Source organism: Saccharibacter floricola DSM 15669 (genome assembly GCF_000378165.1).
GTDB classification, from domain to species: domain Bacteria; phylum Pseudomonadota; class Alphaproteobacteria; order Acetobacterales; family Acetobacteraceae; genus Saccharibacter; species Saccharibacter floricola.
Map to the genome: position 1 here is coordinate 51,047 of NZ_KB899338.1, position 54,304 is coordinate 105,350.

Annotated in this window: 59 protein-coding genes and 1 tRNA gene (1 of these 60 only partly in view); 23 read left to right on the forward strand and 37 right to left on the reverse strand. The window is 51.7% G+C overall.

Annotated elements, in window-relative coordinates:
- Window positions 1–211 carry the 3' portion of a DsrE/DsrF/DrsH-like family protein gene (locus F457_RS0106775; protein ID WP_018980383.1) on the forward strand. 176 nt of this gene lie to the left of the window's left edge, so 211 of the gene's 387 nt are visible here — the last part of the coding sequence; its start codon lies off the left edge, out of view; the stop codon is at window positions 209–211.
- A 2-nt stretch (window positions 212–213) separates the two neighbouring features.
- Here F457_RS0106775 and F457_RS0106780 read toward each other — a convergent pair whose 3' ends face one another.
- Genes F457_RS0106780 through F457_RS0106790 form a run of 3 tightly spaced genes read right to left on the reverse strand, consistent with a single transcriptional unit; the run spans window position 214 to window position 5,265 of the window.
- Window positions 214–1,980, reverse strand: a complete 1,767-nt coding sequence (locus F457_RS0106780; RefSeq protein ID WP_018980384.1) for an aminopeptidase P family protein — start codon at window positions 1,978–1,980, stop codon at window positions 214–216.
- Window positions 1,981–2,014: 34 nt separating this feature from the next.
- Window positions 2,015–2,920, reverse strand: a complete 906-nt coding sequence (locus tag F457_RS0106785) for a 50S ribosomal protein L11 methyltransferase (RefSeq protein WP_026294259.1) — start codon at window positions 2,918–2,920, stop codon at window positions 2,015–2,017.
- 17 nt (window positions 2,921–2,937) lie between these two features.
- Window positions 2,938–5,265 carry an ATP-dependent helicase gene (locus F457_RS0106790; RefSeq protein ID WP_018980386.1) on the reverse strand — a complete coding sequence of 776 codons (2,328 nt, stop codon included), beginning with the start codon at window positions 5,263–5,265 and terminating at the stop codon, window positions 2,938–2,940.
- Between F457_RS0106790 and F457_RS0106795 the strand changes: the two genes are divergently transcribed.
- Both F457_RS0106795 and F457_RS12440 read left to right on the forward strand, forming a co-directional pair.
- Window positions 5,264–5,890: a JAB domain-containing protein gene (locus tag F457_RS0106795; RefSeq protein ID WP_018980387.1), complete on the forward strand. Its 627-nt coding sequence runs from the start codon at window positions 5,264–5,266 to the stop codon at window positions 5,888–5,890. The genes F457_RS0106790 and F457_RS0106795 overlap by 2 nt on opposite strands.
- Window positions 5,890–6,558 (forward strand): JAB domain-containing protein, encoded by a 669-nt coding sequence (locus F457_RS12440; protein WP_018980388.1) that lies wholly within the window; start codon window positions 5,890–5,892, stop codon window positions 6,556–6,558. Before F457_RS0106795 ends, F457_RS12440 begins: the two co-directional genes overlap by 1 nt.
- An 8-nt stretch (window positions 6,559–6,566) precedes the next feature.
- Here the strand turns inward: F457_RS12440 and F457_RS0106805 are convergent, their stop codons facing one another.
- From F457_RS0106805 to rpmE, 5 genes are all read right to left on the reverse strand, one after another.
- Window positions 6,567–7,703: a 5-(carboxyamino)imidazole ribonucleotide synthase gene (locus tag F457_RS0106805; protein ID WP_018980389.1), complete on the reverse strand. Its 1,137-nt coding sequence runs from the start codon at window positions 7,701–7,703 to the stop codon at window positions 6,567–6,569.
- A complete protein-coding gene (gene purE, locus F457_RS0106810; protein ID WP_018980390.1) occupies window positions 7,700–8,194 on the reverse strand; it encodes a 5-(carboxyamino)imidazole ribonucleotide mutase in 495 nt (164 codons plus the stop codon). The genes F457_RS0106805 and purE overlap by 4 nt, the downstream gene beginning before the upstream one ends.
- 22 nt (window positions 8,195–8,216) lie before the next feature.
- Window positions 8,217–8,807 (reverse strand): DUF1013 domain-containing protein, encoded by a 591-nt coding sequence (locus F457_RS0106815; protein ID WP_018980391.1) that lies wholly within the window; start codon window positions 8,805–8,807, stop codon window positions 8,217–8,219.
- A 260-nt stretch (window positions 8,808–9,067) separates the two neighbouring features.
- Window positions 9,068–9,502, reverse strand: a complete 435-nt coding sequence (locus tag F457_RS0106820; protein WP_018980392.1) for an Hsp20 family protein — start codon at window positions 9,500–9,502, stop codon at window positions 9,068–9,070.
- Between the two features lie 193 nt (window positions 9,503–9,695).
- A complete protein-coding gene (rpmE, locus tag F457_RS0106825) occupies window positions 9,696–9,923 on the reverse strand; it encodes a 50S ribosomal protein L31 (protein WP_018980393.1) in 228 nt (75 codons plus the stop codon).
- A gap of 296 nt (window positions 9,924–10,219) precedes the next feature.
- Between rpmE and mscL the strand changes: the two genes are divergently transcribed.
- Both mscL and F457_RS0106835 read left to right on the forward strand, forming a co-directional pair.
- Entirely contained in the window at window positions 10,220–10,681 is a 462-nt protein-coding gene (mscL, locus tag F457_RS0106830) for a large conductance mechanosensitive channel protein MscL (protein WP_018980394.1), read from the forward strand.
- Window positions 10,682–10,763: 82 nt separating this feature from the next.
- Window positions 10,764–11,012, forward strand: a complete 249-nt coding sequence (locus tag F457_RS0106835) for a hypothetical protein (RefSeq protein WP_156809380.1) — start codon at window positions 10,764–10,766, stop codon at window positions 11,010–11,012.
- A gap of 54 nt (window positions 11,013–11,066) precedes the next feature.
- On the opposite strand, the gene secF is transcribed toward F457_RS0106835, so the two are convergent.
- Together secF and secD are read right to left on the reverse strand one after the other, a co-directional pair.
- Entirely contained in the window at window positions 11,067–11,996 is a 930-nt protein-coding gene (gene secF, locus F457_RS0106840) for a protein translocase subunit SecF (protein ID WP_018980396.1), read from the reverse strand.
- 5 nt (window positions 11,997–12,001) lie between these two features.
- Window positions 12,002–13,540, reverse strand: coding sequence for a protein translocase subunit SecD (gene secD, locus F457_RS0106845; RefSeq protein WP_456307574.1), 1,539 nt, complete (start codon window positions 13,538–13,540; stop codon window positions 12,002–12,004).
- A 174-nt stretch (window positions 13,541–13,714) separates the two neighbouring features.
- Between secD and F457_RS0106850 the strand changes: the two genes are divergently transcribed.
- Both F457_RS0106850 and F457_RS12445 read left to right on the forward strand, forming a co-directional pair.
- A complete protein-coding gene (locus tag F457_RS0106850; protein ID WP_018980398.1) occupies window positions 13,715–14,695 on the forward strand; it encodes a Gfo/Idh/MocA family protein in 981 nt (326 codons plus the stop codon).
- A gap of 70 nt (window positions 14,696–14,765) precedes the next feature.
- The gene (locus tag F457_RS12445; RefSeq protein ID WP_018980399.1) at window positions 14,766–15,455 is read left to right on the forward strand and encodes a superinfection immunity protein; all 690 of its coding nucleotides are present in this window, start codon (window positions 14,766–14,768) and stop codon (window positions 15,453–15,455) included.
- A gap of 46 nt (window positions 15,456–15,501) precedes the next feature.
- Here F457_RS12445 and F457_RS0106860 read toward each other — a convergent pair whose 3' ends face one another.
- A complete protein-coding gene (locus tag F457_RS0106860; protein WP_018980400.1) occupies window positions 15,502–17,313 on the reverse strand; it encodes an ABC-F family ATP-binding cassette domain-containing protein in 1,812 nt (603 codons plus the stop codon).
- Between the two features lie 156 nt (window positions 17,314–17,469).
- Between F457_RS0106860 and cydD the strand changes: the two genes are divergently transcribed.
- The 4 genes from cydD to recQ all read left to right on the forward strand — a co-directional run bounded on the left by cydD (window position 17,470) and on the right by recQ (window position 23,146).
- Window positions 17,470–19,164 (forward strand): thiol reductant ABC exporter subunit CydD, encoded by a 1,695-nt coding sequence (gene cydD / locus F457_RS0106865; RefSeq protein WP_018980401.1) that lies wholly within the window; start codon window positions 17,470–17,472, stop codon window positions 19,162–19,164.
- Window positions 19,161–20,795, forward strand: a complete 1,635-nt coding sequence (gene cydC, locus F457_RS0106870; protein WP_018980402.1) for a thiol reductant ABC exporter subunit CydC — start codon at window positions 19,161–19,163, stop codon at window positions 20,793–20,795. Before cydD ends, cydC begins: the two co-directional genes overlap by 4 nt.
- Before the next feature lie 90 nt (window positions 20,796–20,885).
- Window positions 20,886–21,302, forward strand: coding sequence for an OmpA family protein (locus tag F457_RS0106875; RefSeq protein ID WP_018980403.1), 417 nt, complete (start codon window positions 20,886–20,888; stop codon window positions 21,300–21,302).
- 20 nt (window positions 21,303–21,322) lie between these two features.
- Entirely contained in the window at window positions 21,323–23,146 is a 1,824-nt protein-coding gene (gene recQ / locus F457_RS0106880) for a DNA helicase RecQ (RefSeq protein WP_018980404.1), read from the forward strand.
- 25 nt (window positions 23,147–23,171) lie between these two features.
- Here recQ and F457_RS0106885 read toward each other — a convergent pair whose 3' ends face one another.
- Window positions 23,172–23,675, reverse strand: coding sequence for a copper chaperone PCu(A)C (locus tag F457_RS0106885; protein WP_018980405.1), 504 nt, complete (start codon window positions 23,673–23,675; stop codon window positions 23,172–23,174).
- 211 nt (window positions 23,676–23,886) lie between these two features.
- Between F457_RS0106885 and nrdR the strand changes: the two genes are divergently transcribed.
- The 3 genes from nrdR to thiL are packed head-to-tail and all read left to right on the forward strand — an operon-like array spanning window position 23,887 to window position 25,803.
- The gene (gene nrdR, locus F457_RS0106895; RefSeq protein WP_018980407.1) at window positions 23,887–24,375 is read left to right on the forward strand and encodes a transcriptional regulator NrdR; all 489 of its coding nucleotides are present in this window, start codon (window positions 23,887–23,889) and stop codon (window positions 24,373–24,375) included.
- The gene (gene nusB / locus F457_RS0106900; RefSeq protein ID WP_018980408.1) at window positions 24,372–24,854 is read left to right on the forward strand and encodes a transcription antitermination factor NusB; all 483 of its coding nucleotides are present in this window, start codon (window positions 24,372–24,374) and stop codon (window positions 24,852–24,854) included. Before nrdR ends, nusB begins: the two co-directional genes overlap by 4 nt.
- A gap of 4 nt (window positions 24,855–24,858) precedes the next feature.
- Window positions 24,859–25,803, forward strand: a complete 945-nt coding sequence (gene thiL, locus F457_RS0106905) for a thiamine-phosphate kinase (protein WP_018980409.1) — start codon at window positions 24,859–24,861, stop codon at window positions 25,801–25,803.
- 5 nt (window positions 25,804–25,808) lie between these two features.
- On the opposite strand, the gene F457_RS0106910 is transcribed toward thiL, so the two are convergent.
- Entirely contained in the window at window positions 25,809–26,996 is a 1,188-nt protein-coding gene (locus tag F457_RS0106910) for a hypothetical protein (protein WP_051081308.1), read from the reverse strand.
- 87 nt (window positions 26,997–27,083) lie between these two features.
- Between F457_RS0106910 and F457_RS0106915 the strand changes: the two genes are divergently transcribed.
- Together F457_RS0106915 and glk are read left to right on the forward strand one after the other, a co-directional pair.
- A complete protein-coding gene (locus F457_RS0106915) occupies window positions 27,084–27,890 on the forward strand; it encodes an SDR family NAD(P)-dependent oxidoreductase (RefSeq protein ID WP_018980411.1) in 807 nt (268 codons plus the stop codon).
- A gap of 82 nt (window positions 27,891–27,972) precedes the next feature.
- On the forward strand, window positions 27,973–28,941 hold the full coding sequence (gene glk / locus F457_RS0106920; RefSeq protein ID WP_018980412.1) for a glucokinase: 969 nt from the start codon (window positions 27,973–27,975) through the stop codon (window positions 28,939–28,941).
- Window positions 28,942–29,308: 367 nt separating this feature from the next.
- Here the strand turns inward: glk and F457_RS0106925 are convergent, their stop codons facing one another.
- Complete coding sequence (locus tag F457_RS0106925) at window positions 29,309–30,433, reverse strand: glycosyltransferase family 2 protein (protein WP_156809381.1); 1,125 nt, start codon at window positions 30,431–30,433, stop codon at window positions 29,309–29,311.
- Window positions 30,434–30,588: 155 nt separating this feature from the next.
- Here F457_RS0106925 and F457_RS0106930 point away from each other — a divergent pair, with 155 nt between their 5' ends.
- Both F457_RS0106930 and F457_RS0106935 read left to right on the forward strand, forming a co-directional pair.
- On the forward strand, window positions 30,589–30,972 hold the full coding sequence (locus F457_RS0106930) for a VOC family protein (RefSeq protein ID WP_018980414.1): 384 nt from the start codon (window positions 30,589–30,591) through the stop codon (window positions 30,970–30,972).
- Window positions 30,973–31,268: 296 nt separating this feature from the next.
- Window positions 31,269–32,519 (forward strand): Gfo/Idh/MocA family protein, encoded by a 1,251-nt coding sequence (locus F457_RS0106935; protein ID WP_018980415.1) that lies wholly within the window; start codon window positions 31,269–31,271, stop codon window positions 32,517–32,519.
- Between the two features lie 71 nt (window positions 32,520–32,590).
- Here F457_RS0106935 and ruvX read toward each other — a convergent pair whose 3' ends face one another.
- Window positions 32,591–33,055: a Holliday junction resolvase RuvX gene (ruvX, locus tag F457_RS0106940; protein WP_018980416.1), complete on the reverse strand. Its 465-nt coding sequence runs from the start codon at window positions 33,053–33,055 to the stop codon at window positions 32,591–32,593.
- Window positions 33,056–33,126: 71 nt separating this feature from the next.
- Here ruvX and gatC point away from each other — a divergent pair, with 71 nt between their 5' ends.
- From gatC to F457_RS0106960, 4 genes are all read left to right on the forward strand, one after another.
- Window positions 33,127–33,414, forward strand: a complete 288-nt coding sequence (gene gatC / locus F457_RS0106945; RefSeq protein ID WP_018980417.1) for an Asp-tRNA(Asn)/Glu-tRNA(Gln) amidotransferase subunit GatC — start codon at window positions 33,127–33,129, stop codon at window positions 33,412–33,414.
- Entirely contained in the window at window positions 33,414–34,895 is a 1,482-nt protein-coding gene (gene gatA, locus F457_RS0106950) for an Asp-tRNA(Asn)/Glu-tRNA(Gln) amidotransferase subunit GatA (RefSeq protein WP_018980418.1), read from the forward strand. The genes gatC and gatA overlap by 1 nt, the downstream gene beginning before the upstream one ends.
- Window positions 34,892–36,352, forward strand: coding sequence for an Asp-tRNA(Asn)/Glu-tRNA(Gln) amidotransferase subunit GatB (gatB, locus tag F457_RS0106955; RefSeq protein ID WP_018980419.1), 1,461 nt, complete (start codon window positions 34,892–34,894; stop codon window positions 36,350–36,352). Before gatA ends, gatB begins: the two co-directional genes overlap by 4 nt.
- A 94-nt stretch (window positions 36,353–36,446) precedes the next feature.
- Window positions 36,447–36,538: transfer RNA gene (locus F457_RS0106960), tRNA-Ser, on the forward strand.
- Between the two features lie 717 nt (window positions 36,539–37,255).
- Here the strand turns inward: F457_RS0106960 and F457_RS14210 are convergent.
- From F457_RS14210 to F457_RS13305, 7 genes are all read right to left on the reverse strand, one after another.
- Complete coding sequence (locus F457_RS14210; RefSeq protein WP_245539123.1) at window positions 37,256–37,429, reverse strand: hypothetical protein; 174 nt, start codon at window positions 37,427–37,429, stop codon at window positions 37,256–37,258.
- A gap of 207 nt (window positions 37,430–37,636) precedes the next feature.
- A complete protein-coding gene (locus F457_RS0106970) occupies window positions 37,637–38,026 on the reverse strand; it encodes a hypothetical protein (protein WP_156809382.1) in 390 nt (129 codons plus the stop codon).
- 56 nt (window positions 38,027–38,082) lie between these two features.
- Entirely contained in the window at window positions 38,083–38,490 is a 408-nt protein-coding gene (locus F457_RS13300) for a hypothetical protein (RefSeq protein WP_018980421.1), read from the reverse strand.
- Window positions 38,487–40,127 carry a hypothetical protein gene (locus tag F457_RS0106980; protein WP_018980422.1) on the reverse strand — a complete coding sequence of 547 codons (1,641 nt, stop codon included), beginning with the start codon at window positions 40,125–40,127 and terminating at the stop codon, window positions 38,487–38,489. The genes F457_RS13300 and F457_RS0106980 overlap by 4 nt, the downstream gene beginning before the upstream one ends.
- Window positions 40,120–40,749: a putative phage tail protein gene (locus F457_RS0106985; protein WP_018980423.1), complete on the reverse strand. Its 630-nt coding sequence runs from the start codon at window positions 40,747–40,749 to the stop codon at window positions 40,120–40,122. The genes F457_RS0106980 and F457_RS0106985 overlap by 8 nt, the downstream gene beginning before the upstream one ends.
- Window positions 40,746–41,828, reverse strand: a complete 1,083-nt coding sequence (locus F457_RS0106990) for a baseplate J/gp47 family protein (protein ID WP_018980424.1) — start codon at window positions 41,826–41,828, stop codon at window positions 40,746–40,748. Before F457_RS0106990 ends, F457_RS0106985 begins: the two co-directional genes overlap by 4 nt.
- A gap of 205 nt (window positions 41,829–42,033) precedes the next feature.
- Window positions 42,034–42,534, reverse strand: a complete 501-nt coding sequence (locus F457_RS13305) for a phage GP46 family protein (protein WP_018980425.1) — start codon at window positions 42,532–42,534, stop codon at window positions 42,034–42,036.
- Window positions 42,535–42,643: 109 nt separating this feature from the next.
- Between F457_RS13305 and F457_RS0107000 the strand changes: the two genes are divergently transcribed.
- On the forward strand, window positions 42,644–42,931 hold the full coding sequence (locus F457_RS0107000) for a hypothetical protein (protein WP_018980426.1): 288 nt from the start codon (window positions 42,644–42,646) through the stop codon (window positions 42,929–42,931).
- Window positions 42,932–42,950: 19 nt separating this feature from the next.
- Here the strand turns inward: F457_RS0107000 and F457_RS0107005 are convergent, their stop codons facing one another.
- Genes F457_RS0107005 through F457_RS0107075 form a run of 15 tightly spaced genes read right to left on the reverse strand, consistent with a single transcriptional unit; the run spans window position 42,951 to window position 54,040 of the window.
- On the reverse strand, window positions 42,951–43,376 hold the full coding sequence (locus tag F457_RS0107005) for a hypothetical protein (protein ID WP_018980427.1): 426 nt from the start codon (window positions 43,374–43,376) through the stop codon (window positions 42,951–42,953).
- Between the two features lie 25 nt (window positions 43,377–43,401).
- Window positions 43,402–44,418: a phage baseplate assembly protein domain-containing protein gene (locus tag F457_RS13310; RefSeq protein WP_018980428.1), complete on the reverse strand. Its 1,017-nt coding sequence runs from the start codon at window positions 44,416–44,418 to the stop codon at window positions 43,402–43,404.
- Window positions 44,418–45,722, reverse strand: coding sequence for a phage baseplate assembly protein (locus F457_RS13315; RefSeq protein WP_018980429.1), 1,305 nt, complete (start codon window positions 45,720–45,722; stop codon window positions 44,418–44,420). The genes F457_RS13310 and F457_RS13315 overlap by 1 nt, the downstream gene beginning before the upstream one ends.
- A complete protein-coding gene (locus F457_RS0107020) occupies window positions 45,712–47,130 on the reverse strand; it encodes a DNA circularization N-terminal domain-containing protein (RefSeq protein ID WP_018980430.1) in 1,419 nt (472 codons plus the stop codon). The genes F457_RS13315 and F457_RS0107020 overlap by 11 nt, the downstream gene beginning before the upstream one ends.
- 1 nt (window position 47,131) lies before the next feature.
- Window positions 47,132–47,398 carry a hypothetical protein gene (locus F457_RS0107025; RefSeq protein ID WP_018980431.1) on the reverse strand — a complete coding sequence of 89 codons (267 nt, stop codon included), beginning with the start codon at window positions 47,396–47,398 and terminating at the stop codon, window positions 47,132–47,134.
- The gene (locus F457_RS0107030) at window positions 47,398–49,881 is read right to left on the reverse strand and encodes a phage tail tape measure protein (RefSeq protein ID WP_018980432.1); all 2,484 of its coding nucleotides are present in this window, start codon (window positions 49,879–49,881) and stop codon (window positions 47,398–47,400) included. The genes F457_RS0107025 and F457_RS0107030 overlap by 1 nt, the downstream gene beginning before the upstream one ends.
- Before the next feature lie 15 nt (window positions 49,882–49,896).
- Entirely contained in the window at window positions 49,897–50,025 is a 129-nt protein-coding gene (locus F457_RS14285; protein ID WP_264873745.1) for a hypothetical protein, read from the reverse strand.
- A gap of 11 nt (window positions 50,026–50,036) precedes the next feature.
- Window positions 50,037–50,378, reverse strand: a complete 342-nt coding sequence (locus F457_RS0107040) for a phage tail assembly protein (RefSeq protein WP_018980434.1) — start codon at window positions 50,376–50,378, stop codon at window positions 50,037–50,039.
- Entirely contained in the window at window positions 50,375–50,734 is a 360-nt protein-coding gene (locus tag F457_RS0107045; RefSeq protein WP_018980435.1) for a phage tail tube protein, read from the reverse strand. Before F457_RS0107045 ends, F457_RS0107040 begins: the two co-directional genes overlap by 4 nt.
- A 2-nt stretch (window positions 50,735–50,736) precedes the next feature.
- The gene (locus F457_RS0107050) at window positions 50,737–52,212 is read right to left on the reverse strand and encodes a phage tail sheath subtilisin-like domain-containing protein (RefSeq protein ID WP_018980436.1); all 1,476 of its coding nucleotides are present in this window, start codon (window positions 52,210–52,212) and stop codon (window positions 50,737–50,739) included.
- On the reverse strand, window positions 52,212–52,517 hold the full coding sequence (locus F457_RS12475) for a DUF2635 domain-containing protein (RefSeq protein WP_018980437.1): 306 nt from the start codon (window positions 52,515–52,517) through the stop codon (window positions 52,212–52,214). The genes F457_RS0107050 and F457_RS12475 overlap by 1 nt, the downstream gene beginning before the upstream one ends.
- Window positions 52,510–53,109, reverse strand: coding sequence for a hypothetical protein (locus tag F457_RS0107060; RefSeq protein WP_018980438.1), 600 nt, complete (start codon window positions 53,107–53,109; stop codon window positions 52,510–52,512). Before F457_RS0107060 ends, F457_RS12475 begins: the two co-directional genes overlap by 8 nt.
- Window positions 53,106–53,300 (reverse strand): hypothetical protein, encoded by a 195-nt coding sequence (locus F457_RS0107065; RefSeq protein WP_018980439.1) that lies wholly within the window; start codon window positions 53,298–53,300, stop codon window positions 53,106–53,108. Before F457_RS0107065 ends, F457_RS0107060 begins: the two co-directional genes overlap by 4 nt.
- A gap of 12 nt (window positions 53,301–53,312) precedes the next feature.
- Window positions 53,313–53,837, reverse strand: a complete 525-nt coding sequence (locus F457_RS0107070) for a hypothetical protein (protein WP_018980440.1) — start codon at window positions 53,835–53,837, stop codon at window positions 53,313–53,315.
- The gene (locus tag F457_RS0107075; RefSeq protein WP_018980441.1) at window positions 53,837–54,040 is read right to left on the reverse strand and encodes a hypothetical protein; all 204 of its coding nucleotides are present in this window, start codon (window positions 54,038–54,040) and stop codon (window positions 53,837–53,839) included. Before F457_RS0107075 ends, F457_RS0107070 begins: the two co-directional genes overlap by 1 nt.
- Between the last annotated feature and the right edge of the window lie 264 nt (window positions 54,041–54,304).

Below are 54,304 nucleotides of genomic sequence, written 5' to 3' on the forward strand. Positions count from 1 at the left end.
GCTGTCAGACGGTCTTTTGAAGGCTCGTCATATTCCGTCGTTGCGTGAGTTACGTGATGCGATCATCAGTTTAGGGGGCGCATTTATGGCTTGTGAAACGGGGATGAAGATGGCTGGGTTATCGTCAGATGATTTAATGGAAGGTATCCGCGTTCGAGGGATGGTGAGCTTCTTAACAGAAATTGGCTCCCATCCCATCATGACGCTTTAGAATTAGAGTGGAGCGCAGGCGTTCTTCACCCAAGGATGGAGGTCTTCTTCCAAACGAGTAAGAAGATGTGCCTCAACTTTTTTATGATACTGGTTAAGCCATTGGCGCTCTGTCTCACTGAGCAGGGAGCAGTCGATTAAGGTGCGGTCAATCGGCGTATAGGTGAGCACCTCAAATTCAAGGAAGGGACCGCGAGGACTTTTTAGCTCACTCTCTTTAACAAGCATGAGGTTTTCGATACGGATTCCATAATCACCCTGTTTGTAATAGCCTGGCTCATTGGACAAAATCATACCCGCTTGCAAATCGGTTGGACGGGGGTATGAGGAAATAGATTGCGGCCCTTCATGAACAGACAAATAACTGCCGATCCCGTGACCAGTTCCATGGTCAAAATCAAGCCCCGCATTCCATAAGGACGCACGTGCTAAACTATCCAGACGATGGCCGGGTGTTTGGTTTGGGAAGCGTTGGGAGGAAAGTGTAATATTACCCTTTAAAACGCGCGTGAAGGCCTCTTTAAGTTCTGCTGGCGGTGTTTGAGGGCCAATCCAGAGCGTTCGCGTAATGTCAGTAGTTCCAAAAGGATATTGTGCGCCACTGTCGACGAGATAGACTGTATTCTCTTCTAAAACGCGATCCTGCCCAGGGATGGCGCGGTAATGAGGGTAAGCCCCATTAGGGCCGGCAGCAGAAATCGTTTCAAAGCTTGGCCCGCGATAATCGTCTGAACGAGCGCGGAAAGCTTCGAGCGTGTCCGCCAGTTCTGTTTCATGCTTACCAACGCCATTGTTTTCAATCCAATGAAGGAAACGTGCAAGCGCTAAGCTATCAAGCTCATGTGCGCGGCGATTTCCTTCTTGTTCTGTTGGGTTTTTAATGGCTTTCGGAAGGCTGCATAAATCTGGCGCGCTTTTAATGTGCGCACCGATTTTATCAAGCGTCATCCGAAACCAAACGGGTGTAGAGGTTGGGTCTATACGGACAACAGCTTCTGCAAGAGCTGTCAAACGCTCTTTAAGCTGGTTGGGAGAATAGAGAACAATGCCATCCTCAAATGGTGCTTTAAGACGCGCTTCATCTACGAAAAGTTCGGCATGTCCGTCATCATAGAGCAAGCCGTAACCATGAGCGATAGGGGTCATGGCGATGTCAGACCCACGTAAATTCAACAGCCATGCAAGGGATGTGCAGTCAGCAATCACCATCGCTTTTTGATGCTGTTTACGGAGCTCCTCTGCCAGTCGTGTGCGTTTATCAACGCTCTTTTCCCCAGCGTAGCTCAACGGATGAGGCTCAATTGGCGCGGCAGGAGAAGCAGGTTGGTCTGTCCAGGCAGCATCAACGGGATTAGACGTGACAGGCACGAGAGTGACGTTCTCAGCCTGCCAAGAGGATAACTCCTGTTCGCTTGTTAGATGAGGGTCATAGCCAATACGCAGTCCGTGAGCATGCTGGGCAAGCCAGGCGTGTGGTGGCTCGTGTAGAATATGTTGGCGATCCCACAAGGCATGATCAACTTGCTCATCCATTTGCACGGTATAACGTCCATCAGAGAAGACGCAGGCTTTCTCGCGGAGTACGATGGCAAGCCCCGCACTTCCCGTAAAGCCACTAACCCATGCTAAGCGCTCCGAATGAGGAGCGACATATTCCCCAAGATACTGATCGCCGCGTGTAATGATGATACCATCGATAGAGAGGCGATCAAAATGGTCACGCACGCGCGCTGGGCGTGAGGCTAAAGGAATGGATGATAAGCCGGTCATAAACGTTTTTGATCCTGTACCGTAATGGGAAAAATTAGTAAGGCTTACGTAGAATAAGGGTGCTCCATGCACCTTCTTTCAGTTGACGTTCTAAAAGAAGCCCTTGGCGTTGATGAGCTACCGTCACCATGCGTGCTTGTGTGTTAAGAAGTCCAGCTAAAATAGCCGTACCTCCAGGAGCTAAAGACTGCGCTAAAGAAGGGGCCATCCGGCAGAGAGGGCGTGCAAGAATATTTGCAAAGACGAGGTCATAAGGTGCCTTGCTGCGCACGGCAGGCGTTAGCCATCCATTACCAAAGCGGCAATCAAGAAGGGGAGAGAGCTTATTGAGCCGTGCATTAGACGCTGCAACGCGAACAGACCAAGGTTCAATATCGACGGCCAGAACAGGGCGGTGCAGCAAGCGTGCCGCAGCCATCGCAAGGATGCCCGAGCCGCAGCCCATATCTAAAATACGTTGTGGCTTGCGATAAGCGATCAACTCAAGGGCACGCAGGCAGCCACGTGTTGAGCCATGTTCACCTGAGCCGAAAGCAATACCGGCATCAAGGGTGATGGAGAGGCGGTTAGAGGGTGCTTTATCGTTAAGATGCGTTCCACGAATGCAAAAGCGTCTTCCGACATTTTGTGGCGGAAACGCTTCTTGTGTGCGAGCCAGCCAGCCTTCTGCTTCTGTTATGTGCCGGACAAGCTCTGCCTCAACCCCTGTGATCGCGCGTGCTACAGCGATAGACGATTGTAGAGCCTCTTCTTGAGCGCCAACTTCCTTTACGCCTTCAAGGCGCCAATATTTTTGCTCGTCATCTTCCTCAAACATACCGACAGTGTCGCAAGCGGTCATAAGAGCTTGCTCGAACAGAGGAACGAAGGCTTCTTCCACAATAATGGTGACCGTTTCCAACGCACGTGCATGACGAGAGCCAATGTGGCGGGGAGCGATTGGGCTTTGTGTTGCTTTCACGAGAGTACCTCTACAAAACCGGCCATCAGGGTCTTTTGTCCGGCATCTTCAAAATTGATCGTAAGATGTTCGCTGTCGCTGTTCAGAACGACGCCTATGCCAAAACGTTTATGTTTAACAGTGGCCCCAATAGCAATAGGGGCACGCGATGCTTTAGGGCGAGGTCGAGACAGGCTCGGGGAACGCGGTAGGGAGGCCTCTTGAGTATCAGAGCGTTGCCAGAAATTGCGTCCAAAAGAGGAGCGCTCGCGTTGTTTAGGGCGATGAAGAGAAACATGCTCATCAGGGAGCTCATCAATAAAGCGGCTCGGGATGGAATCTTGCCAGTTAGCGTAAATACGGCGGCTATCTGCATGTGAGATGATAGCGCGCTCACGGGCACGTGTTAGGCCGACATAGGCAAGGCGGCGTTCTTCTTCAAGCGATGCAAGTCCGCCTTCATCCATTGAGCGTTGGGAGGGGAAAATTCCCTCTTCCCAACCTGGAAGAAAGACGGTGCGGAACTCAAGCCCCTTAGCAGCATGCAGGGTCATGAGGCTGACACGTTGCGTATCGTTTTGGACGCTATCGGCATCCATGACGAGGGCGATATGCTCAAGAAACGCTTCAAGATCTGGAAAGTCCCCAATAGCACGCAGTAGCTCACCAAGGTTATCAAGACGGCCCGCGGCTTCCACCGTGCGTTGGTCTTGCCGCCACATATCAAGATAGCCTGTTTCTTCTAAAAGTTGCTGAGTAGCAACAACATGTCCTTCTTTGGCAAGGGTCTTACGAGCACGAGAAAAACACGCCATAAAGTCGGAAAGGGTTGTGGCAGCTTTTCCTTTAATCTCTTTATGAGTGAGGCGTTCTTCCAATGTTCGTTGAAGGGAAAGTCCGCGCTCTCGTGCGTGTTCTCTCAAACGCGTAAGCGCAACTTGCCCAACCCCACGCTTAGGAACATTGATAATGCGCTCAAAGGCAAGATCATCGCTGGGATGAGCAAGAGCCCGCATATAGGCTGTGCCATCGCGAATTTCAGCACGTTCGTAAAAGCGCAATCCGCCGACCACTTGGTAGGGAATGCCAGAACGCATCAATGTCTCTTCAAAGGCACGCGTTAGGAAACCTGCACGCATAAGGATGGCCATATCGCCAAAATTATGCCCTGTATCATGTAGCTCACGAATTTTAACGGCGACAATACGCGCTTCTTCATCAGAATCCGGGGCATTAATGACGTCAATGTGTTCGCCTGTTTTACCGTCCAAACCGGAATGTAATGTTTTACCTAAGCGGCTTTCATTATGGGCAATCACGCCGGAGGCCGCTCCAAGAATACGAGGTGTTGAGCGATAATTCTTTTCCAAACGGACAATTGTTGCACCGGGAAAGTCCTGCTCAAAGCGTAGAATATTGGTTACATCGGCACCACGCCATGAGTAGATGGACTGGTCGTCATCCCCAACGCAGGCAATATTGGCGGGCTGATCGCCATGCTTGGCTAAAAGGCGTAACCAGAGATACTGAATGGTGTTGGTGTCTTGATATTCATCGACAAGAATATAGCGGAAGCGACGCTGATATTGTTTCAGCACCTCAGGATGAGTACGAAATATCGTGACCATATGGAGCATGAGGTCTCCAAAGTCGCAGGCGTTCAGTTCTTTGAGGCGTGTTTGATAGGTTTCATAGAGGGAACGAGCTTTTCCGTTAGCAAAATCAATATCATGGGCTGATGTTATTTGCTCCGGCAAAAGGGCACGATCTTTCCATAGTTGAATATGGTGCATGAGCTGAGCGGGCGGCCAGCGTTTCAAATCGATTGAATTGGCCGCCATAATTTGCTTAAGCAAACGAATCTGATCATCGGCATCAAGGATGGTGAAATTGCGTTCTAATCCAACACGGGGTGCATGTTGGCGGAGCATCCGTGCGCAGAGAGAATGGAATGTTCCTAACCACAACCCTTCAACGGGTTTGCCAAGGAGATGACTGACGCGCTCGCGCATCTCGCGCGCAGCCTTATTGGTAAAGGTGACGGCCAAAATCTGCTCAGGCCAAGCAAGATGATGGAGCAGAATATGAGCAAAGCGTGTTGTCAGAACACGTGTCTTTCCAGTGCCAGCGCCTGCCAGAATCAGCAACGGGCCTTCCGTTGTGGTAACGGCAAGGTGCTGTTCTTCATTCAGGCCTGCAAGATGGTCACGAGTAGGCGAAAGCGGACGTGGGGAGAAAAGATCATCAGACACCTCTCTGATATACTGCGAGAGATGGCCTATGGCTAGGAAAGAACCTGAAGGTTTGAGAAGAAAATCACATAGCCACGGGCATCGCCAACGCATGCGACAGCGTATTATAGAGCATGGAACAGCCAATTTAGCGGATTATGAGCTGCTGGAGATGCTTTTATTTTACGTTATCCCACGACGCGATACGAAGCCACTTGCAAAGGAACTTCTGCAAAAGTTTGGCTCTCTCACGGCACTGTCTCAAGCATCGGATACGATGTTGCGTGATGCTGGATTAACACAACGTGTCGCTGCTGTGTTGAAAATACCATATTTAGTCGCGCGAGCATTGGCAGAAGAACACACGGAGCTAAGTCAGATTCAGCTTAAAAATATGACGATGCTCAAACGTTATTTTGGTTCGCGTCTACACGAGCCGATAGAGGAGGAAACGAGCCTTCTTTATCTTGATGGGAGGAATAATTTATTGAAGGAGGAGCGCCTTACGCGTCATCAGAAGATTTCTGCTTCTCATCGTTTGATCGCCACTCAGCTTTTAGATGTGCAAGCAACGGCTTTTATCGTTGTGCATATTGCCCCTAGCCATTCGGCAGCCGTGCTCGCGCAAGAAGCACGAGGATTGGCAATGGCGCTAAAGCCTCTCTCAATAACGATGCATGATGTGATTTTGTTTGGAGCGGGTTGGGTGTCGAGCTTGAACAAAGAGAGATTACTGTGATGGCTGAGGGTGATGAGGCACGACAAGCGGTGAGAGAGGCGTTGCTGAACGAACAGTCAATTGAAAAAGAGGATTTATTTTCATTTTTAGTAGCGCTTTCAACAACGTCCAAAAAAGATCAGAAAACGCTACTAAATTACATACTTCAGACGAGTGATTCGTTAGGAGAACTTGTGTCGCTGCCAGCCCAGAAATGGCAGGATTATGCGCAGAAAAATAGCTCTTTTCTGGTTCTCTTGCAGCTGCTGCGTGAAATGGGATTGCGATGCAATCGAGCTGCTCTTCCGCATGGGGATCTTTTACAGGAAGAGCGGCGGTTGCTTGATTATCTCATTACGCAAATGGCACGAGAGTCTGTAGAGCAGTTTCGAATTATTTTTCTCAATAAGAAAAATCAGCTTATTTGCGATGAAGTTCAGGGTGTGGGAACGGTTAATCACACACCAGTTTACCCAAGAGAGGTAGCGCGTCGCTGTTTAGAACTCAAAGCTTCATCCATCATCATGGCACATAATCACCCGAGTGGGCATACAAGCCCATCAGAGGGAGATGTGATCGTGACACAAAATGTGCAGACAGCTCTTAACGTTCTAAAGATACGCGTTATTGACCACTATATTATCACGCGTACAGCCCAAGTCAGCTTTCGTGCGCTTGGGCTGTTATAGGGCGTCGTCTATTCTTGGGGGTGAACAGGTTGCAGTTGAGCAAGAGCATGCTCTCCTGGCAAGCCACCCCGTGGGAAGATGCGGTTAATATGACCCATTTTTCGGCCCGGCCTAGCTTCTGCTTTTCCGTAAAGATGCAGGGCTGCATTATCCTCTTCCATCATAGCAGGCACGAGAGCCATATCATCGGGGCCAATGAGATTATGCATGAAGCCATCAGAGTGACGGCGCGTTGATGGAAGAGGAAGGCCTGCAACGGCACGAATATGCATCTCGAATTGGTCTATAATGCAGGCATTCTGCGTCCAATGCCCTGAATTGTGGGGCCGAGGAGCAATTTCATTGATGATGAGCTGACCATCGGCATTTTGGAAGAGCTCTACTCCTAAAATCCCAACAAGCCCAATATCTTTCGCTAAACAGCTAGCAATACGCTGAGCTTCGTCAATAGTTTCTGGAGCGACAGGAGCCGGCACCATAGACATACGTAAAATACCGTCTCGGTGGCGGTTTTCGCTTGGATCGAAGCAGCGTATGTCACCATGATGGTTGCGAGCCACCATGACGCTGAGCTCACGCGCGAAATCAATCTTCTTTTCTGCGACTAAAGGATAGGGCAGGTTTTGGCGATCATTCCAGAGCTGCTGAAAGGCAGTTTCGTCAGAAACGCGAAATTGGCCTTTCCCATCATAGCCGAAGCGCGTTGTTTTGAGGATGAGGGGAAAGCCAAAATCCTTCAATGTAGCGAGATCATCTTCATTCTGCACAGAGCGCCATGACGCGACAGGGAGACCCATCGCGCTTAAAGTCGTTTTTTCGGCAATTCGATCTTGGCTAATTTCTAAAATACGCCCAGCTGGATGAACGGGGCGCAATGCTTCGAGCTGCCGTAGTCCTGCTGCACTGATATTTTCAAACTCGAATGTGATGACATCACATTCACGCGCAAAGGCTTCCAACACAGCAGGATCATCGTAAGAACCGACGGTCAGTTTTGCTGCAGTCTCGGCTGCTGGTGCGGGGGTAGAAGCGCTCAGGATATGCACATGATAGCCGAGACGCGATGCCGCAACAGCAGACATACGCCCTAATTGGCCACCACCGATAATCCCGATAGTAGAACCAGGAGGAAGAGCAGGTGTCACGATACGGGTTTCTCAGCAACAGAATGAGTTTGTTGAGCACGGAAGCTATCAAGACGCTCAGCTATAGCGTTATCCGACAGCGCAAGCACGGAAGCCGCCATGAGAGCGGCATTAATAGCGCCTGAACGTCCAATCGCGAGTGTCCCAACAGGGACCCCGGCAGGCATCTGAACAATGGACAGAAGGCTGTCTTGCCCCTTGAGAGTGCGACTTTCAACGGGAACACCGAAAACAGGCAAAGCTGTCCAAGCTGCACACATGCCAGGAAGATGAGCAGCACCTCCTGCTCCTGCGATGATAGTGCGCAGGCCACGCTCTTTGGCCGTCTTTGCATATTGGGCAAGACGGTCAGGAGTGCGGTGGGCGGAGACAATACGCGCTTCGTAGGGAACGCCAAGTTTTTCAAGCGTTTCGCAACCATGACGCATGGTTTCCCAATCGGATTGGCTGCCCATAATCACACCGACAACCGGGGCAGGAGAGTTACTCATGATAGGCCGTATCCCTTGCTACTTATTCGTGTTCATCTTCCTGATGGAGAACGGGGCCATCACCTTCTTGCGGAAGAGCCTGCCCATCACGGACGAGCCGTTCATTAGCTGCTTGAACAGCAGCATTGAGGTCTGTCTGTGTGCAAAGACCCAAAATGACGGGATCGCGCGGTTTAATGTTGGGGCTGTTCCAATGTTGGCGATTCCGGATTTTAGAAATCGTATCTTTCGTCGTGCCGAGTAAACGTACGATTTGCGTATCAGAAAGCTGAGGGAACTGCCGTAAGACAAAAGCAATAGCATCAGGGCGGTCATGGCGTTTAGCGACAGGCGTATAACGTGCCCCTTTTGCGCGACGTGACACCGGATTTGCCGTTGCAATCAACTTTAGTCGTGCTGAAGAGCTTGCTTCGCAGCGTTTAATTTCGTTCTCAGTCAGCTGATTGTTTTTAATAGGATCATAACCATTGATCCCAGCGCCGACTTCCCCATCAGCAATTGCTTGGACTTCTAGTGGATGCATTCCACAAAATTCAGCAATTTGGGTAAAAGTCAGGGCAGTTTTATCAATCAGCCAGACAGCGGTGGCCTTGGGCATCAACGGCAGATTCATGTCAACTCATTCCTTCGCAGCGGTGCGGTCGGGCCGGCAGAGTGCAGGCACCAACAAGGCTACTCTGGAAGATTGACCTGCCCAACAGAAAACTGGGCACGGCACCTGCTAAACGCACGGCGGTGCTGCGTAAGATGCGTCAGAGAGAAGGGCGGGTCAAGATGCTAACCAATCTTCTCTCTGAGTATTGAGAATTTTCATGGAAGTTTTTTATGGTTAGCATGCTGGAAGCAGTATTCTGCTCCAATAGATTCAGCAGTTTAATGTGGTGGATGGGTCGCTATTGAGATAGAACGTGGTTCACTTTTACGAGGGAAAGCATGTTGAAGAAAGATTTTTAGAAGGCCATTGTCAAAATATGCTTCTGTAATGGCCAGAGAAGCCGCTAGAGCAAAGGAGCGTTCAAAGGCACGTGCAGCAATTCCGCGATGAATCCATTTCCTCTGGTGATCATGCGTATCATGGCGTGGAGAGTGACCACGAACAAATAATATTTGGTTTTCGATAGTAATCGTAATATCTTCTGGTCGAAAGCCAGCGACAACGATCGTTAGCGTATAGTCTGTATCCGTTGTTTTCTCGACATTATGAGATGGATAAGAACAGCGATGACTTTTACTATCATGGAGCGCATGGTGTACGAGGTGCTCAAAACCAATCGTACTGCGCAATAAATTGGCAGTATCATATCCCATATGGATGTCCTCCTTTAAACGGCAGGACCTCATGCACATCCTCATATTAAGCAATATGCACGAAGGCATTTAAAAGCAGCGAACCCATCGTGTGGCATCGCACTACTCATACCCTAGATATGGGAAACCCTCCCCATTCTTCAAGGAACGGGAAGGGTTGCACGCATCGTAGAAAAATCTACGCGAAACAATATTACTTTTTGATATTGCCGATGCCGGAGAAGCGTTTGTTAAATTTAGCAACCTGGCCCCCAGTATCGAGGATACGCTGCACGCCTGTCCAAGCTGGATGCGTCTTAGGATCAACATCAAGGCGCAACGTTGCACCTGGCTCACCGTAGCATGACTTGGTTTTATATTCCGTGCCATCAGCCATGATGACGTTGATTTCATGATAATCAGGATGGATGCCGGATTTCATAGTGTTTCCTCAACCTTACAAGGGGCGCCCCGATACCGACCGGGGCAGACCGCTGCCATATAACGAACTTTTTCCTAATATGGAAGAACGAATAAGTCTTTGCTGTTAAGATTATCTCATGGCTTTTGCTCCTTAGAGAAAAGCTGTTAATGAAGTTTTACTCAATGATGAGATAGCATTAGCATGATCACGGTATTACATCATTTTTAAAGACAAAGCCGACGCCTGACGGCAGAGTATCATTGCAGTCTTGGGCTTGATCACCAGTTTTAACCTGTATGACGGAAGGATAAGCGATGAAAGCACCTAGAACTCCCGGCTGGATTATTGATTTCCAAAAATTTATCTCGCGTGGCAATGTTGCAGGGCTTGCCGTTGCTGTGGTGATTGGTGCCGCTTTTAGCGGGATTGTGAATAGTGCGGTGAAGGATATTCTCACCCCTATCATTGGTGCGCTTACAGGAGGTGTCGATTTTTCGAACATTTTTGTTACCCTGAAGGGGCCTGTTAAAGCAACATTAGCAGAGGCCCAGAAAGCGGGAGCTGTAACGGTTAACATCGGTCTGTTTTTAAATGCCGTATTCCAGTTCTTGGTTGTTTCTTTCTTTATTTTCTGGGTGTCGCGTATAGCTGCGAAACTGCATCGCAAAGAAGAAAAAATTGAAGAAGCCAAGCCAGAACCTGCACCAACGCGCGAAGAGGTACTCTTGTCTGAAATTCGTGACTTATTGGCTGCTCGAGGTGTGTCCCATGAGTGACTGGCGTCATTCTTCTGTCCATACCCTGTGTAAGAAAGGGTGTGTTCTCACATTGACAACCATATTGGCTGGGTGCGCTTTTATGAGCGCACCTGTCCGTGCTGCTCCTGTTTCTCCGAATGCACCAGTGTACGTTTACTTTATCCTTAATGGCATTGTACGTGGTTCTATGATGACGGGGAAACTACATCCTAAGGATGTGCATGCCCTCATGGCCGTTGATGAGCAAGCGCGGCATATCATTACCCAGGATGTGCAACATCAAACGATGAAAAATGATCATCAAGCGGATGTGATCCTTGAGCATTATCTTAGTTTGATCCCTCGCTAATAAAAAACCCGCCTCAAAGGCGGGTTTTTTATGAAGTCTTAGCTAAGAAAAGCACTAAGCTCCTTTACGAAGTCGTTTTTGCCCCATGAGAAGCAATAAGGGGGCAGCGATGAAGATCGAGGACGACGTCCCCACAACAATCCCGAAGAGCATGACAGTTGCAAAGCCCGTCAAGGTGCTTCCGCCAAAAAGGGCGAGAGGAAGCGCTGCGAGAAAAACCGTCATCGAGGTACCCAACGTACGATTTAGGGTCTCATTAATGGAGAGATCCAGCAGCTCTTTGAGGGGCATGGTGCGATATTTGCGGAGATTTTCACGCACGCGGTCATATACCACCACTTTATCATTGGTTGAATATCCAAGAATAGTGAGTAGCGCAGCCACCATCACAAGATCGAACTCAAAGCCCGTAACGACCAAGAAGCCAATTGTTTTAGTCAGATCTAGGATAAGCGTGATGACGGCGCTGAGGGCAAACTCGCGTTCAAAACGGAACCAGATATAAATTAAAATCATCCCGAGACTGAACGCTAAAGCAAGCACACCATCACGGAAGAGTTCGGACGAAACAGATCCTCCGACAGCATCGGCACGCTGGATTTGTGTGCCGGGCAGGGCTTGCGCAATGGCTTGTTTGACATGGTCAACGAGCTGCTGCGTTTGGTGCTCTGCATCGTCTCCTTGGGGAAGATTGATGGCAATACGCACATCATGAGGAGAGCCGAAAGCTTGCACAGAGGCTGCCTTAATCCGCGCTTGCTCCAAAATATGGCGCATATGGGCGGGTTCTTCAGGGGCAGGAGAATGGGTTTCAACGATGATCCCACCGCGAAAATCCAGCCCTAGATTAAGACCGGGCGTGCAAAACAAGATCACAGAAGCGATCGACAAAAGCGCTGAAACGAGCAAGCCGGCATAGCGACCACGCATAAAGCGGATCTGCCGGTCATCACGTACAAAGCGGAGTAAAGGACGGGAGAGCATAACGATCAGACCGGAAGTTTTTTGGGACGAGTATGGGCGTACCAGCGCACGATGAGCATACGCGAGAGGACGAGCGTGGTGAACAATGTTGTGACAATACCAATCGTAATCGTCAAAGCGAAGTTCCGCACAGCGCCTGTCCCGAAGACAAAGAGCATCACATGAGCAAGAAATGCTGTGGCGTTACTATCAACAATGGTGCTTGTTGCGCGTTCAAAGCCAGTTTGCAGAGCCTGAAGAGGTTTGCGCCCACGTTTAATTTCTTCGCGGATACGCTCATTAATCAAGATATTAGCATCCACGGCCATACCAAGCGTTAGTAGGATACCGGCCATACCAGGGAGGGTAAGCGTTGCTCCAAATAAAGACAAGATCGCTAAGATCATGACTAAGTTTGCGAAGAGCGCAATATCAGCATAAAGGCCAAAACGAGCGTAGAAAAGCAGCATAAAGGCGACAACGAAAATGAAACCCGCAGCTAAGCTCATAACGCCAGCATGAATGGAGGCCGCCCCAAGGCTTGGCCCGATGCTACGTTGCTCCACAACACTCAACGGGGCCGGTAGGGCGCCAGCGCGAAGGAGGAGGGCAAGGTCAGAGGCTGAGCGAGCTGAGAAGTTGCCTGAAATTTCGCCTTGCCCAGCGGTAATAGGAGAATTGATAACGGGTGCTGTTAAAATGCGGTTATCAAGGACAATAGCGAAGCGTTTGCCCACATGCTCTGTGGTAATGCGTGCGAAGTCTTCAGCGCCTCGATTATCAAACTTCAATGAAACAGCCCAGCGGCTATCGCTCATCGTGGCAGCAGCATCGGAAAGGTCTGCCCCGTCAACATCTACCTGATCCTGTACGGCCAAAGAGCCGCCTCCATCTTGCATAGCCATAAGAGTAGTGCCAGGAGTTGCTGTCTCAGGGTTAGGCCCAATGAGATGAAACGTCATGCGAGCTGTAGTGCCAAGTAGATTTTTGATCCGCTCTGGGTCACTAATTCCCGGAAGTTCTAGAACGATGCGGTTGTCGCCTTCGCGGGCAATGCTCGGGTCGATTGCGCCTGTGCTATCAATACGGCGGCGGACAATTTCGATAGAACGATCAACGGCCTCTTTCGCACGAACACGCATGGCAGCACGCTGAAGAGTGACGACCAGTCGTCCATGACGCTCTGATACGGCAAGCTCATCAGGCACAGCAGGGGATATAGCTTCAAGAACTTTTCGTGCGGCAGAGCGCTCCGATTCAGCTCTGGGCAAGAAGCTAAGGGTCGCTGCTTTGTCATCGCGCTGTATATCAATAAAGCCGAGATGAGCAGCGAGAAGACCCTGTCTTACTTGCCCTTCAAGAGATTGAAGGCGGTCATGTTGCAAAGACTGCGTATCAAGTTGCAACAAGAGGTATGAGCCTCCTCGGAGATCAAGCCCCAGATGAACTTGATGCCAGGGAAGGGGAACGGAAGGTTTGGTGATAAAGTTGGGCAGACAGAGCAGAGCACTGACCAAACAGATGCCCACAACACCTAACATTCTGAGGCGGCTGTAATACATCATAGGGGGCTGAGGAACCTCAAAAGAGCATGGAAGAAAGAGGTCAGACCGAAGCGATCTTAAAGGAGGGTTGAGAACATGCCCTGTCCTGACAGGATATGCAACCGTTACGATATCATTATACCGTCTCTCTATCCTGACTTTGCGTAGCGATGTAGGAATGCTAGTTTGCCCTTTATGAACGTTCAGTCAGTCTTTCGGGTTGGTATTGTAGGGGTGGGGCATTTTGGCCGCCTTCATGCGGTCAAGGTAGCGCAGCACCCCAAGGAAACGCTTATTGGCGTGCATGACCCAGACATAAAACGGGCTCGCGCCGTGGCACGTGATGTGGGCTGTCGTGTTTTTGAGAGCTATGAGGCGCTCCTTGAACAAGTAGATGCTGTTGTTATCGCGACACCAGCTGAAAGTCATTATGCCCTTGGCCTTGCCGCCTTAGAAACCGGGCGGCATGTTTTGGTTGAAAAACCGATTGCTGCTAGTGTGGAAGAGGGACATGCCCTTGCTGCGAAGGCGGCACAATGCAGCTGCGTCCTACAGGTCGGGCATTTATTGCGTTATTCTGCTGAGCATCGCGCGATTACGGAGCGTATTACCCAACCTGTTTATATCGAGGCAACGCGTATCGCACCGTTTAAGATACGTGGAACAGATGTTTCTGTTGTCTTAGACTTGATGATTCATGATCTTGATCTAGTGCTAGCTATTGTTGATAGTCCAATTGCGAGCATTGATGCTTTAGGCGTAGCTGTTTCGAGTCCGCATGATGATATTGCCAATGCGCGTGTAAGGTTTGAGAATGGCTGTGTAGCAACAATTACAGCAAGCCGTGTTTCGTTAAAAACGGAACGCCGTATGCGCCTTTTTGGGAAAGAAGGTTATTTATCGGCTGATTTTATGGCGCGTGAGCTAAGCTTTATTAACCGCTCTCATGGCTTACCATTGCTAGGAACGGGCGGGTTCTCGCGTGAAGCCATTAAGTGGAAAGATCACGATAATCTTACAGCAGAACATGATGCTTTCGTCGCTTCTTGCCTGCATGGTGCGCCTGTTCTGGTGGATGCCCAAGCAGGCCTGCGCGCCTTAGAAGCGGCTTTAAGGGTTGCCGAAGAGATTCGTTTATCACAAGCTCTTATGAAATCTTCTGGATTAATGGACTAATGGTTTATGAATCAGGGGAAGAGTGTGCTTGTGCATTATGCCCAGCCTACAGGATAAAAAGGATACAGTTATGCCGGGGAGAGGTCATCACGAAAGAGGGTGTGGAGCGTTCCTAGTAGGTATTGTCGCTGCTTTTATGCTGTTCATGGGGCATAGTTCTATTGTGCAGGCAGCATTTCCTTCAGCTCGTGCTGTTGTACAGCATTCTGAGGTCAGCCTAACGAGTGGGGTGAGTCACCCCTTTGATGCTATTGCGTATGAGGGAAATATCTTCCATGCCGATACATCCGATGATGACAGTGCGGTAGCTGCGTTTGGAATTGGTATTATTTTACTGTGCGTGCTTGGTGGCGTAGCCTTACTTGCCCTGTACCTTCTCCCGTCGATTATTGCTTTATCACGTGATCATGAGAATAAAGCCGCTATCATTCTCGTTAATGTTTTTGGTGCTTGGACAGGGCTCGCTTGGCTTATCGCACTGATTTGGGCGCTTTGGCCGCGGACGCCGCGAGGTTACGCCCCTTTTGCGTCGAACGGTTTTGATCATCAATGGCAACCACCATCCTATGGGCCTAAACCTCCACCATTTCCTTCTTCACCATCCTCTGCAGGCTATTCCTCTGGAATATCATCGCATGAAGGCGGCCTGACAAACGAGCAATTGGAAGGCTTAGAGAAAATTGGTCGCCTTAGGAGTGAAGGCATTTTGAGTGAGGAAGAGTTTGAAAAGGCAAAAAAACGGCTTTTAAATACGTTTTAACAAAGAAGCCCCGTTCCAGACCAAGGTCAGGAGCGGGACTTTTGCGTCACTCTTCGAGTTCTAGGCGTTTGGTTTCAAGTTCTAACCAACGCTCTTCGCTGTCGGTGAGACGCTGCTCCACCTCTTGTAAGAGAGCAGTTACCTTTTCAAAGCGTGCAGGGTCACGGCTATAAAGCTCGGGGTCGCTAAGAGCTTTGCGGCAAACGGCGACATCTTTCCCGAGTTTTTCCATTGTGTCAGGAAGTTCTTTAAGCTCAAGCTGCTCTTTGTAGCTCAGTTTGGCAGCAGGCTTGCTGGAGACGCTGCGCGGTTTAGAGCTCGTTGACTCTGACGTCGTGCCTTCGGATATACGACGCTCTTTAGGAGCATTGCCCTTTCTTTGAGCAAGCATATCAGAATAACCGCCTGCATAGTCGATCCACTGCCCATCCCCCTCGGCAACGAGGATGGAGCTGGTAAGACGATCAAGGAAGTCACGATCATGGCTTACGAGCAGAACAGTGCCCGCATAATCTGCCAACATATCTTGGAGGAGATCCAACGTCTCAAGGTCAAGATCGTTGGTGGGCTCATCCAAAACAAGCAGGTTTGAAGGGCGAGCTAACGCACAGGCTAGGGCAAGGCGGCCGCGCTCCCCACCGGAAAGATGGCTCACGGGTGTTCGTGCCTGCTCTGGGCGAAAGAGAAAATCTTTCATATAACCCATAACATGACGACGTTCAGTTCCGACCTCGACGATTTCCCCTTGTCCATTCGTTAGGACATCAACAACGGTACGATTCCCCTCTAAAGCCGTGCGCTGCTGGTCAAGCGTAACCATTTTAAGCGAGGGGCTAAGTCGAACCTCTCCCTGCTGAGGGGTAAGCTGTCCTGTCATGAGGCGCAATAAGGTGGTTTTTCCCGTTCCATTAGCGCCACAGAGACCAAGACGATCACCGCGAGTGATTTTTAGTGAGAGATCGTTAATCAGCGTGCGATCTGGGAAAGCCCATGAAATATGGTCCGCAGCAATCACGATCTTACTGGTATTGTCCGCTTCATTGGCGACCATATTGAGGGAGCCACGCTGCCGTGACGCAATGTCACGACGTTTTGCTCGCAAATCTGCAAGCTCTGCAACGCGCCGCACATTACGTTTGCGACGTGCTGTTACACCGTAGCGCATCCAATCTTCTTCACGGGCAATCTGTCGATCCAATTTATGGGCGGCTCGTTCAGCAAGTTCAATTTGTTCGTCACGCCATGTCTCGAAATGGGAGAAATTTGCGTCTAGTCGTTGCGTTTTCCCCTGTTCAAGCCAGATCACAGCGCGGCATAAGGTCTCCAAGAAGCGGCGGTCATGGCTGATGACGACCATTGCTGCATGAGACGCTTGAAGTTCACGCTCCAGCCAAGCGATGCATGGCAGGTCGAGATGGTTCGTCGGCTCGTCGAGGAGCAGTAAGTCTGGTTCTGCTGCTAGAGCTTGAGCCAAGGCGCACCGGCGCGCTTCCCCGCCAGAAAGGCTGCTGCACGTTTCATCCCCTGTTAAACCGAGCTCGGCAAGCATGGAGCGTGCACGATATTTTGATAAATCATCAAGAACGGACGCTACATAATCGTACGTCGTTGGCCATGCAGAGAGATCAGGTTCTTGCGGAAGGTAATGAACTTTCAGCCCTGGCTGAACAAAGCGCAGGCCGCCATCAGGCTGAATCTCCCCAGCGGCAATACGCAGAAGCGTGGACTTACCGCTTCCATTCCGTCCGACGAGGCAAAGGCGCTCACCGGGCAAAAGCGAGAAGGAAGCGCCATCAAGAAGAGGGCGTCCCCCTAATGTGTACGTGATATCTTGGAGATTAAAAATTGGTGCTGCCATAACTGTTGCATGTGGCGCATTTATGAGGAGGAATGCAAGGGTGAAAAATAAATTCTCTTTTATAAGAGGCGCTTGAACAAGGCGCTTCTAAGAAAAGCGAAACTTCTTACGAATTACCTCTGTCTATCTGTGCCACTTCCTTTTATATGAGGGGGTATGAAAGCTGACAAGAAGATCTTGAAACGGTGGATCAAGCAGCAAAACCGCGCTAGCCGATCCTCGACTCTCAGTAGCGCCCTCCTAGGCCTCATCAATGTTGGGGCTGGTATCGTGCAGGCATGGGCTTTGGCGCATATGCTCGCCGATTTTCTGCTGCACCAGCATTATGAGCTGGGACGCTTTTTCGCTGTCTTTATCGTAGCCTGTCTCGTGCGTGTTCTACTAGGGGCTGGGCAAGATATGGTCGCCTTACTAGCAGGGCAGAAGGCGCGTCGAACCCTGCGACGTATGACCTTAGATCGTGTTTTTGCGTATGGGCCGAGCCTTTTACGCCATCAGCACAGCGCGGCTATCGCCACATTGTTGGTGGAGCGTGTTGAAGCGTTGGATGGGTATTTTGCTCGTTGGCTCCCTGCATCGACATTATGGCCGATCGCACAATGGTGTGTCGTTGCTGTGGTTCTTTGGGAGAATCTTCATGCTGGGCTAATATTGGCTGGTTGCTGTTTGATGCTTCCCGTCTTTCAGGCTGTTTTCGGAATCGCGACGGCGATTGCCTCACGTCGTCAGTTTTTGGCGATGGGACGTCTGCAAACACGCTTCCTTGACCGTATCCGTGGTATTGCGACCATTGTTCTCTCTGGTAATGCTGAGCGTGATGCTCAGGCGCTGGGGAATGCAGCAGAAGAGCTTCGCAAACGCACGATGAAGGTACTGCGGGTTGCTTTCCTAACATCCGCGACGACCGACATTATGATGATCGTTGCGTTAGTGTGGATCGTGATTAGTCAGAGTCATTCTTTGCTTCATTCTCATTCTGTTGAGCAGGCAGGGGCGGCCCTTTTTGCCGTGTTGATGGTGCCAGAAGCATTCGCACCTTTCCGTGCATTTTCGGCAGTGTATCAAGATCGTGCCCAGGCAACAGCGACAGCAGAGGCGATGCAGGCCGTTCCTCAAGCCGACAACCGTGCCCCAGCTAAGAGTGGTGAGTTGTCCCCTCATCATGATGAGCATGGTATTGCGTTAGTCGCTCAAGATGTGAGCTATTCATGGTCATCGGATCGTGCACCCGCTTTGACAGATGTCAGCTTCTCTCTTCAATCGGGGGAGACATTGCTTGTTGAAGGGCCGTCAGGTGCGGGGAAGTCGACTTTACTAGAGCTCCTTTTGGGCTTTATCACGCCTCAAGAAGGGAAGCTGCTCTTAGGCGGCTGTGATATGGCAGCGCTAGCGGCTTCTGATATTTCGCGCCATGTCAGCTGGATTGGTCAGAAACCTGTTCTTTTTGCGGGTACGTTGCGAGAAAATATCCTCTTCGCACGGCCCGATGCACAAGACCATGAGCTTAAGCGTGCTCTGGATGCTTCCCAAGTAGGGCGCTATCTTGCTCAACTTCCAGATGGTCTGGATACCATGATTGGGGAAGGTGGGTTTGGCCTCTCAGGAGGGCAAGCGCAACGTATCGCTATTGCCCGTGCTTTCCTAAAAGATACACCTTTACTGGTGATGGATGAACCAACAGCTCACCTAGATCCAGCAACAGAAGATGAGCTTTGCAAGGCTTTTGAAGACCTGCTCCATGGGCGAACCACGATCATCGCGACCCATTCAGAAAAGATTGCATCATTACGTCGTGCGCAGCGTATTCGGTTAGAGAGCGGACATATCGTCTCTCGGGAGAGCGTATTATGAAAGCAATGGCAGTAATTTTTGGTGTGTGGCGCTCCCGTCTCGGATATTTGCTGTTGGGGCTCGTTATCGCAGAGCTTTCTATCTGCTCAGTCTTGTTATTGATGGGGCAAACAGGTAACCGGCTTGCTGCAGCAATTATTGGTACGGGGCTGGGCTACGGTGTGCTTCAAGCTGTGGGAAGCAGCCGTATCGTTCTGCGTTATCTGGAGCGTTTAATCACTCATGATGCGATGTTCCGTGCTTTAACGGATCTTCGCGTCTGGTTTTATAGACGCTTATCCAAAGGAGCGGCTGCCGGGTTGGGATTCCGCCGTTCGGGAGACCTTTTGTCTCGTCTTGTCTCTGATGTGCAAAGCCTTGATAATCTTTACCTACGGATCATCATTCCATTAGCGACAGCCGTTATCACTCTTCCTATTGTGTTTTGGGTCTGCTTGCAGGATAGCTTCGCGTTAGCCTGTTGTGTGTCGATTTTGTTTGCTGTCATTGCTTTTGGCTTGCCTGCTCTTATGGCGTTGGTATCGTACCGGCAGGGGCCTGCTCTTCAGAAGGCACAAGCTTCTCTACAGAATCAGGCGCTTGATCTTGCTTCAGGACTACGTGAGACACGTATCTTTGACGCTGACGAGCGCATGCAAGACCGTCTGATTGGTAAGCAGGATGCGCTGTATGCCCTACAGAAGAAGCAAGGTCACGCCATGGTGTTTGCCCATGCGGTGGCCGCTTTTCTGGCACGTCTTGGTATTGCTGTTGTGCTGTGTGCCTGCATGGGGGCCTTCTTCACGCGGCCAGAAGCTCTTGTGGGGGTGACAATCCTTTTTGTCATAACAACCGCTCTAGAGAGCGTAACAGACCTTCCACGGGCAGGGTTCCTTGCTGGGCAAACCCTACATGCTGCGGAGCGTGTTGTTGCTGTGTCGGATGAAAGCGGCCCTACGTCACATGGAACAGCAACATTGCCAGCTCAATTCGATGTTCAATGTGAGCAAGTGACTTTTGGATGGCATGCAGAGGCTCCTGTCCTAACCGATGTTTCGCTGCATTTGCGGAAAGGGGAGCGTGCGGTTCTTCTTGGGCCGTCAGGCTCTGGAAAGTCAACGCTTGCCGCTTTATTGCTCAAGGTAGCATCGCCACAAAAGGGACGTATTCTCTTCGGCGGCGTTGATAGTGCTGATGTAAACGATGGCGCTTTGCGAGAGAAAGTCGCATGGCTTTCACAGTCGAGCCATCTCTTTGATGACACGGTGCGTCATAATTTGCTTTTGGGGAGAGAAAATTTCTCTGATAGCCAGCTATGGCAGGCATTGGAACAAGCGCAAGTTGCTGACTTTGTTAGGTCTCTTCCTGAAGGATTGGACAGCTGGATTGGAGAAAACGGATCGCGGCTTTCTGGTGGGCAAGGCCGCCGTATTGCCCTTGCGCGAGTTCTTCTTTCTTCAGCGCCGTTGCTTATTCTTGATGAACCAGCTGCGGGGCTTGATATAGAGACAGAGCGCGCCTTCTTGGAGACATTAAATGGACTGCATTCCCAGCAGACTATCCTCTTAATCACGCATAGGCTGACAGGTGTTGAACGGCTTGATCATATCTGGCGTTGCGAGAATGGGCGTGTGTTCGCTCAGCCACTGTGATGGAGAGAAAAAAGAGCGATGATTGACCCGCTCTATGGAGTGGAGCAATCATATCTCTTGGTATTTGGATAACGATAAGGGTGTTGTGTTATGTTAAGGCTTACTGCTGCGTTGCGTTCTATTCTTCCTATTGGCTTATGCGCGACGGTCGCAGCAGGAGCATTGGGAGGATGTGCAACACACACACCACGTAATAGCTACGTCGTTTTTTTTGATCGTGATTCCGTGCAGCTTAATCCAACGGCGCAGGCTGTGGTGGCAGATGCCGCTTTGACTGTGCATGAACGTCATGCGTCACACATAACGGTTTCAGGGTCTGCCGGACATAATGGTGATCCAGATATTTTAAAGCAGCTCGCTAACGCACGCGCTTCGGAAGTGACAAAGGTTCTAGAGCGTGACGGTGTAGATGCTAAAACAATCACCCAAGCCCCTTACACGCTGAGCGACTTTGAGGATTCTCATGTTGCGTTGCGTCGCGTCTCTATCACAATTTCCTCTCATTGATAGAGAGTGTGAGGTAGCCATTGGAAGGGCGATTAACAACGGCCGCTGAGCCGCTTGATATTTTACAAAAAATATTTGGCTTTTCGTCCTTTCGAGGTCTGCAAGAAGACGCTGTTTCTGCTGTTATGCGGGGCGAAGACGCGCTTGTTCTTATGCCAACGGGAGGGGGGAAAAGCCTGTGCTATCAGGTTCCTGCTTTATGCCGTTTTGGTATGGGGTTGGTCATTTCTCCTCTCATCGCCTTGATGGATGATCAGGTTGCGGGGTTAAAACAGCTTGGCGTTAAAGCTGCTGCTCTTCACTCTGAGTTAGAAGCTGATGAGAGGGTTAGATTGTGGGAGCAATTGCGCAGTAACCAGCTCGATCTCTTATACGTATCTCCAGAACGCCTTCTGACACCAAGTTTATTGGATGTATTAAAAGGCCGCTCTCTTTCCCTTATTGCCATTGACGAAGCCCATTGCGTCTCTGCGTGGGGGCATGAATTTCGCCCAGAATATCGAGAACTCGCAACAATAAAGGAGCATTTCCCTGATGTGCCGCGTATTGCGCTGACGGCAACGGCTGATACGCGTACGCGTGATGATATTCTCAGTGTTTTGCATATGGAAAAAGCACGGGTTTTCGTCGCTAGCTTCCATCGTACTAATCTGTTTTTGCAGGCTCAGCCCAAGCTTTCTGAAACCCGGCAGGTTATTGATGCATTAGAACGTCATATGGGGCAGGGAGCGGCGATCGTCTATTGCGGTAGCCGTCGCCGGACTGAGCGTGTCGCCGCTTTGTTGCGGGAGAAGGGATTCACAGCATTAGCCTTTCATGCAGGCCTGTCGCCTATTGAGAAGAGAGCGCTATTGCTACGCTTTCGATCTGGAGAGCCGATTGTTGTTGTCGCAACGATTGCTTTTGGAATGGGGATTGATCGACCTGATGTGCGCACGGTTATCCATCTTGATATGCCAGCATCGCCAGAAGGTTATTATCAGCAGATAGGTCGTGCCGGACGTGATGGTGAGTTGTCGCATACGCTTCTGTTATATGGCGGCGAAGCTATGGCAAGGGCGCGTTATTGGCTTGAGCAATCGCAAGCTCCTGAAAGTGAAAAACGCGTTATGCAGGGCCGTTTGGAGAGCATGATTGCTCTTACCGAAACAACAGGGTGTCGCACTCAAGCTATTTTAGCATGTTTTGGTGAAATGCTGCCGTCTCCTTGTGGACATTGCGATAACTGCCTTCATCCTCCTGCAACATTTGACGGGAAAGAGGCAGCTCAGAAGGTGCTTTCTGCTGTCTATCGTACGGGAGAACGCTTCGGCGCCCTCGTGTTAACAGCAGTATTGCGTGGGAAAATGACGGAACCTGTTGAGCGTCATGCACTGCATAAACTCTCCGTGTTTGGTATTGGGCGTGACCGCGGAGAGAGCTGGTGGCGGATGGTGATACGTCAGCTCATTGCACGTGGCGCTATTCGTCTCTCGGGTGAACATGGAAGTTTAGGTTTGCACAGAGAGACGGCCCGTCCTCTTCTAAGGGGAGAAGTGCCCGTACCCCTTATGGAAGATGCTTCTTTTAAAACGCTATCAGCACTTAACCGCGCAGGGGAAGAGAAAGAGTCCCCATTATCAGAGGAAGAACATGATCGTTTTCTTGCTCTGAAAGAATGGCGTTTGGGTGAGGCGCGCGAGCAAGAAATCCCGCCTTACGTTATTTTCCATGACTCTGTTTTGCGTGATGTCGCACGCTATGCTCCGCAAACGATTGATGCACTCGGAGATATTAAGGGGGTGGGGCGGAGTAAGTTGGAGCGGTATGGGAAAATCGTTTTAGATGTTCTTAAAGACGCTTAAACGGAAAAGGGAGACAAAAGCTCCCTTATTTGCCCGTAGGTTCTTGAACTGTGAAATTCGTTGAGACATGCCCGACATCGAGAAAATGGAATGTAAAGGGAATTGTCTCACCATTTTGAAGGCTTCTATGCAGCCCACGGCAGGAGAGGTGATAGCCAGCGGCGGGAAAGACCATCGTTGATTTGTGTGGAATGGCGAGATGCTGAAAAATGTCGTCACTATCGCCCGTCGTTTCAATCATTTCTTGATTGCTGTGGTTTGATGTGACGCTCGTGCAGAGTGGGGATGTAATGCCTTTTAGAAGGAGATCAGCTGTTCCAGCATTGTGAATCGTGAAATATCCGGCTGCGCGGTCTGGGAAATGTCGTGAAGGATGCAGGACACCCCCATGAACTGTGACCTCTGTTATTTCCGTATCGTTTGAAGAGGACGCTTCATGATTCTGTGGCTGTGCGGCTGCCTGATACCCCGCGCCAAGTGCGCTTATGGCAAGAGCGACTAACGACATGCGACGACAAAAAAAGATCATAACCCCTCCAAACTGATCGAAGGGAGCCTACAGCATATCTGAAAATGAAGGAAGCTCTTCACCATGAAAGGAATTGGCGGTATAATGCTGCTGGAAAAGGAGACAGGCTCCTCATGATGAAGCTTCTTGTTTCCATAGGCTTTATGTTTGGTCGTTTCCTTTTATTGGGTTAGCACGCAACCTAATCATTTGACGTTTTATGGGATCAACCATGTACTGCCCCTTTTGCGGACATCAAGAAACTCAGGTTAAAGATAGCCGCCCTGGTGAAGAAGGGGCCGCTATTAGGCGACGGCGCGCATGTTGTGCGTGTCACCAACGTTTTACGACGGTCGAGCGTGTCCAGCTCCGTGATTTGACCGTTATTAAAGCGGATGGTCGGCGTACGCCCTTTGATCGAGATAAATTGGCACGTTCCATCCGTATTGCCTTGAGGAAGAGGCCTGTAGATGACGTTCGGCAAGAACGGCTTCTTAACGGCCTCGTCCGTAAACTTGAGGCATCTGGAGACCATGAAATTGCTGCGCGTTACATTGGGGAGCTTGCCATGGATGCGTTGCGAGAGGTTGATGGGGTGGCCTATGTCCGCTTTGCCAGTGTATACCGTAATTTTCGTGAGATTGAGGCTTTTTCAAAAATCTTAGATGATATGAACCATCCTTCAGTCGCCATTAATGATCCCTCTCAGGAGACCCCATGACCTCATCAGTGTCCAGCTCGGCTGTTCCCCAACGCAAACGAAGCCGTACGATCGCGCGCGTTGCTGCTGTTCAAGCTCTTTTTCAATGCGAGCAAAATGGGGACAGCGCTGAGACTGTTTTGAAAGAATTTGTGAATTTCCGTCGGATTGCTCCACAAGAGCATTTTGATGACGGTCATATTCCTGATGCGGATTTAAATTTACTTGCCACAATCGTGCGCGAGACCGTCCGTCAACAAGATGAAATTGATAAATCGCTTCATGATTTGTTGCCAGAAAGTTGGCCGATGAATCGTTTAGACCCTGTGTTACGAGCTTTGTTGCGTGCAGCTTTGAGTGAAATGATTGCCGACGTACCTGCGCAAATTGTGATTAATGAGTATCTTGATGTTGCTCATGGTTTTTTCAATGGTGATGAGCCGAAAATGGTTAACGGTATTTTAGACCGGTTTGCTCAGAAAAACCGCAACGCGGAGTAAGGCTATGGGAGAGTTCGACTTCATCGCGCGTTATTTCCGTCCATTGGCTGGAAAGGGCTCTTTTGAGCTTCGTAATGATGGAGCCGTTCTTTCACCTCCCGCTGGGGAAGAACTCGTTATCTCCAGTGATACCATGGTGGAAAATCTTCATTTCCTTCCAGATGATCCTGCGGACACAGTGGCTAAAAAGCTTTTGCGCTGCAATCTGTCGGATCTTGCGGCAATGGGCGCACGTCCTGCCGCGTATATGTTGAATGTGAGCGTTCCCTCTCGTTCTCATTATGGAGAAGCGTGGTTTGCTCTGTTTTCAAAAGGATTGGCAGAGGATCAGAAGAGGTATCGGCTTTCCTTGCTAGGCGGGGATACGACAGGCAGTACTGGCCCTTTAGTGTTGAGCTTAACAATTTTTGGTTATGCTCCTATTGGGCAGGCGTTGCGCCGCGATACAGCGCAGCTAGGCGACGAAATCTGGGTAACGGGCACCCTTGGTGATGCGGTCTTAGGGCTTTATGCTCGGAAAGGGAAACTAGAAGATTCAACGGGTGCTCTAGTGGAAGCTTACCGCCTTCCGACCCCCCGTACGGGCCTCAAACTGCATGGCATCGTGAATGCTGCCTTAGATATTTCTGATGGGCTTTTACAAGATTGTGGTCATATAGCGCGTGAATCAGGTGTTGCTGTTGAGTTAGAAGCGGCTTCCATTCCTTTTTCTCGACCTGTGAAAGCGCATTTTCCGCAATGGCAGGAAGAGTGTTTTATTGGCGGGGATGATTACGAGCTTCTGATTACCTGCTCACCCACCCAGAGCTTGGCGTTAAAGAAGCAATGTGACCAAGCCCACATTCCTCTGACACGGATTGGCCATGTCGTAGAGGGCGTTGGGGTCAACATGCGCGATGAAAATGGCCATCTGATGCAATTCCCCCGCACCGGATGGCAGCATTTCTAAGGCCATTAAGCCGTATTTTTTGGTGAAGACGATGTATTTTCGTCCTGTGTAACGACTTTCTCATAGATCCGATGTTTTTTATGGGGATTCGGAACAAGGGATTCTGCAAGGTTTCGCATGCCCGTATTGCTTTCCAAAATCCAACCAAGCTCAACCCATTTGTAAGGGAGGGTATGACGGCGCCTGAGAAGCTCTACAATAGCAAGCGAAGGAAGTAGAGCGCCCATCATCGTCCCACGGAGCTTGCGCGTTACCCCTAGCAAAATGACACGCGCAGAGTGGAAGCGGTGGAAAAGGAGGCGATAGGCAAACTTCACCCATCCTGTGATGGAAGGGGATCCCCCGAGGTCGCTTGTGATATCATAAATATTGGGCAAGACCATTGCCATAGCGACAGGCTCGCCATTTTGGTCAATTTGTACGTAATGTTCAGGGCGCAGAAGAGGTTTAATCTGCGCAATCAGAGCCTGCATTTCGTAATCTTGCATAGGGACAAAGTTATATTGCTCCGACCATGCATCATTATAAAGCTGCCGCAAAATTTCACCTTGCGAGACAATCTCTTTTTTAGAAAGAGACCTTACAGTGATGGCTTGGAGGCGTCCTTCTCCTGGCTTCAGATCGTTAGGAACTTTAAAACGCTTTTCCGTCTCATCTGTAAGCTCTAGCCTATAGCTAAAGAGGTCTTCCGTTTTATGATACCCTGCCTGACGAATGAATGTATCAAGCTCGGGAGGGTGCCACGGCATAGCGATCATCGGTTCAGATGTTTGCCCTTCAATCATTGTTCCTGTTTCAGCGTTACCGCTCAATGTTACAGGCCCTCTGATGCGGGTGATATGCTGTTTTTTTAACCAATCTTCGGCTGCTGTGAGCAATGCGTTAACAATCTCAGCTTCTGGAAGTGCGTCCAACGCTCCAAACTGTCCGATTCGTTCCTGCCATTGCTCAATAGCGCGATGATCCATGATGGCAGCGATTCTGCCAACTGGGGCATTGTTGCGCCAGGCAATAAAATATTGAACATCCGCATGGCGGAACACGGCAGACTGACGGGGGTGCAGTAAACTTACCTGTTCCATATCAAATGGCGGAACAAACCCCGCCATTCCTTGGTAGAGTTGCCGAGGCAGTTTGATAAAACAGTTAAGTTCTCGCCGTGTATGAACAGGGCGAACATCGATATCAGCCATATGGGGTTTGGACACTTCGCATTGCATAAGGTTGGCTATACGCGTACAGGATCATTCAGACCAGAGGGTGAACAAGAAAGGATCTCCATGCCTAAACAGGATCATGGTGCACCTCGCAAGGGATGGCACATTCTTATCACTGGCGCTTCAAGTGGTATTGGAGCGGCTTTAGCGCAGTATTATGCGCGTCCGGGTGTCCATCTATCGCTATGGGCACGGAACCAGGAACGGCTGGAGAAAACGGCGGAAGATGCACGCTCAAAAGGCGCTTCTGTTGAGACGCGTTCCATTGATTTAAGTGACGCAGAGGCTTCCCTGAAGGCTTTCGGTGAAACGGATGATCAGCATCCTGTTGATATCCTTATTTTATCTGCAGGAATGGCTGATATTCGTCCTGAGGGTGCGCTCGCCGAATCGGCCGATGTGGCTCTGAAAATGTCGATGGTTAACTTTGCGACACCTGTTGCTCTTGCGACTGAAGCTGCGAATCGTATGGCCAAACGACGTCAGGGACGGATCGGATTAATGGGATCGGTCGCTTCATTCCATGACCTTCCGCTTGCAACAGTTTATAGCGGCTCTAAAGCTGGCATTGGGCGTTTTAGCACAGCTTTGCATGCGGCCATGGTTCCTTATAACGTGAAGGTTACCTTAATTGCTCCCGGTTTTATTGACACACCGATGAGCCAGCGCCTGGAAGGGGATCAAGCTTTCCTTGTTCCTGTTGATAAGGCAGCTCGGAAAATTGCGCGTGCGATTAATGCGGGCAGAGCTGTTTTGGTGTTCCCATGGGCATTCCAGCTAACGCGTGCTTTAGAAGCTATTTTGCCACGTCCGATCGCCCATCGTATTCTGCGTGGATTAGAGATTATGCAGCACCCGTCATCTTCCTGAGGAACGAAAACTGTGGAATGATGGCGTGCACGTTAATGTCGAAACTGCAGGTGCCACGATATAAGAGAGGACTGAACGCACCATGAAAGAAATTGTTGCCGTTGATATTGGCGGAACTCATGCGCGCTTTGCGATTGCAAAAGTGGACGAGGGAAGAGTCGTTGAGCTTGGTGAAGCGACAACGTTAAAATGCGCTGAGCATGCCTCTCTCGCTTTAGCGTGGGAAGCGTTTGGTCGCGAAATTGGTAAACCAATTCCTCGTGAGGCGGGTATTGCAGTGGCTTGCCCTATCACAGGTGATATCCTCAAGATGACGAATAATCCGTGGATTATTCAACCATCTCAGCTGGGTAGCCGTTTGGGGTTGGATGATTTCACGCTTGTGAATGATTTCGGTGCAATTGGACATGCTGTGGCTCAGGTGGGGCCTGAGCATATGCAGCACCTCTGTGGGCCAGATACCCACCTGCCTACGGAAGGAACTGTCAGCATTGTCGGCCCGGGAACAGGGCTCGGTGTTGCAAACCTCTTACGACGTGATGGGCAGTATTTTGTCATCGAGACAGAAGGGGGGCATATGGATTTCTCCCCGCTAGATGCTGTCGAAGATCGTATCTTAGCGGCATTGAGAGATCGCTTCCGTCGTGTGTCAGTGGAGCGTATCGTTTCTGGGCCAGGGCTTACGAACCTGTATGAGGTGATTGGTGAGCTGCAAGATCGTCCCGTAGCATTGAAAGATAACCGAACCCTGTGGACGATGGCGATGGAAGGCACAGATACCATTGCTTCTGCCGCGTTAGAGCGTTTTTGCTTAAGTCTTGGTGCTGTTGCTGGTGATATTGCACTCGCTCATGGTGCACATGGCGTGGTGATTGCTGGTGGGCTTGGACAGCGTTTAGCGCATATTATCCCTCATTCTGGCTTTGCAGAACGTTTTGTTGCAAAAGGGCGTTTTGAAAATATGATGAGTGAGATGCCGGTGAAAATTATCACCCATCCACAGCCAGGTCTTTACGGTGCGGCAGCTTCTTACGCGAGTAAAAATAGCTAATACCGAATAGACGACCTCATAAGCAATAAGGCGGGGGCTCTGCGATGTTCCTGCCTTATTGCAGGCCGAAGTTACTGCCAGATAAGACCACCAAAGACCGCAGCATATTTACGAATGTGTGTCTGTCCTCTGTTGACCTTTGAACGTAGTCCTTGTTTCCAGCCAGAATGGGATGATCATTTGTTCTTTAGATCGTATGCATAGGCTGTGGGTATTGGCACGTCAGTGGCAATGTTGCTCTCTGCGATAGCGAAGAACTGCTTTTGCTAACAGCAACTTGGCTCTTTATTGATACTTCGCTCGTTTTCTTCCTCATAGCGGAACCACATTTCGTCGAGAAAGGAGCTGCAAAAAACTAGGCAGCAAGCTATCTTTCTTTGATGAGGGCCATGTCATCTCGTAACTGGCGGATAGATAAATCTTCGGGAAGCCACGGAGAGCGATAGGCCACGTCATCTTTAATATCGTCAAAGATTTTGGAAGCCTTTTCAACTTCTTGTGGGTCACTATGGCTGGGGGTTTCAATGGGTAAAAGATTGCTTCTCAAGAGGTAAAAGGCGTCCCCAGTTTGATTCTTTCTTGGACGTCCTCCATATCCCATCCGGATAAAGCGTAATGTATGTTCGACATGCTCATGGCCATAACGCCCAAAACGCGGGTCTAAAAAGCCGACATAAGAGAGAGCTTCACGTGCAAATGCAGAACATTGACCCGATAAACTATAACTAATGACGGGGTCATGCCAAAAGCCTACACCGCCTTCATCAGCATGTTGGTGGGGGTGAGCGAGGTTAATATGCCCAAGTCTCAACGCTGCGAAAATCCAGTCGATTTCCCATGCGAATGAATCAGGGAACATATCGTCTTCTAATATAATAATAACGTCACATTTTAGAATTTCTTTGAGGTAGAAAAGAATTCTATTCTTGTTCCAAGCAATACCTCTGTTGCGAAAATTTCCATACGATATGTCTGAAAAATCCCTTAAAATAGAACATGTTGTATCGTTTGAGCCATCATTCGAAACGAAAAGGTTAAATGGTAGCGATGTATTCTTTTTCACCTGTTCAATAACGTGAGGAAGTGTTCCTGATCGATTATAAGTGGGGATTCCAATACCAATCTTGAGCTGATGGAGAGGCGTGGAGGCTACATGAGACCATGTTTCCCCGAAAGTAAGAATGGGAGTGTGGTTTTCTTCTTTATCGTCAAATCGCAGCGAGATAAGGCCAATATCTTTGGGGGCGATGTCTTTGGGGAAAGGCGTTATAATTTCAAAACGTACTGAGCTGTATTGAGTACCATAGATGTTTTCAATGTCCGGGCTTGAGCGCCGCCAATGTTCTTCAGGGATAGATATCGTTTGGTGATTGGGGAAAACGACCGTTAGCTGTGTGGTGTCTCTACATTGTAAAGACCAGCCATCAATGTGGATGTCGTTGCCCATAACGGTAACTCGGTCAATATAGCGTGCCGTTATGTTGCTGTGCACAATAGACTCCAAAAGGTGATCACCTATCTGTTTAGGGCGAAGGATAGGGGAAAAAAACGTTATCAGAAAGGTGAATATTCATTTTTATCCTCCTCTTATAACTCCATTCTTTTCTTCCTATGTAACCAAGGTTGTTAGATAGAAAGGTAAGATAAATGTTTAGTCATGTTGTGGTTGGCTCGAACGATCTTGAGGTGTCGAAATCTTTTTATGATGCTCTTTTTGAGGTTCTTGGAGCATCATCATTGCCATCAGACACGGGGAAGCGTCTTATCTATCAAAAAGACCAAATGCTCTTCTTCGTGACACTGCCTATCGATGGCGAAAAAGCCACATGCGCCAATGGTGGCACAGTTGGGTTTGCTCTTTCATCACCCGATCAGGTTGTTAAATGGCAAGAAGCAGGAATAGCGCATGGTGGCACTGCGATAGAAGATCCAGCGGGGATACGCGTCGTTATGGGAATGAGGCTTTTCCTTGCCTATTTACGCGATCCAGATGGCAATAAGCTCTGTGCTTTTCATAAGATGGCGGACTGAGACACGACCATAATAAGCAGCAGGGGCATTTTATGCCTCTGTTGCATATCAGGCCTGAAGAAAGGGCGAAGAGCTTTTTTTAATAAAATAGGACAGGGAAACCGTCATTTTCTTGAAGTTCACGATACCGTGATCTCTAGAAGTAACATTTAAAGGCATTTCCTGTCTTGATATTCGGATTTAGTTATCAATAAAATAAATTTAATTTGATGCGGGGTTAGGAGCTCCCTCAATGCCGCATCGTGCATGATTCTTCGTATGGTATGAAGAAACATTGAGTGAAAGGATGTCGTATCGTGAACGCTCGCTCACCTAAAGATGCTCCCAAAAATGCTACTCGCCGTGGGGTTGTAGGTGCCCTTGGTGCTTCCCTCCTAGCTGGGAGCGCCACCAAAGCTATGGCTCAACCATCTATGGGCTTTGCTCCTCCTCCATCCGGGCTAGGTGGGCGTCCTTTCCCGAATCTCCTACGTCCTCTTGCGAATGGCCCTCGTAAGTTTGGCTATGCCGTAGTTGGGCTTGGTAAATATGCCATTAACCAGATTCTGCCAGCATTTGCTGAGTGCCAGCATGCTCGTCTGACCGCTCTTGTTAGCGGAGATGCTACGAAGGCGCGTCGTATTGGTAAGCAATATGGCATCAGCGAGTCTAACCTGTACTCCTATAGCGATTTCGATAAAATTGCACAGAACCCTGATGTGGACGCTGTGTATATCATCCTGCCTAATGCTCTGCATGCAGACTTTGCTGTACGCGCTTTCCGTGCTGGTAAGCACGTGATGTGTGAAAAGCCGATGGCAACCAGTGTTGAAGATTGTCAACGTATGATTGACGCTGGCAAGCGGGCAAATAAAGAGCTGATGATTGGCTATCGCTGTCACTTTGACCCAATCACCAATAAGGCTATTTCCTTGGCACGCAGTGGTGCTATTGGGAAGCCTCAGATCATCACCACGGACAATAATGACTTAGGGGCTGATACAACAGACCCAACGACTCATTGGCGTCTGACGCGTGCTCTGTCCGGCGGTGGTTCTTTGATGGATCTCGGTATTTATGGTGTGAACGGTTCTCGTTACATGATGAATGATGATCCGATTGAAGTTCGGGCGATGATTGCACCAAATTCAAGCCCTGTTTTCAGTCAGGTTGAAGACATTATCACATGGCAGTTCCGCTATCGTTCCGGTGGGATTGCACATGGTAGCTCTTCCTTCACGACGTATTCGACAACCCGTTTCTGCTTGCAGGGTGATAAGGGCACATTGCTGATGGACCCTGCTACCAGCTATTGGAGCAACCGTGTCAGCCTGTGCAAATCTGGGGATATCGAGACATGGTCAACCCCGATGTTCACCATTGATGCTCTAAACCAGTTCTCCGCACAGCTTGACCACCTGCCGATCTCCATTGCGAAGGGCACACGCGTGCTGGCAACCGGTGAAGAAGGTATGCAGGATGTTCGCTTGCTGCAGTCTATCTATAAGGCTGCTCATACAGGGCGCGCTGTTGCGACAGATTGGTCTGATTGGCGTAAAACGATCTAAACCATCATCTGGTGAGTATGTGGCGGATACCCGGCTTTTGCCGGGTATTTGCTTTTGTAGATGGTGTTGTCTTACGGGGCGGTGGCATCTAACCAAGCTTGTAAGGTGTAAGAGGCCGCCATTTTATCGACGACTTCGCTTCTGCGTTTGCGTGTCATATCAGCTTCGTTGATCAAAAAGCGGTTCACGGCGCTTGAAGAAAGTCGCTCATCCCAAAGGGAAGCAGGGAGCCCAAGGCGTTCAGCGATGGCTTGAGTCCAGTCAGAAGCAGCACGTGCAGCAGGGCCAAAAGATCCATCCAAAGAAATGGGTAGGCCAACGACAAGCGCGCCTACGTTATGTGTTTGGCATAATATGTTGATCTCCTTGGCATTATTCGCCATTTTCCCTCGTTTAATGGTCATGAGGGGTGAGGCAAGCATGAGGGAAATATCAGACAAGGCAATGCCAATTTGACGGCTTCCCGGGTCGATCCCCAACACAGTTTGGGACGATTTAAGCTGAGCTCGAAGCTCATGTGGATTGAACAGCGACATGTCTCGAGGTTATGATCCTATTTATGGCTGTAAGGCTACCCTGATCCTTCCACATTTTTTCAGGAAACAACATGTCGCTTGATGCGAAAAAAGTCGCGCGAATTGCCCGGCTGGCTCGAATTGGTCTCTCCGATGATGAGGTGCAAACCTATCAAAAGGATATGGAGGGCATTATTGACTGGGTTGAACAACTCAATGAGGTGGACATCACTGATGTACCTCCTATGGTCGGAACGGGACTGGCAACAGCTCGTTTAAGGGATGATGTCGTCACAGATGGTGAGCGTCGTGATGATGTTCTCTCTAACGCGCCAGAGCGCGAAGGGCCTTTCTTTACCGTGCCGAAGGTGGTGGAATAATGGTGTTTGATTATACGCTCGCATCGGCGCGCGATGCTTTAAGAAAGCGCGAGATTTCGGCTGTTGAGCTTGTTAATGCTCATCTAGAGGCGATCGAACGTCTGGATGGTCGGCTCAACAGCTTCATTACACGGACACCTGACCAAGCACGTGAGGCTGCCAAAGCAGCTGATGAGCTTCTTGCTAAAGGTGAGGGTGGTGCGCTGTGTGGTATTCCACTGGGCATTAAAGACCTTTTTGCAACAGAAGGTGTTCGCACGACAGCAGCTAGTCATATTCTGGATAACTTTATTCCGCCTTATGAGAGTACGGTTACAGCCAACTTAAAGCGTGATGGAGCTATTTCCCTCGGGAAGCTTAATCTCGATGAGTTTGCTATGGGTTCTACGAACCTAACGTCTGCTTTCGGTGGGGTCGAGAATCCGTGGAAGCGTCAGGGTTCTGATGCGCGCTTAGTGCCTGGTGGTTCTTCTGGTGGTTCTGCCGCCGCTGTAGCGGCTGGTCTGGTATTAGGTGCAACGGGAACCGATACAGGCGGCTCCATCCGTCAGCCAGCGTCTTTCTGCGGCATTGCAGGGGTTAAACCAACCTACGGTCGTTGTTCGCGCTTTGGAACGATTGCTTTTGCCAGCTCACTTGATCAAGCGGGGCCGATGGCTAAAAATCTTCGAGATTGCGCTATTATGCTCGAATCTATGGCTGGGTTTGATGCTAAGGATTCAACGAGCGTTGATAAAGCAGTGCCCAATTATGAGGCTGCGTTAGATCGTGGTGTGAAGGGTATGCGCGTTGGTATTCCTAAAGAATACCGCACGGATAATCTTCCTGAAGAAATTGCAGCTTTATGGGATCAAGGTATTGCTTGGCTAAAAGAGGCCGGTGCAGAGATTGTTGATGTCTCTCTTCCTCATACGAAATATGGTCTGCCAACATATTATATCGCTGCGCTGGCAGAAGCATCGTCAAATTTAGCCCGTTATGACGGTGTGCGCTACGGCGAACGCGTTACAGGCCCTTCACTTGATGCCTTGTATGAAGCGACACGTGCTGCTGGTTTTGGTGATGAGGTGAAGCGCCGTATCCTGTTGGGCACACATGTGCTGTCTTCAGGTTATTACGATGCCTATTATCTCCGTGCTCAGAAGGTTCGTACGTTGCTGCAGCGTGACTTCCTACAGGCTTATGAGAAGGTAGACATGCTGCTTGCGCCAACGGCACCTTCCGGGGCTTTTGCATGGGATGAAAAACCAACAGATCCTGTGCAGGTCTATCTCAATGATGTCTTTACTGTACCCGCAAGTTTGGCGGGTGTTCCGGCGCTCTCTGTTCCTGCAGGGCTTGATAGTAAGGGCGTACCACTTGGGTTGCAGCTTATTGGCCGTTTCTTTGATGAAGAAACATTGTTCGCAGCGGGTCATGTTCTTGAAAAAGCCGCGGCATTCTCCCATCGTCCCACCCTCCATGCAGGAGTGTCAGCATGAGCAGCTATCGCATTACCGGTGAAACAGGTGAGTGGGAAATCGTCGTTGGGATGGAAGTCCACGCTCAGGTTGTTAGCCAGTCGAAACTTTTTTCTGGTGCAGCAACCGAATATGGTGGAGAGCCTAACACACAGGTGAGCCTTGTTGATGCAGGCTTTCCGGGCATGTTGCCAGTTCTAAACAAAGAATGTGTTGCTCAGGCGATTAGAACCGGCCTCGGTCTTCGCGCTCAGGTCAATAAATATAGTCGCTTCGACCGGAAGAACTATTTTTATGCTGACTTACCTACAGGCTATCAGATTAGCCAGTTTGAGCATCCGATTATCGGAGAGGGAAAAGTTGAGATTGAGCTTTCCGAAGGTGAAAAGCGCATTATTGGCGTAACGCGTCTGCACTTAGAACAAGATGCCGGGAAGTCTATTCACGACCAAGACCCAACACGGTCTTTCATCGACCTCAACCGCGCAGGCGTGGCGTTGATGGAAATTGTAAGCGAACCTGACATTCGTTCTCCTGAAGAGGCAGGTGCTTATCTCCGTAAGCTGCGCCAGATTCTACGTTATTTGGGTACGTGTGACGGTAACATGGAAGAAGGTTCCATGCGTGCCGATGTGAACGTCTCTGTCCGTCCTGTTGGGGAAGAAGGCTATCGTACGCGTTGCGAGATTAAGAATCTCAACTCTGTGCGTTACGTTATGCAGGCGATTGAGATTGAAGCCGAACGCCAAATTACGATTTGGGAAGAAGGTGAAACCGTTGATCAAGAAACGCGCTTGTTTGACCATGTAAAGGGTGAGACGCGCACGATGCGCAGCAAAGATGATGCGCATGACTATCGTTACTTCCCAGATCCAGATTTGTTGCCTCTCGAGCTAGAGCAAAGCTGGATTGATGAGCTTAATGCAGCACTTCCTGAACTTCCGGAAGATAAAAGAGCCCGTCTGGAAAAAGACTACGGCGTTTCTCAGTATGAATCTGGTGTTCTAACGGCTGAGCAGTCCATTGCTGACTTCTATGAAGACGTTGCGCGTGGTGCGGATGCGCGTTTGGCGACGAATTGGATGCTGGGGGACTTCTTCGCGGCGTTAAACCGCACCGGACGCTCTATTGAAGATAGCCCCGTGAGTGCTCAGGGTTTACGCGAACTTCTTGGTCTCATTAGTGATTCGACGATTAACGGAAAGATCGCCAAAGAAGTTCTTGAAGATATGGTTGAAACAGGTGATTCTGCTTCCGCCATTGTTGATCGTAAGGGCTTGCGTCAGGTAACAGATAGCAGTGCCATTGAAGCGACTGTCCAAGGCATTTTAGATGCCAATGCGGACAAGGTTGCGGAGTATAAGAGCGGTAAAGACAAACTTTTCGGCTTTTTTGTGGGGCAAACTATGAAGGCCATGAAGGGAAAAGCGAACCCTGCCATGGTGAATGAAGTCCTGAAAAAACTTCTTTCTGCATAAAAGCTGAAAAAATGTTTCTAGGGGGGTTTACCCCAGCGTTTATTCCTCCTAGAAACACTTCTGCAAACGCCGTGCAAAAAACCGCACAAACAGCGGAGGGGTGGCCGAGAGGCTGAAGGCGGCGGTTTGCTAAACCGTTATACGGGTCATACCGTATCGTGGGTTCGAATCCCATCCCCTCCGCCAGCGATTTCTCTACATTCCACAGGAAATAGCCAAAAAGTAAGTTAGATATTTTTGGAAAGCCCCCATAGAGGCCCCCTTTTGGCCGAGTCTGTCGTTATCGCATTAGCTATTGAGGTTTATTAGAAAGATACCTTATCTCCCGCCGCTCATTCCCATAATCGCGCATCATAGCGGGTAGTTCGTGAAGGTCGGGGTGAGCCCGTAGCTCATCGGCGGCCTGCTTCTCTTCCTGTGCTGTGTAATTGTAGCGCGACAAAATTTTCTGCACTTTGAGACAAAATAGAGAGCACTGAAACGAGCTTGATTAAAACCCGTTTCAACCCTCTTTCAGACGACCATAAAACGCTTCTCACAGTCGCATTTTCTTCAACTTGAGCCCAACGGCTATTGTGATGTTCCCACCGCGCGAGAGTGATTAGTTTGAGATAATAAGTTCGCCTCGTTCCCCGCGTGCTTTTGCCTTCTTAGCAAGCGAGTATTTCACCTCAACGCTTTCCATATCGAAGCCCTTGAAAATCTCGCGCACCTCTGGACAATCATTGAGAGACAAAATGAACCGACCTTTAAGGTCTGACAGAACACGCGCTACCCCCTCAAACTTCGTCGCGCTTGAATGTGGCTTGGTAGTAATCCTCCGTCCCCATAATAAGGCGGATCGAGATAAAAGAGCGTGTCAGGTCCATCATAGCGCTGAACGACCTCTTGCTCAGGTAAACATTAGATTACAACTCGGTTGAAGCGATCATAAATATTTTCCAGAATGGAGACGAACTTCATGAGGTCAGATCGTGTAGAGGCTGTGCGTGTCACACCAAAATTGCCAGCACTTTTACCACCAAACATTGTGCGCTGGAGGTAAAGAAAGCGTGCAGCTCGCTCCAGATCAGTCAATGTTTCTGAGCTGACCTTGGTGAGCTGCTCAAACTCGGATCAGCTTGTCAGTTAGTAGTGAAATATGTCCAAAGACGCAGCCCATATATACAACAATCTTTACATAACCACGGTGATCAATCTTTTTCTGGCGAGTGATGATCTTCTTGGCGAGCAGGCGTTTTCCGCCCACCTATAGTGCTGCTGGGCGTGCTGGGTTTTTGAGTGTCAGTTGTCATGATGGTCTCCATTATGGGGCTTGGGCGCGTTCTGAGCGGCCCATGACGTGGCATCGTTAGGCGGAAATTCTGGAAGGTCGGGGAAGGGCGTTAGCGGCACATCAAGGCGGATCTCGAGCGCATGCACCTGCCGCTGTGCAGATAAGGCCGCTGAATGGTAGTCTTTAATGACGTTTTCACGGTCATAAAGCCTCTCCCACAGCATGGCGTAACCTGCGTCAAAGAGGTTGAGCTGGTCGGTTAAGAACCGCTCACGTTCAAGAGCGAGCTTGAGCTGTTCATTGTCTAATCCGTCGGCATCAATCTCGTTACGTTGGCGCTGAAGGCGGTTTTTAGCGATCTGACCCCACCAACCCAGCACGCCGCCGCCAACGGTCATGAAAATCCCCTCGTAGTCCTTGAGTAGGCTGAGGACGTCGAGTGGGCTCACCATGCTTACGCCGTCACATCATCAGGCGCGGTGGGCAATTCTGTGCTGGTGGTATCGGAGCCATTGGCAATAGCCCGCAACGCCTGCACATAGGTGCGCATGCGCGGGTCAAATTCCTCACCCATCGCTGCGACCATTGTTGCTTTTTGCTGGACACCGTTAAGCGCTGCGTTCGCCTGATCGGGTAAAGGGGCCGTGTAAACGGGCGGTGTAAAAGGTACGATTTTCCCGTTTTCTAGTGCTTTAGGGGCCATATCTTGCTGAGCGGGCGGCCAATGGGCGTCGTCCATATTGGACATAAGCACGTATTCGCGGCCTTCTGGCACTTCAATATTGGCCCATCCGATAATCTCGCGTGGCTTATTGGCGTCTTGCCCAGCTTGGACAACGGCGTAGTAAATATTTCTGCTCATAATGGGCTTCCTGTCACAATAAAGGTTGCGGTTGTTGAGGCGGTTTCATTAATTAAACCGCTTCCATTCCAAACATTGAGGCTAACAACGGCGCCATAGCGATCAACGCTGAATAAATTAAGGATGTGCACATTATCGGTGCTCCCATCTTTAGCCATACCTGCTATTTGCACATTGTCGTCGGCAAACTGGCGCGGCCAAACGAGGCGAGACCCATGCACAACCTGTAGGGTGAAACGATAGGTGAGGGTTGGCGATATGGCCTCAGCTAAAATATTCCCGTTATCGACCATAATCAGGCCATCCCCACCGGGATACCATGACCGTCCACCCCAGCTTATTTGGCCGCGCATCTGACCATTGAACGTGGTATTGGGGTTCAGTCCAAGCGACCCACCATTATTATTAATCATGAGCGGGCCATTGAGGGTGCACGAGCTGCTTCCAAGCGCAAAGTTGACGCCGCCGCTGGAACTATACCCCACGAAGTTCCCGTCATTTTGGAAGGCCACGCGGCCCCCGCCGTCATAACTCACGCTCACAGCGGCCCCACTAGCGGAAGCGATGGTGTCTGTCTTGAGCGCCCCGTTTACGACAGGGTTTTGAGCCGGCAAGAGGCCGATATAATGGCCATCGCCGTCAATGAAGGTCGGAGAGGAGCGGTCGCCATTAGCTCCTGCTGAGAAGACAGCAGCACGAACGGCCCCGTCTGTGTTGTTTCCTTCACCGACGACGAGATAACGCCAGCCATTGGCGCTGTCATTATAGAGCACGGCATTGGAGCCGCCTTGCGTATGCAGGCCGATCCCTGGTTGGTCGCCTGATGCGAGGCCAAGCGTACCAGAGACAGCCTGGGACGCCGCGTTCTGAAGGTCAGAGCGAGACGCATAGAGCGTATCGGCATAATCGCGTGTGATGGCGAGCTGATACAGGCCTGCATCATCCATATATTCAATGCCGACCGGGTTCTTTTTAGCGGTGTCAGAATATTGCGACTTAATGCCGGTGATGCGCAGGCTGTAATCATCCACCCCCTGCGTCCCCAGCACAAGTTGGCCTTCAGCGGTTTGAGCGCGCTGTGTTTCAGCTTGCAGCGCAGATTGGGAAGCGTAAAGCGTATCAGCAAAATCGCGCGTGATGGCGAGCTGAAACACGCCCGCGTCATCCATATACTCAATACCGATCGGGTTATTCTTAGAGGTATCTGAATATTGCGACTTAATGCCCGTAACTTTGAGGCTATAGTCATCCAGCCCCTTTGTGCCCAGCACAAGCTGGCTTTCAGCCGCCTGAGCACGTTGGCTTTCAGCTTGCAGGTCAGCGTTCAAAGCGAGAGGGCGCCAGCCATTAACCCCGTCATTGTAAAGAACAGCATTGGAGCCGCCTTGTGTATGCAGCCCTAGCCCTTGATGGTCGCCTGGTGCGAGGTCAAGAGTACCAGATATGGCCGCATTATTTTCAGCGTCAATTTGGTCGCTTAGATCGCAAACCTTGCCTAATATCGGGTTAAAGAACGCCGCATTGAGTGGCGTGCCGAGCTGCTTGCCGGGAATGAGGTCTTGGGCTTGGGGGCGTCCATCGCCATCTAAGCTCATATTCGGCACGCCGGGGAAGCTCGGCCAGTTGGGATTAGCCATTAATCCAGTCTCCTTCATGGATGAAATATACCTCGGTATCGGCAGGCTTCAGCGCGCGGAACACGGCCTGTAGCTTGGCATAGTGGTTGCTGTCGTTCTGAGCCGCCTCAACGGTTCCACACACGGCCACACCGCAGATGGCCTGCGTAATGCCGGAGGGAAGATGGACGACCCAAATAAACCGTAACGCCTCATTGCCGCACTCAGACGCACCACAGCTGACAGCACCACAGATCGGCGGATCAGGCTCCTCAATCGTGATGTCGATGCCCCAGTCTTTGGCGAGTGCGACATAAAAAGCAGAGCGTTGATCACCTCGCGCCGTCCAGCGTTGTTGGAGGATCGTGCGCCACTCCGTCTCACTCAGCGCCCCTTCGTCACGCCCGAGCGGATCAGGGCCGAGAAGGTCGCGATAGCCCGCTAAGAGGGCCTGCGCATCAGCGGGGCAGATTTCTCGGCAGACGGAGGCAATGTTGCCTTCCAGCGTTTCCCGAGGGTCTGCGAGAGCGGCCATGAGGGCGCTGATATTCGGCCCACCGAGAGCGGAGCCGCGTGGCATGAGTTCCTCACGCCATTGGCGGGCAATCTCGGGGGCTGACCGTGGGGCGTTCATGACCGTCATGGCGTGCCGTCTTCCCACTGAATGTCGCCCATGACAGGCAGTTCATTAGCGGCAAAGGCCATGTCTGCACCGGGATTAAGCAAAACCGATTGCGCCCCGACCGTGTCAAAGAGAGCGGCTTGGAGGGCTTCGACATACAAAGTGCCGCCAATGCCCACGCCGTTGATGATGGCGGCCAAGGCTGCCTGCACTTTTTGTCGATTGGGCTGATTATCCAACCCTAGCCGCACCGTGGGGGTTTGGATGACAAAGCTCGCCCCATAGACGGTCGCATTGCCGCGCACCGGGCGGCGTTCATCAATATAGGACTGCACACGGGCGATTTCTTCACGTGTCGGAACACGGGGGCCACTCATCGCAATGATAATGCCCACCGTGCCTGCGCCTGTGTAAGACGGCACGACATGAACCAACGATGCCCCCGCGCTCAACGCCCAGGCACGATAATCCTGCACGGTGCCGCCATTATAGGGGTTACGGATTTTATCAATGATGCGTGACCGCCAGCTTTCCACAGGCTCGCTCTCTGCGCCCCCAGCCAGCCCGTCTTGATCGACCACAACGCTGCTGATGCCCACCATCGGAGCGACAAGAGTGAGGGGCGTATTGGCCGCGCAATTGCCCGCCGTGCCTGTGCTGGTGCAGCTCACCGCCGCAGAAACCGCGCCATTGGCGGGAAGGACCACTGCGTTATTAAGCGCCCATTGGACAGAGCCATCAACGGTCAGCAAGGCCCCTTGCGGCACGCTAACCTCTTGCGTCGCGCTGATGACGACGCGTCCAAGAGCGGCTTGCGGCCCCACACGCGGCACGCCCCAAATATCGGCGTGCTGGGGTAAAAGCCCACCGGGGCCGACGGTGGCCGTTGAGGGCAGAAACTCCAGCGCGCGGCCTTGAAGGAAGAGATAGGTCTCATAATCCGCTAAGCCCAAGACCACAGAGAGTACTTGTTCAAAGGTGCCCGGTGCTGTGGCATCCAGCCTGACGGTTGAGCCATCAGAAGCGGTGAAGCTTTGCTGGGCGAGAGACGTGGCCAGACGCGTGGCCAACTCATGCGGCGTGGGGATGGAGAGGCTCATAATGTTCGCTCTTTGTGCCTGAGAACGTGGGCACTTGAGAGGACGCCCGTCATGGGGAAGCCTCCCCGCGACGCATGTTCCCGGCCCCGCATGTGGAAGGAAGGCAGATGGATCGTCTTGGCGTAAGCACTGCGTGCAAGGGTGACATTGTGCATCGCGACTACGTGGCTTTCTCTGTTGTGAGTGGAGGAAGGAGGAACAGCGCTCATAGCGTCGGCACCTTCTGGAAGACGGAACTGTCACCGGCAGACACACGCACGGTCAGCGCGTTCTTGCTCCCTGTCGTGGCAGGCTGCCACGCGGCCTCAATGGTGAGGTCCACGTTGTGATAAGCACCAATGGCGGCAACCGCCTCATGGGCGTAATCTTCAGCGTCCAGCCGCGTGGCGTCGGAACGCTTAGCCCGCTCGAGCAGCCAGAGCTTAGAGCCCAGCCGCTGCCCATCGGTCAGGAGAACATCACCCACCCAACCGCGCTTTGCTCCAAAGGGCATCACGGTTCCGGTAGGGGCGGTGAGAAGAGGTGGCAGCCCATCATCAGGAGCCGCCCGACGGTCAGCACTCAGAGCCAGTAGTAATGGTGAGGCCAGCGTGTGATCAAACGACACGCGCCCCATACCACCCCCGGCGGGGGTGAGGACTAAGTCAGCGCGTCCTTCAGAGTTAGGCGCGACAGCAATAGTGGAAAAGAGAGAACGTCGTGTCATACAGACACTGTAGAGAAAGCCTCAAGAAACTTTCATGGCTTCAGATGATACCCCGAAACGGGGCTTCAAATGCTGTTAGAATGGGATTTTAATGTCGTTTAGGAGAGGTATGATGGTGAAGACATGGGGCCCGAGTGGTGCCGAACTCTTAGAAGCCGCAAGATGTGACCCTCGTAATAGAAGGACTGACATAGGCTTTTTAGGTCGGCTTTTGGGTAAGCAGGACGATGCTGACCTAGAGCATTGGGTGCCTCGGCCCATGTTAAAGGAGTTAGACCTATGGGCCGCGCAGAAGGGCATTGGACGAGCGAAAGCGCTCAAGCTCCTCCTCGGCAAGGGGGTGGAGGCTGAAAAAACCGCCGTCCTAAACCGACGCAAGAGGAGCTTTCGAGAATAGCTGATAGGTCTCAGCTTAATCAGCCGGGGAGCCGCATTTTATAAGGCAACTCCGCATCAAACCCCACGCCATGTTCATCAAAAATACGGCTCAGCGCTTCACGGAGGCCGGGGAGGAGATAGTGTTTATCCCGGGCGTGATCGGGAATATGAAGCTGCTTTAGTAGGTTTCTTCCTGTAGAAGTCAGATCAAAAAGGTAACACATCCATTCTGTTTGATTGGTTGTATGAGCTAAGCTATTGAGTACATCTTCTGTCTTGTTTTCACTCGTTATTAAACCTGAAATTTCTAAGCGCACAATACTATCTAGTGCTTTACTATACCAATCGAGGTCATCTTCACCATTTGGCCAACCAGCAAGAGCAAACATGAAATCTTCGCCTTCATCTTTCATAAAGAGAAGGGGATTTTGATAGAAATATATAAAATCTTTGTCGAATAGCATTGTACTTTTCCTTTCCACTGTTTGACTATTTTAGAGGGAATTTTATTTTTAGGTTGCTCTTTTCTTGTAAAGAGCTATTAACGTCAGCATTACCACCGATGTCTATATTATACCAACCATCAGGAGTAAATCTTCCTGATTCAGGACGTAATGTAGCCACTGTACCATCTGAGAATTTACCTATTTCACCCGTTTGAGTTCTTACGCCGTTTTTCGTTGAAAAAATAGGGTACATTCCTGTTAGCTTATTGCCGTTTTTCGCAAGCCATTTTACGATTTTTTGGAAAAATGTTTCAGCGGCTATTTTAGGGTCACCACTTGCAGGCATAATACGAATATCGTTGCTAGTTCCCCTTTTCCCAATAAACGTATCTTCCGTTTCCCTCCAGGGAGGCAGTTCTTCAGGTGGCTCAGGCTCTGGCGGCTTAGGGGGCTCTGGCGGTTTATTGCCGCCACCCGGTTTTCCGGTGTCTTCTTCGCCTTTTTTTACGCCGTCATGAGCGTGTTCATTGAGGGATACGCCGCCACCGGTGACATCTTCATCCGCGTAGATATGGCCTTTAACGTAGAGGTCACCATAGAACACATGGCCTTGCTCGCTGAGGGTCAGCAGCGGCTGTCCTTTTTGGTTGATGACCATGCCCTCAGTGGCATCCACGGCCACCACGCGGCCATTCTGGAAATGCAGCTTCTGGCCTGCACTATCATAGAGGATGCTTTCACCCTCGCGCAGGCCCCCCATGCGCATCGAAGCGGGGTTAGAGGGCATGAGCGCGACCAGATCAGCGGGGTCTGCGCTATTTTGCAGCACATGAGTGACCGCGCCATCAAGGGGCGCGTGGGAGTTAAAACCGAACGGTTGATGCACTGGCACGTCCACGCGGTGCTCACCGGCACTGATAACTGCTGAAATGACTTGCCGTGTTCTGCGGTCCTCAATGGTTTTGACGACACCGCGTCTGAAGAGGCTGCTTATTTTAGAGAGAAGCGGGCCTACCTCTTCGAGAAGGCCGCGTATGACAACGGGAGGGATACCGGGCATTAATGACGCCTCCTTATGAGACCGCCTCGTCTGACCGAGCGCCCATGATGGGGCGTGCGGTCGGCTTGGCCGGTGAGGTCATAGGCATCAGGCGGCACCACCGAGAGCTTGGTGCTCATCTCATGGTCGTTGATCGACCATGTAATGCCCGCGATCAACATATCGCCATCAAGTCCATTCACACGGTCTCGCACATGGACGATCTGATTAGGTCGCCATAAAACCCCTTGCGTGTTGGTGAGGCTGGGCACGGTGTAGGTAAAAGTCGTAGCGCCAGCGCGTGAGGTGCGCATCCGCCACGCGGCTTGGTCGTCGAGCGAATAGGGCTGGTCTTTGGTGCGCGGTGGTGCTTCAGGGCGCTGAGGGGCGCGGGCCTGACGATAGCCCGGCTTCTGCACCCGCTGGGATTGGGCGAGCAGGGCGCTGAGATCATCGCCTGAGCGTGATGCTTGCGGGGCTTGCCCGCTCATGGTGCGGGCCGTGTAAACGCGCGGGCGATACCGGCCCACGCCGCTATCATGACAATAGCCAAATTGGCAGACCGCGCGTTCTTCATGCGCGCTCATGCCGGAAACGGGCGTGATACTGCCCGCAGCCATATCGGCGGTGAGGGCAGGCTGGACAGCACGATGAACAGGCCGTCCTTGGCCTTTGACGATATGGTCAGAGAAACGCTGCGTGATTCGCGCCTCCATCGCGCGCACATTCCCGCCGGGATAGATGAGGTTTTCTTCAGCACGGGTGGAACCGGGCTTGGTCAGCAGCAGGCGGCCCAATCCGTTGGACGTGACCAACACGCCTCGCTGGCGTGATTGTTGTTCAATCACATCAATGGCTTTGGTACTTGTATCAAAGGCCACCATTTCAAAGGGTGGGCCGGTATCAACGACTGACTGCACGTCTAACCCAAAGGGTTGCGAGAGATGGCCCACAACGGCTTCCAGCCGCACCTTATCCATCCGCCCCGGCCCTTGGGCTTGGGCGGCGCAATCGACAAGATCGCCTGCTAGATCACGACCCGAGACGGTGACGCTCAAACTATGGTCATCGCCTCGCGTATTGATCGCCTCCAGCCAGCCTTTTAGGATCGGTTGCTGGGCGATTTCAATACGCACGGACTGCCCAATCTTGGGCATGGCTCTGTCTTGAAGCGGGATAGGCAGGCTGAGTTCAGCACGCCACATGCTGGCGAGGTTGCCGAGATCCATCCCCACCTCAAGGGAATGCCAGAAGAGGCATTCTTTGCCCCCGAGGAAGAGGTTCGCCACACGGTTACGGTGGGCTACAAGATGTTCACTGGTCATCAGACGCCTCCAACATGGCCAGCGTGGCGGGGCCGACAGAGCCGGGATGGAGGATGGCATTGCGCGTCATCGCATCATCCAACATGGGCTGAACAGCGCGCACATCATCGCCTTGCAACGCGTAGCACAGCGCCCAGAGCGACCGTGGCGCGGCTACGGGCACATCAACGACCGTGGGCAGCGAGCCAATCTGCGCGGAGGCATCATTGATAAACGCACAGCGCAGTTTCTGAAGCCGGGTAAAAAGCGGCTGTAAGGCCACGCGTGTGTGCCCGCCACTAGCGGCCACGACATCCGTTTGCAGCGCATCAATGGCGTCGGTTATGGCGGTGAGCAAGGCTTGAGCGTCTTCATTGCTGACAAAGACGCAGGCCGTCCATGCTGAGGCCAGCTGACTGACAAGCACCGCTCGCGCGGCCACGCCCAGACAGAGCACAGCGGACGGGTCGGGGTTGCTTTGACTGAGACGATCGGCGAGCTGTCCAATCTGTTCAGACCCAGCAAGGAGAAGAGACGCGATCTGCTGTCCCGTGACGGGCTCATTGTCGGTGGTGCCGTCACGGTCTGTTCCTTCAGACACAGGCGCGATCACGCTGCTCTCTTCCGTGCTGACACAGCCCACTAAGGAGGCGGGCACGGCGATCAGCGCCGCTGAGACCGCATGGGCATAGCTCTGGTCTGTATTGCGTTGAGGCGGGACAAGGGCGGTGCTCATCAGGGCCTGCGGGGCCGTCATCGCGGCCTTAATCGGCTCGGGCGAGCGTGCGGTCAGCCCATCCCAGATCCCCGACCCTTCAGAGATCAGCGAGGACACCGCATTGACCAACGCCAAGGGGAGAGACACCGCTGAGAGCACGCCCGCAACGGCTTCTTGGGCCTCATCCATCAGGCCATCCGCTTCGGAAAGCACATCACTGACGGTATCAATGAGCGAGCCGAAAAAGCCTTTCTTGGCGGGTGGATCAGGGTCGCGCACCACAACGGCTTGGAAATGGGCGACACGGATTTGGCGTTCGTTAAAGCTAATCTGCGCGGGCTGAACGAGGCGGACCTTCAGCCGTCCCCACCATGGATGGAGCAGCGTCATCTTGCCCGGTTTGGCCAGCGCTTTGCGCATACGCTGTGCGCGGATGACATAATCATCGCCCACAATGAGGCCGCTGATGGTGATCGGCGTATCAATCGCGCCAAAATCCTGAAAGACCTGCTTGCTCGTCGGGAGGTCGGGGAAGAGCACGCGGTTTATCCGTCGCCCAATCTCTTCGCGGGAATCAATAACGGCAAAGGAGACGCCGCCAAGAGAGGCATAGTTGGCGAAGCGACTAAGCAGCCCGCCGGCCATGCCGCCACCGAGAGCGGAGAGTTCAGGCCCGGCAAGGCCGCTCAAGCCAAAAGATAAATCCGCCATGTTACGGCCTCCTCATTGCGTGTAAGGAACGCTCCGAGCCACGGCTTTGGGAGGCGTTCAGACCCTGCCCGTAAAAGAGCTGTGTTATGAAGGACGTCGCTTGGGCCATAGGTCTATTGAGCCCAAGGAACAGACCCGCCATGTTCAGGCTTCCATCATCATGCCCAGCCTGCGCATGGTTGCTGAGGCTCGTGTTGGTTGGAAAAGGCATGCGTGGGGAGCGTGTAGGGGCTGCAAGAGTGTCACACTCAAAGGAGAAGGTTCTCATTATGGCCTCCCCATCATAGAATTCGGACCGCCGTGATGATGGACCTGCAGCGGAGGCCCGCTGATATGGCGGGCCTTGGTTTTCAGTCCCTGATCATTGTGTACATCTAAGCGAATATGGCTTTCATGACGTTGGGGCGGCAGAGGTGGAGGCGTGCGGCGGGCCATGGGCATAGGATGAGCGGCCCAATCACGCTTCCATTGTTCCTCAGGACTGACAAGCGGCTTATAGCGCCCGTCAGAGCCCAATAGCGCAGAGTTGGCTTTGGGGATATGATACTGGAATGCCTCTCCTATTTGAGACAAAAAGCCCGGCAGATGGGTAAAGACACCCTTGATGCTCTCGACAATGCGATGGAACGCATCGGGAATGCCATTGCAGATCTTATTGATGAACTCAACGGTCGCTATGCCTGCTTTATTAAGCCATGCCTTGGCGGTGTCCCAATGTTTCCACAACTCATAGAGGGCAACCCCAACAGCGCCAATAGGGCCGAGGATCAGCCCCAGAGGCGCGCCAATCTTTTGGATAGCCTGCCCGACCGTATGACCTGCCGAGATCAGCCACGCCTTGACCGTTCCCCAATGTGCCCACAGCTCATAGAGCGCGACACCTACCGCTGCGATGCCAGCAATCACGAGCGTTACTGGCCACCCAATGGCGGCAATGACAGCCCCGACCACCTCCATGGCAGCACTCAGGAAGGCGAGCCCAGACGACACAGCTGCGATCACAGCGCCCACAGCGGATATGGCTGCAATGAGGCCCATAAAGCCCCCAATACCTTCGATTAGTGCGCCTGAGACACCGGGCATGGTCTTATCCATCCATTCCAGCGCCACATTAACGGTATTAATACCGCTGGTGATGTCATGGAGAATGGGTGTGAGATCATCGCCAATACGGCGCATGAGCTGGTCAAGCGCCTCATGAAATTTTTGTAGTTCTGTTTTAGGATCGTTCTGTGTTGCTTGGAAATCAGCGTTTAACGCTGAACGATTATCTTTCTGGGAAGCGGCACGAATATTTTGGAAGTCATGACTGTGTGAGAGCAAATCCTTTACAAGGAGCTGTGTTTCTTTATTGGGGAAAAGGCTGTTCAGAATATCTGGGCGAAAGCCGCCATGAGCTTGGACACTCACCTTACGCATAGCGTCTAGCACGGCCAAAATAGGGTCTTGGTGCTGAGCACGTGCAGTGCTTTGCAAGGTCGACACATCGACACCTTGCTTTTTCATCGCATCGGCAAAGGCAGGGCTGTTAATCCCTTTCAAAAACTGCTGTGTCGAGAAAGCTGCTTGCGGGATAGAGGCCGTCGATTGGCGGGCCATAGAGAGCGTTGCGAGAATATCATCAAAGGCACCGCGCCCTTTCAGGCCGCTATTGACGGCTTCAGAGGCAAGTCGGGGAAGAACTGCGATAAGGTCAGACGTTGGAATATGGTTTTGTCTGCTGACAACCGCGAGAGAAGACAAAGCTCCATTAATGGCATTGGGGTCCGAAATACCGAGCTTTCCACGAAGCAGGGCTGCTACCCCCGCCAGGCTGTTGCTATCTATCTTGGAAGCTTGTGCAATGGTGGCGATGGTTGGGAGAACATGATGAATCTGATCGCTTTGGAAGCCAGCAGCCGATAGAGAACGCTCACTGCTGGTTAAGGCCGTGCCGGGTTGGGAGGTTTGGCGGGCGAGCTGATTGACGAAAATGCGCTCTTGATCAACAAAATTGGTGAGATCTGGACCATGTTTGTTCAGGTTAAGAGCGATTTGAGTGAGGTTGTCTTCGAAATCGGCAGACCGTTCGATAGGAGAGGTGAGTGTTCCTAAATATGCGGGCACTTTGGCCGCTCGGCTTTGTGCTGTGGCCCAGTTGTTCTTGATCGTATCGTTCTTGATGACGTTATTCATGGCGTCACGCAAACGGCCCAGCGTCCCAAGGCTTTGTTGGGCGGTGCTGTTCATCTCTATCAGAGAACCGTTGAACTGCTGAACCTTTCCAGCAGGGCTGATATTTGTAACGTGAGAAAAGCTGTCTTTAAGCCCGTTTGCCGCCTCTGTCGCATTGAGGAGCGCTGTCGTCAGCAGGGCGGCCTTTTCTGTTAGGGAGGTGAGGGCTTCCGTTGCGCCTTTAGCGTTGTTGGCAACGGCCTGCAAGGCGGCACTGCCTCCCGTTGCAGCCGTTGTCGTGCTTACAAGAATGGAGGCGAGATAGCCGAGATGTTCTGTCGTCGTATCAACAGTTGCAGAGACGTTCTGATTCGTGCTGGCAAGCTCTTGTTGGGCAACGTTTAATGCGCTCGTTGACTGTGTGGCGCTCGAAGTAAAACTCTCATAAGTGCCCAATGCGGCGGTAGCGCTGTCGAGGGTTTGGTGAACCTGCTCTAAAAGTCCGTTTAAATCGTCTAGGCGTTCACAAACGTCCCGCAGAGGGGCGCTCATTTGGTCGAGCTGTTCGAGCTCAAATTGTGTCGCAAGTTCGCTCATAAAGCGCCCCTTTTGTTAGGAGATGAGGCTCTGCTGATGGTCCATCTCGGCGCTATAGTCGCATTGCGCCTGCGTCCAAAAAGCGAGCTCAGCAAGGGTGAGGGCGCGCAACTCAGCGCGCCCAAAGCGGAGGGTGTTAGCCAAGGCGGCCAACCTTATTGGCCAGCCTTCTGGCCATCGTCGAAAAAAGCCGCAACAACCTTTTGGCTAGCGATATAATCGCGCGCATTCATCGCCCGTAGCAGTTTATCACCCACAGGGCCGACATGGCCGGTAAGGGTTCCCAAGAGCGCAAGCCCCGCGGCGGCGCTATTGCTGCCGTTGAGACCGGAATCAATAAGATCCCCGGCTGTGGGTTCACGGAATGTCAGCTCCGCCAGAGTGATCTGAGAAGGGCCATCTTTGGTGGTCGTCTCAATGGAGATAGGGCGTAGCAGCGTGTAATGTACCGTGCCATCGTCTTGCAGTGTGGCACCATGAGGCAAAGAAGAGGTCATGATGAAATCTCCTGATAGGTGTTAAAGGACCATTTGACTTGCGCTTTCCCGTCATCGGAAAATTCGGGCTGGTCCATGACGTAGGCATCAGCGATCGCCCAGCTCTTGCCGGTATCGGCTTGCAGCTGAAGTTCATCTTCGCCCAAGGAAGGAGAAAACTCTGTTGGGGAGGTATCCACCGTTGGGATGATGGTCGCCTGAACCTCGCCGACCTGATATTGCGTGGAACGAAGGGCGCGGAAATTACCATTGACGTTGTCGTTCTTGATCCCTGGAATGCGGAACTTCACACCTTTGACCACGTCATATTGCTTACCCCGCCAAAAGAGACGGATAATGCCAAGTGTTTGGGCCATGTTCAGACCTCCATTGTTAAGATATTAGCCAAGACCATCAGGCTGCCGATCGGTTTGATGGGAAGTGTGCTATTGACGCGGCTACGGTCGCTCGCGTCGCGCTCAAACACGGCCTGCGGCCCCGTGGTCGCGACATCATCAATCCAACCCTGCATCTCATAGAGCGTGCATTGAGCCACCCATGAGGCTTTCAGCGTTCGTGGTGTGACAACTCCGTCTTGGTTCGCCAGCGGAGAGCCATCATCAGCGAGCTTAGCGCGGGCATAATGGGCCTCAATGGTGGTGTTCCACTCAAAGCGCACCCGTGCCCCAATGGCGGGGATCATGACATCCCACACACCAGAAGGTGTGCTGGTGTCAGGCTGTTGCGTGCGAGTTGTGATGACACGTTGCAGTGTGACGGTGCCATCATCATTGACGATCACGGTAGAACAACCATTACCCAGCAACACGTTACGCTGTGAGAGGGTAAAATCGTCTGCGTGGTCGGGCCCAAGCCCCGTGAGGGTCGTCAGCGGCAACCCACGAAGCTGGCGGGCGGGATCGCTGTTAAGGCTTTGCGCCATGACCGCGCCCAAAGAGGCGGCCATCTGCCATGTTGAGGCATGGGGGTTTTCCCACGCAAAGAGCACCAACTCTTCGGCTGTTTCAACGTTCTGCTGGAAGGCCAAAGCCTGCCCAAGCGTTGCGCGCAGCCCTACACAGACCCGCATATCCTTTGCCACCATGGCGTTACCACGGCGTTTTGCTTCACCAACAAAGGCAGAGATAGCTTCTTGGTCATTTTGCAGCAGGACCACATCGGTGTACCAAAGGTCACCAAGGGCGGTGATTGCCGGTGTCACGTCAGGCGTGCCCGTGCCACCACTCATTGGAGAGACAGTGATGGTTACCCCCGGCACCTGATCAGACAGCGCAGAAGAGGCGCGGATATCGATGTCATTAGTGACAGCGCCGCTTTCACCAGCGGTCAGCACAACAGACGCCCCATCTTTGCCTAGAGCGGCGGTCAGCCCGGTCTGCTGAGAAAGCGTACTGGCCTTGATCGCAGCCAGCAGGTTGGTCGCGATCAGTTGAGGGGTGTCGCTGCTTTGCACCGACCAGCTCACGCGCTGTCCAGCGAGCCTCACAGCGGCGGTGCCTGTCTGCTGTGGAGCTCCCGAAAAGGCGAGAGACCCGCTGGCCGGGGTAGCCTCTTTGGGCAACGCTACTGTAACGATATCTACACTGAGGGAGGGTTGTTCTGTGGTGAACCCACGCACAGCCTGTGCGATGATGGAGCCACTGCCAAAGAGCGTCTCAATCTGCCCAACGGTCACGTTGCGATAAAGCTGACCGGCCAGTGCTGCATTTTCGGTCTGTCCCACAATCAGGGGCCGCAATGGCATGCCTGTCAGGGTACCGGGAGCGGGCACATCGCGGATCTCGGTGTAAGAACCCGGCACATGAAGGGTTCCGGGAATTTGTTCAAAATCCATTAGTTTTTCTCCTCAGAACGTACTGTTCCGCTAGAGCTTGGCATGGCTGCCTCGCTCTGGTTAGCAGCAACGGGCTTTGATAAGACTTCAGCAGCTTTTGAGGCTGAGGCATCCGCCCTCATCTGGATCTGGGCGCGTTCATCAGCGTTCATTTCCACAATGTCTCCGCTTGCTAGGGCTCGAGCCCACCAGGGGTCGCGTGGATCAACCTGAAAGCCTGCGGTTGGCACAGCGCTTCCTGTTGGCGTGACGATCCGGCGACCTTCTGCCGTTCGCACGGTCAAAAGGACGTGTTTTTCATGCATTTCTGCTCTCCTTTTTCATAAGAATGGCCTCCTGTCCGGCCACAAAATCCTCCAGCGCCGCCAGAGCCTCAATATTGTCGAGTGTGACACCCTTAAACATCAGCTTCGCTGTTACGACGACCGAATGGTCGTCACACCATTCTGCCTTGGCTGACGTCTTGATAGTGGCCACGCGGCAGGATCCAACGCCCGGTAAAGTCCAACCATTCAACCCTCCCGCAATGGCCGCCATCAGACCCGCAACCCCGATCTCGCTCAGGGTATCCGTGCCGAGGTAAAGGTCTTCGGGTTGCTCTAATGATTGAAAGATCGCCAGTGGAAAACTTAGCGTGCCAATAAAACGATTGTTCGCTCGCCTGCTCGCCCGTCTGCTTGCTTTCCAACGTCCGACCCCCACGGCGACACAGGGGGCATCGCGGGTCATCGTCTCCCAGGTCTGTCGTGTGGCATGGGGTGGAAGGAGGACATGACGAAACATCGTGTCAGGAAACAGCGCTTTAAGTCGATCCTGCACGCCGGTCAGCGCACGACCCACCACATCACCTTTTAGAATGGCTGATGGGTAGCCCGCCGGTGTAATCGGGTCACTCATACAATCGACCCTTCTTTGCGATGGAATGCCATGCGTGATTGATAGCGTGACCAATCGTCGCTCTGATCCACCACCGCCTCTTTGTCGAACGTGACTTTGCCGGACACAACATTATGCAGCCACGCCATGGCGGCTTTCTGTCCAGCCTTGGCTGGTGTCAGCGCCTTTATCGAGCCAATATTCATGTCCATCAGGAAGCCCTTTCAGACAATAAGAACATAAGGAGTGCCGTCCACCTCAAACCCGGCAAGCGTTCCGACAGATAGGCGAGCTGTGGAGGAAGGCATGGAGGCAGGGGCGTCAGAAGAGATCGTGCTACCAAACGGGGCCGCGTCTGCTGCTGCGGCAACCGTCCCGCTTCTAGCTGAGAGGCTCACGGTTTCGTCATCGATGGCATAGACAGGCTGGCCCACATTGGCCCAGCTTGGCGCGGTATCAAACGGCAGCGCGTAACAGCCTTTCTTGACCCAGATCGGGTGAGTGCCCACCCTGTCGCCATTGAACATGGAGCCTGCTGCCGAATGATCCTTAAATTGCCGCGCGAGCCCCACAATGGCGACTGGGGCCGATGGCGTGTCAGTTACCCCAGCGGGCACAATCGTGCCGTCCGCACACACTGCGACAAGTGAGCCGCGATAGACCCGAAAGCCTTTCGCCACGCGATGTCCGAACTCAGGGGCATGGGGAACGAGTTTTTCCTCAACTGCGCGGTCTTGCTTGAGCGCCATTAGTGGAGCCCTCCCGTTTTCAGGCTATCCGTCGTCAGGCCCAAAGCTGCGTCTGTCGCTTTCAGATAAGAAACCGCCATCATCCCAGTACGCAGTGTCTTCGTCCTCCCTACAGCGGGGAAGGTTCCCAGCGGGAGTAGATGGATCCAGTCAGGAAGGTGGGCACCGTCGCTCGGCAACGGCATCTGTGTCATCTCGCTCATGGGAGTGACTATGACAGAGTGTGCCACGTAGTATCATGGCTTCGGTTGATACCCCGAAACCGCGTTGAGAAGGTAAAATAGATCACCCTCATAAAAGCCTGCACAGCACTTAAAAAAAGCTGCTCGGCAATCCTCTACCCGAGCAGCCTAGTAAAACGCGCGTAGCCCCGTTTGAAATCGTTCGATGAGCGTTTGAAAATTTAGTTAGTGATTTGGGAACATTCCGCATTGTGCGAAATGGTCTTCCTAAGCGAAATAAGCATC

Bases quoted from the DNA above. Each gene is read 5' to 3' on its own strand.
- F457_RS0106875 (WP_018980403.1), top strand. From the start codon at position 20,886: ATGTTAAGGCTTACTGCTGCGTTGCGTTCTATTCTTCCTATTGGCTTA.
- F457_RS0106795 (WP_018980387.1), top strand. From the start codon at position 5,264: ATGCGACAGCGTATTATAGAGCATGGAACAGCCAATTTAGCGGATTAT.
- F457_RS0107020 (WP_018980430.1), bottom strand. From the start codon at position 47,130: ATGGCGGATTTATCTTTTGGCTTGAGCGGCCTTGCCGGGCCTGAACTC.
- cydC (WP_018980402.1), top strand. From the start codon at position 19,161: ATGAAAGCAATGGCAGTAATTTTTGGTGTGTGGCGCTCCCGTCTCGGA.
- F457_RS0106860 (WP_018980400.1), bottom strand. From the start codon at position 17,313: ATGGCAGCACCAATTTTTAATCTCCAAGATATCACGTACACATTAGGG.
- F457_RS0107000 (WP_018980426.1), top strand. From the start codon at position 42,644: ATGATGGTGAAGACATGGGGCCCGAGTGGTGCCGAACTCTTAGAAGCC.
- rpmE (WP_018980393.1), bottom strand. From the start codon at position 9,923: ATGAAATCCGGCATCCATCCTGATTATCATGAAATCAACGTCATCATG.
- F457_RS0106970 (WP_156809382.1), bottom strand. From the start codon at position 38,026: ATGACCGTTGGCGGCGGCGTGCTGGGTTGGTGGGGTCAGATCGCTAAA.
- F457_RS12445 (WP_018980399.1), top strand. From the start codon at position 14,766: ATGCCGGGGAGAGGTCATCACGAAAGAGGGTGTGGAGCGTTCCTAGTA.
- purE (WP_018980390.1), bottom strand. From the start codon at position 8,194: ATGAGTAACTCTCCTGCCCCGGTTGTCGGTGTGATTATGGGCAGCCAA.
- F457_RS0107040 (WP_018980434.1), bottom strand. From the start codon at position 50,378: ATGACCTCTTCTTTGCCTCATGGTGCCACACTGCAAGACGATGGCACG.
- F457_RS0106990 (WP_018980424.1), bottom strand. From the start codon at position 41,828: ATGAGCCTCTCCATCCCCACGCCGCATGAGTTGGCCACGCGTCTGGCC.
- F457_RS0106930 (WP_018980414.1), top strand. From the start codon at position 30,589: ATGTTTAGTCATGTTGTGGTTGGCTCGAACGATCTTGAGGTGTCGAAA.
- cydD (WP_018980401.1), top strand. From the start codon at position 17,470: ATGAAAGCTGACAAGAAGATCTTGAAACGGTGGATCAAGCAGCAAAAC.
- F457_RS0106835 (WP_156809380.1), top strand. From the start codon at position 10,764: ATGAGCGCACCTGTCCGTGCTGCTCCTGTTTCTCCGAATGCACCAGTG.
- F457_RS0107060 (WP_018980438.1), bottom strand. From the start codon at position 53,109: ATGAGTGACCCGATTACACCGGCGGGCTACCCATCAGCCATTCTAAAA.
- F457_RS0107070 (WP_018980440.1), bottom strand. From the start codon at position 53,837: ATGGCGCTCAAGCAAGACCGCGCAGTTGAGGAAAAACTCGTTCCCCAT.
- secD (WP_456307574.1), bottom strand. From the start codon at position 13,540: ATGATGTATTACAGCCGCCTCAGAATGTTAGGTGTTGTGGGCATCTGT.
- F457_RS0107005 (WP_018980427.1), bottom strand. From the start codon at position 43,376: ATGCTATTCGACAAAGATTTTATATATTTCTATCAAAATCCCCTTCTC.
- F457_RS13310 (WP_018980428.1), bottom strand. From the start codon at position 44,418: ATGCCCGGTATCCCTCCCGTTGTCATACGCGGCCTTCTCGAAGAGGTA.
- F457_RS12440 (WP_018980388.1), top strand. From the start codon at position 5,890: ATGGCTGAGGGTGATGAGGCACGACAAGCGGTGAGAGAGGCGTTGCTG.
- F457_RS0106915 (WP_018980411.1), top strand. From the start codon at position 27,084: ATGCCTAAACAGGATCATGGTGCACCTCGCAAGGGATGGCACATTCTT.
- secF (WP_018980396.1), bottom strand. From the start codon at position 11,996: ATGCTCTCCCGTCCTTTACTCCGCTTTGTACGTGATGACCGGCAGATC.
- nrdR (WP_018980407.1), top strand. From the start codon at position 23,887: ATGTACTGCCCCTTTTGCGGACATCAAGAAACTCAGGTTAAAGATAGC.
- F457_RS0106980 (WP_018980422.1), bottom strand. From the start codon at position 40,127: ATGGCTAATCCCAACTGGCCGAGCTTCCCCGGCGTGCCGAATATGAGC.
- F457_RS0107050 (WP_018980436.1), bottom strand. From the start codon at position 52,212: ATGGATTTTGAACAAATTCCCGGAACCCTTCATGTGCCGGGTTCTTAC.
- F457_RS0106885 (WP_018980405.1), bottom strand. From the start codon at position 23,675: ATGATCTTTTTTTGTCGTCGCATGTCGTTAGTCGCTCTTGCCATAAGC.
- glk (WP_018980412.1), top strand. From the start codon at position 27,973: ATGAAAGAAATTGTTGCCGTTGATATTGGCGGAACTCATGCGCGCTTT.
- nusB (WP_018980408.1), top strand. From the start codon at position 24,372: ATGACCTCATCAGTGTCCAGCTCGGCTGTTCCCCAACGCAAACGAAGC.
- F457_RS13305 (WP_018980425.1), bottom strand. From the start codon at position 42,534: ATGACACGACGTTCTCTCTTTTCCACTATTGCTGTCGCGCCTAACTCT.
- F457_RS0106910 (WP_051081308.1), bottom strand. From the start codon at position 26,996: ATGGCTGATATCGATGTTCGCCCTGTTCATACACGGCGAGAACTTAAC.
- F457_RS13300 (WP_018980421.1), bottom strand. From the start codon at position 38,490: ATGAGCAGAAATATTTACTACGCCGTTGTCCAAGCTGGGCAAGACGCC.
- thiL (WP_018980409.1), top strand. From the start codon at position 24,859: ATGGGAGAGTTCGACTTCATCGCGCGTTATTTCCGTCCATTGGCTGGA.
- F457_RS0107045 (WP_018980435.1), bottom strand. From the start codon at position 50,734: ATGGCCCAAACACTTGGCATTATCCGTCTCTTTTGGCGGGGTAAGCAA.
- F457_RS13315 (WP_018980429.1), bottom strand. From the start codon at position 45,722: ATGACCAGTGAACATCTTGTAGCCCACCGTAACCGTGTGGCGAACCTC.
- F457_RS12475 (WP_018980437.1), bottom strand. From the start codon at position 52,517: ATGCATGAAAAACACGTCCTTTTGACCGTGCGAACGGCAGAAGGTCGC.
- F457_RS0107065 (WP_018980439.1), bottom strand. From the start codon at position 53,300: ATGGACATGAATATTGGCTCGATAAAGGCGCTGACACCAGCCAAGGCT.
- gatB (WP_018980419.1), top strand. From the start codon at position 34,892: ATGAGCAGCTATCGCATTACCGGTGAAACAGGTGAGTGGGAAATCGTC.
- F457_RS0106985 (WP_018980423.1), bottom strand. From the start codon at position 40,749: ATGACGGTCATGAACGCCCCACGGTCAGCCCCCGAGATTGCCCGCCAA.
- F457_RS0107025 (WP_018980431.1), bottom strand. From the start codon at position 47,398: ATGAGAACCTTCTCCTTTGAGTGTGACACTCTTGCAGCCCCTACACGC.
- gatC (WP_018980417.1), top strand. From the start codon at position 33,127: ATGTCGCTTGATGCGAAAAAAGTCGCGCGAATTGCCCGGCTGGCTCGA.
- F457_RS0107075 (WP_018980441.1), bottom strand. From the start codon at position 54,040: ATGAGCGAGATGACACAGATGCCGTTGCCGAGCGACGGTGCCCACCTT.
- mscL (WP_018980394.1), top strand. From the start codon at position 10,220: ATGAAAGCACCTAGAACTCCCGGCTGGATTATTGATTTCCAAAAATTT.
- F457_RS0106850 (WP_018980398.1), top strand. From the start codon at position 13,715: ATGAACGTTCAGTCAGTCTTTCGGGTTGGTATTGTAGGGGTGGGGCAT.
- F457_RS0106780 (WP_018980384.1), bottom strand. From the start codon at position 1,980: ATGACCGGCTTATCATCCATTCCTTTAGCCTCACGCCCAGCGCGCGTG.
- F457_RS0106790 (WP_018980386.1), bottom strand. From the start codon at position 5,265: ATGCGTTGGCGATGCCCGTGGCTATGTGATTTTCTTCTCAAACCTTCA.
- ruvX (WP_018980416.1), bottom strand. From the start codon at position 33,055: ATGTCGCTGTTCAATCCACATGAGCTTCGAGCTCAGCTTAAATCGTCC.
- F457_RS0106815 (WP_018980391.1), bottom strand. From the start codon at position 8,807: ATGAATCTGCCGTTGATGCCCAAGGCCACCGCTGTCTGGCTGATTGAT.
- F457_RS0107030 (WP_018980432.1), bottom strand. From the start codon at position 49,881: ATGAGCGAACTTGCGACACAATTTGAGCTCGAACAGCTCGACCAAATG.
- F457_RS0106820 (WP_018980392.1), bottom strand. From the start codon at position 9,502: ATGGGATATGATACTGCCAATTTATTGCGCAGTACGATTGGTTTTGAG.
- gatA (WP_018980418.1), top strand. From the start codon at position 33,414: ATGGTGTTTGATTATACGCTCGCATCGGCGCGCGATGCTTTAAGAAAG.